The organism is Streptomyces sp. SAS_281, from assembly GCF_052542855.1.
Window position 1 is genome coordinate 1 of sequence record NZ_JBMNDO010000042.1, and the last position, 57,671, is coordinate 57,671.

The 57,671-nt window shown below is 66.7% G+C and carries 45 protein-coding genes and 4 pseudogenes (1 of these 49 running past the window's edge); 22 read left to right on the forward strand and 27 right to left on the reverse strand.

The genetic code is table 11. From position 1 onward, the window contains the following. Positions 1 to 68: 68 nt before the first annotated feature. Both ACN6LM_RS17890 and ACN6LM_RS17895 read left to right on the forward strand, forming a co-directional pair. On the forward strand, positions 69 to 6,365 hold the full coding sequence (locus tag ACN6LM_RS17890; RefSeq protein ID WP_445066352.1) for a hypothetical protein: 6,297 nt from the start codon (positions 69 to 71) through the stop codon (positions 6,363 to 6,365). 700 nt (positions 6,366 to 7,065) lie between these two features. Next, positions 7,066 to 7,834, forward strand: a pseudogene (locus ACN6LM_RS17895) (IS5 family transposase). Positions 7,835 to 7,839: 5 nt separating this feature from the next. On the opposite strand, the gene ACN6LM_RS17900 reads toward ACN6LM_RS17895, so the two are convergent. Together ACN6LM_RS17900 and ACN6LM_RS17905 are read right to left on the reverse strand one after the other, a co-directional pair. Beyond that, entirely contained in the window at positions 7,840 to 12,375 is a 4,536-nt protein-coding gene (locus ACN6LM_RS17900) for a caspase, EACC1-associated type (protein ID WP_445066353.1), read from the reverse strand. Then, positions 12,372 to 12,821: an effector-associated constant component EACC1 gene (locus tag ACN6LM_RS17905; protein ID WP_445066354.1), complete on the reverse strand. Its 450-nt coding sequence runs from the start codon at positions 12,819 to 12,821 to the stop codon at positions 12,372 to 12,374. The genes ACN6LM_RS17900 and ACN6LM_RS17905 overlap by 4 nt, the downstream gene beginning before the upstream one ends. A 177-nt stretch (positions 12,822 to 12,998) precedes the next feature. On the opposite strand from ACN6LM_RS17905, the pseudogene ACN6LM_RS17910 reads away from it, so the two are divergent. Beyond that, positions 12,999 to 13,770: pseudogene (locus ACN6LM_RS17910) on the forward strand (IS5 family transposase); the annotation flags it as partial. 170 nt (positions 13,771 to 13,940) lie between these two features. On the opposite strand, the gene ACN6LM_RS17915 reads toward ACN6LM_RS17910, so the two are convergent. The 4 genes and pseudogenes from ACN6LM_RS17915 to ACN6LM_RS17930 all read right to left on the reverse strand — a co-directional run bounded on the left by ACN6LM_RS17915 (position 13,941) and on the right by ACN6LM_RS17930 (position 17,703). Continuing rightward, positions 13,941 to 14,420: an ASCH domain-containing protein gene (locus ACN6LM_RS17915; RefSeq protein ID WP_445066355.1), complete on the reverse strand. Its 480-nt coding sequence runs from the start codon at positions 14,418 to 14,420 to the stop codon at positions 13,941 to 13,943. Then, complete coding sequence (locus ACN6LM_RS17920; RefSeq protein WP_445066356.1) at positions 14,417 to 16,477, reverse strand: GNAT family N-acetyltransferase; 2,061 nt, start codon at positions 16,475 to 16,477, stop codon at positions 14,417 to 14,419. The genes ACN6LM_RS17915 and ACN6LM_RS17920 overlap by 4 nt, the downstream gene beginning before the upstream one ends. 746 nt (positions 16,478 to 17,223) lie before the next feature. Beyond that, positions 17,224 to 17,406, reverse strand: a pseudogene (locus tag ACN6LM_RS17925) (transporter); the annotation flags it as partial. 66 nt (positions 17,407 to 17,472) lie between these two features. Next, on the reverse strand, positions 17,473 to 17,703 hold the full coding sequence (locus ACN6LM_RS17930) for a hypothetical protein (RefSeq protein ID WP_076968386.1): 231 nt from the start codon (positions 17,701 to 17,703) through the stop codon (positions 17,473 to 17,475). A gap of 186 nt (positions 17,704 to 17,889) precedes the next feature. Here ACN6LM_RS17930 and ACN6LM_RS17935 point away from each other — a divergent pair, with 186 nt between their 5' ends. From ACN6LM_RS17935 to ACN6LM_RS17945, 3 genes are all read left to right on the forward strand, one after another. Continuing rightward, positions 17,890 to 18,477 (forward strand): hypothetical protein, encoded by a 588-nt coding sequence (locus ACN6LM_RS17935; protein ID WP_445066357.1) that lies wholly within the window; start codon positions 17,890 to 17,892, stop codon positions 18,475 to 18,477. Positions 18,478 to 18,819: 342 nt separating this feature from the next. Next, on the forward strand, positions 18,820 to 19,200 hold the full coding sequence (locus tag ACN6LM_RS17940) for a hypothetical protein (RefSeq protein ID WP_445066358.1): 381 nt from the start codon (positions 18,820 to 18,822) through the stop codon (positions 19,198 to 19,200). 696 nt (positions 19,201 to 19,896) lie between these two features. Beyond that, positions 19,897 to 20,205: a hypothetical protein gene (locus tag ACN6LM_RS17945; RefSeq protein ID WP_445066359.1), complete on the forward strand. Its 309-nt coding sequence runs from the start codon at positions 19,897 to 19,899 to the stop codon at positions 20,203 to 20,205. A 518-nt stretch (positions 20,206 to 20,723) separates the two neighbouring features. On the opposite strand, the gene ACN6LM_RS17950 is transcribed toward ACN6LM_RS17945, so the two are convergent. Further along, positions 20,724 to 21,842, reverse strand: coding sequence for a tyrosine-type recombinase/integrase (locus tag ACN6LM_RS17950; RefSeq protein WP_445066360.1), 1,119 nt, complete (start codon positions 21,840 to 21,842; stop codon positions 20,724 to 20,726). Between the two features lie 40 nt (positions 21,843 to 21,882). Beyond that, on the reverse strand, positions 21,883 to 22,098 hold the full coding sequence (locus ACN6LM_RS17955) for a helix-turn-helix domain-containing protein (protein ID WP_445066361.1): 216 nt from the start codon (positions 22,096 to 22,098) through the stop codon (positions 21,883 to 21,885). Positions 22,099 to 23,259: 1,161 nt separating this feature from the next. Between ACN6LM_RS17955 and ACN6LM_RS17960 the strand changes: the two are divergent. Then, positions 23,260 to 24,635: pseudogene (locus ACN6LM_RS17960) on the forward strand (IS1380 family transposase). A gap of 177 nt (positions 24,636 to 24,812) precedes the next feature. Here the strand turns inward: ACN6LM_RS17960 and ACN6LM_RS17965 are convergent. The 9 genes from ACN6LM_RS17965 to ACN6LM_RS18005 form a co-directional block, all read right to left on the reverse strand. Continuing rightward, the gene (locus tag ACN6LM_RS17965; RefSeq protein ID WP_445066362.1) at positions 24,813 to 25,592 is read right to left on the reverse strand and encodes an aspartyl/asparaginyl beta-hydroxylase domain-containing protein; all 780 of its coding nucleotides are present in this window, start codon (positions 25,590 to 25,592) and stop codon (positions 24,813 to 24,815) included. Positions 25,593 to 25,645: 53 nt separating this feature from the next. Further along, complete coding sequence (locus ACN6LM_RS17970; RefSeq protein ID WP_445066363.1) at positions 25,646 to 26,359, reverse strand: 2OG-Fe(II) oxygenase; 714 nt, start codon at positions 26,357 to 26,359, stop codon at positions 25,646 to 25,648. Positions 26,360 to 26,384: 25 nt separating this feature from the next. Continuing rightward, complete coding sequence (locus ACN6LM_RS17975) at positions 26,385 to 26,696, reverse strand: phosphopantetheine-binding protein (RefSeq protein WP_445066364.1); 312 nt, start codon at positions 26,694 to 26,696, stop codon at positions 26,385 to 26,387. Next, positions 26,693 to 28,012: a class I adenylate-forming enzyme family protein gene (locus ACN6LM_RS17980; RefSeq protein WP_445066365.1), complete on the reverse strand. Its 1,320-nt coding sequence runs from the start codon at positions 28,010 to 28,012 to the stop codon at positions 26,693 to 26,695. Before ACN6LM_RS17980 ends, ACN6LM_RS17975 begins: the two co-directional genes overlap by 4 nt. Beyond that, complete coding sequence (locus ACN6LM_RS17985; protein ID WP_445066366.1) at positions 28,009 to 29,286, reverse strand: MFS transporter; 1,278 nt, start codon at positions 29,284 to 29,286, stop codon at positions 28,009 to 28,011. The genes ACN6LM_RS17980 and ACN6LM_RS17985 overlap by 4 nt, the downstream gene beginning before the upstream one ends. Beyond that, entirely contained in the window at positions 29,283 to 30,314 is a 1,032-nt protein-coding gene (locus ACN6LM_RS17990) for a biotin synthase BioB (RefSeq protein ID WP_445066367.1), read from the reverse strand. The genes ACN6LM_RS17985 and ACN6LM_RS17990 overlap by 4 nt, the downstream gene beginning before the upstream one ends. 352 nt (positions 30,315 to 30,666) lie before the next feature. Next, positions 30,667 to 31,521: a hypothetical protein gene (locus ACN6LM_RS17995; protein ID WP_445066368.1), complete on the reverse strand. Its 855-nt coding sequence runs from the start codon at positions 31,519 to 31,521 to the stop codon at positions 30,667 to 30,669. Then, positions 31,518 to 32,894, reverse strand: a complete 1,377-nt coding sequence (locus ACN6LM_RS18000; RefSeq protein WP_445066369.1) for a B12-binding domain-containing radical SAM protein — start codon at positions 32,892 to 32,894, stop codon at positions 31,518 to 31,520. Before ACN6LM_RS18000 ends, ACN6LM_RS17995 begins: the two co-directional genes overlap by 4 nt. A 166-nt stretch (positions 32,895 to 33,060) precedes the next feature. Further along, complete coding sequence (locus ACN6LM_RS18005; RefSeq protein WP_445066370.1) at positions 33,061 to 33,348, reverse strand: hypothetical protein; 288 nt, start codon at positions 33,346 to 33,348, stop codon at positions 33,061 to 33,063. Positions 33,349 to 34,322: 974 nt separating this feature from the next. Here ACN6LM_RS18005 and ACN6LM_RS18010 point away from each other — a divergent pair. Beyond that, on the forward strand, positions 34,323 to 34,514 hold the full coding sequence (locus ACN6LM_RS18010; protein WP_445066371.1) for a hypothetical protein: 192 nt from the start codon (positions 34,323 to 34,325) through the stop codon (positions 34,512 to 34,514). A gap of 150 nt (positions 34,515 to 34,664) precedes the next feature. Here ACN6LM_RS18010 and ACN6LM_RS18015 read toward each other — a convergent pair whose 3' ends face one another. The 7 genes from ACN6LM_RS18015 to ACN6LM_RS18045 all read right to left on the reverse strand — a co-directional run bounded on the left by ACN6LM_RS18015 (position 34,665) and on the right by ACN6LM_RS18045 (position 40,263). Continuing rightward, a complete protein-coding gene (locus tag ACN6LM_RS18015; protein WP_445066372.1) occupies positions 34,665 to 34,970 on the reverse strand; it encodes a MazG-like family protein in 306 nt (101 codons plus the stop codon). 81 nt (positions 34,971 to 35,051) lie between these two features. After that, entirely contained in the window at positions 35,052 to 35,552 is a 501-nt protein-coding gene (locus ACN6LM_RS18020) for a hypothetical protein (RefSeq protein WP_445066373.1), read from the reverse strand. Further along, on the reverse strand, positions 35,549 to 36,502 hold the full coding sequence (locus tag ACN6LM_RS18025) for a nucleoside 2-deoxyribosyltransferase (RefSeq protein ID WP_445066374.1): 954 nt from the start codon (positions 36,500 to 36,502) through the stop codon (positions 35,549 to 35,551). The genes ACN6LM_RS18020 and ACN6LM_RS18025 overlap by 4 nt, the downstream gene beginning before the upstream one ends. Before the next feature lie 24 nt (positions 36,503 to 36,526). Continuing rightward, positions 36,527 to 37,345, reverse strand: a complete 819-nt coding sequence (locus tag ACN6LM_RS18030) for a PfkB family carbohydrate kinase (protein ID WP_445066375.1) — start codon at positions 37,343 to 37,345, stop codon at positions 36,527 to 36,529. 17 nt (positions 37,346 to 37,362) lie between these two features. Continuing rightward, positions 37,363 to 38,187 carry a hypothetical protein gene (locus ACN6LM_RS18035; protein ID WP_445066376.1) on the reverse strand — a complete coding sequence of 275 codons (825 nt, stop codon included), beginning with the start codon at positions 38,185 to 38,187 and terminating at the stop codon, positions 37,363 to 37,365. Further along, positions 38,184 to 38,861, reverse strand: a complete 678-nt coding sequence (locus tag ACN6LM_RS18040) for an aspartate racemase/maleate isomerase family protein (protein WP_445066377.1) — start codon at positions 38,859 to 38,861, stop codon at positions 38,184 to 38,186. Before ACN6LM_RS18040 ends, ACN6LM_RS18035 begins: the two co-directional genes overlap by 4 nt. A gap of 16 nt (positions 38,862 to 38,877) precedes the next feature. Then, the gene (locus ACN6LM_RS18045; protein ID WP_445066378.1) at positions 38,878 to 40,263 is read right to left on the reverse strand and encodes a radical SAM protein; all 1,386 of its coding nucleotides are present in this window, start codon (positions 40,261 to 40,263) and stop codon (positions 38,878 to 38,880) included. A gap of 349 nt (positions 40,264 to 40,612) precedes the next feature. On the opposite strand from ACN6LM_RS18045, the gene ACN6LM_RS18050 reads away from it, so the two are divergent. Continuing rightward, complete coding sequence (locus ACN6LM_RS18050; RefSeq protein WP_445066379.1) at positions 40,613 to 41,998, forward strand: hypothetical protein; 1,386 nt, start codon at positions 40,613 to 40,615, stop codon at positions 41,996 to 41,998. Positions 41,999 to 42,007: 9 nt separating this feature from the next. On the opposite strand, the gene ACN6LM_RS18055 is transcribed toward ACN6LM_RS18050, so the two are convergent. Continuing rightward, entirely contained in the window at positions 42,008 to 42,817 is an 810-nt protein-coding gene (locus tag ACN6LM_RS18055; protein WP_445066380.1) for an SDR family NAD(P)-dependent oxidoreductase, read from the reverse strand. A 265-nt stretch (positions 42,818 to 43,082) separates the two neighbouring features. On the opposite strand from ACN6LM_RS18055, the gene ACN6LM_RS18060 reads away from it, so the two are divergent. After that, the gene (locus tag ACN6LM_RS18060; protein ID WP_445066381.1) at positions 43,083 to 43,532 is read left to right on the forward strand and encodes a hypothetical protein; all 450 of its coding nucleotides are present in this window, start codon (positions 43,083 to 43,085) and stop codon (positions 43,530 to 43,532) included. A 50-nt stretch (positions 43,533 to 43,582) separates the two neighbouring features. Here the strand turns inward: ACN6LM_RS18060 and ACN6LM_RS18065 are convergent, their stop codons facing one another. Beyond that, a complete protein-coding gene (locus ACN6LM_RS18065) occupies positions 43,583 to 44,071 on the reverse strand; it encodes an SAM-dependent methyltransferase (protein ID WP_445066382.1) in 489 nt (162 codons plus the stop codon). A 72-nt stretch (positions 44,072 to 44,143) separates the two neighbouring features. Continuing rightward, positions 44,144 to 45,532 carry a Tat pathway signal protein gene (locus ACN6LM_RS18070; RefSeq protein WP_445066383.1) on the reverse strand — a complete coding sequence of 463 codons (1,389 nt, stop codon included), beginning with the start codon at positions 45,530 to 45,532 and terminating at the stop codon, positions 44,144 to 44,146. Between the two features lie 189 nt (positions 45,533 to 45,721). On the opposite strand from ACN6LM_RS18070, the gene ACN6LM_RS18075 reads away from it, so the two are divergent. The 12 genes from ACN6LM_RS18075 to ACN6LM_RS18130 all read left to right on the forward strand — a co-directional run. Continuing rightward, positions 45,722 to 46,213, forward strand: coding sequence for a DUF6415 family natural product biosynthesis protein (locus ACN6LM_RS18075; protein WP_445066384.1), 492 nt, complete (start codon positions 45,722 to 45,724; stop codon positions 46,211 to 46,213). A gap of 130 nt (positions 46,214 to 46,343) precedes the next feature. Then, a complete protein-coding gene (locus ACN6LM_RS18080; protein WP_445066385.1) occupies positions 46,344 to 48,227 on the forward strand; it encodes a glycoside hydrolase family 15 protein in 1,884 nt (627 codons plus the stop codon). A 32-nt stretch (positions 48,228 to 48,259) separates the two neighbouring features. Then, the gene (locus ACN6LM_RS18085; RefSeq protein WP_445066386.1) at positions 48,260 to 50,899 is read left to right on the forward strand and encodes a Helicase associated domain protein; all 2,640 of its coding nucleotides are present in this window, start codon (positions 48,260 to 48,262) and stop codon (positions 50,897 to 50,899) included. Continuing rightward, the gene (locus ACN6LM_RS18090; protein WP_445066387.1) at positions 50,892 to 52,379 is read left to right on the forward strand and encodes an ATP-binding protein; all 1,488 of its coding nucleotides are present in this window, start codon (positions 50,892 to 50,894) and stop codon (positions 52,377 to 52,379) included. Before ACN6LM_RS18085 ends, ACN6LM_RS18090 begins: the two co-directional genes overlap by 8 nt. Positions 52,380 to 52,439: 60 nt before the next feature. After that, positions 52,440 to 52,946: a roadblock/LC7 domain-containing protein gene (locus ACN6LM_RS18095; protein ID WP_445066388.1), complete on the forward strand. Its 507-nt coding sequence runs from the start codon at positions 52,440 to 52,442 to the stop codon at positions 52,944 to 52,946. Then, a complete protein-coding gene (locus tag ACN6LM_RS18100; protein ID WP_445066389.1) occupies positions 52,943 to 53,341 on the forward strand; it encodes a DUF742 domain-containing protein in 399 nt (132 codons plus the stop codon). Before ACN6LM_RS18095 ends, ACN6LM_RS18100 begins: the two co-directional genes overlap by 4 nt. Positions 53,342 to 53,348: 7 nt before the next feature. Further along, positions 53,349 to 53,948 carry a GTP-binding protein gene (locus ACN6LM_RS18105; protein WP_445066390.1) on the forward strand — a complete coding sequence of 200 codons (600 nt, stop codon included), beginning with the start codon at positions 53,349 to 53,351 and terminating at the stop codon, positions 53,946 to 53,948. Then, on the forward strand, positions 53,948 to 54,592 hold the full coding sequence (locus ACN6LM_RS18110; RefSeq protein WP_445066391.1) for a GAF domain-containing protein: 645 nt from the start codon (positions 53,948 to 53,950) through the stop codon (positions 54,590 to 54,592). Before ACN6LM_RS18105 ends, ACN6LM_RS18110 begins: the two co-directional genes overlap by 1 nt. 35 nt (positions 54,593 to 54,627) lie before the next feature. After that, positions 54,628 to 55,860, forward strand: coding sequence for an acyl-CoA dehydrogenase family protein (locus ACN6LM_RS18115; RefSeq protein ID WP_445066392.1), 1,233 nt, complete (start codon positions 54,628 to 54,630; stop codon positions 55,858 to 55,860). Between the two features lie 47 nt (positions 55,861 to 55,907). Then, positions 55,908 to 56,399, forward strand: a complete 492-nt coding sequence (locus ACN6LM_RS18120; protein WP_445066393.1) for a DNA-binding protein — start codon at positions 55,908 to 55,910, stop codon at positions 56,397 to 56,399. A gap of 62 nt (positions 56,400 to 56,461) precedes the next feature. Further along, on the forward strand, positions 56,462 to 57,031 hold the full coding sequence (locus ACN6LM_RS18125; RefSeq protein WP_445066394.1) for a hypothetical protein: 570 nt from the start codon (positions 56,462 to 56,464) through the stop codon (positions 57,029 to 57,031). 272 nt (positions 57,032 to 57,303) lie between these two features. Further along, positions 57,304 to 57,671 carry the 5' portion of a LuxR C-terminal-related transcriptional regulator gene (locus tag ACN6LM_RS18130; protein WP_445066395.1) on the forward strand. It continues 247 nt past the right edge of the window, so the window shows 368 of its 615 coding nt (coding positions 1–368); the start codon lies at positions 57,304 to 57,306; the stop codon falls past the right edge of the window.

The following is a 57,671-nucleotide window of genomic DNA, read 5'->3' on the forward strand; positions in this document are numbered from 1 at the left end:
CCCCCCCCCCCCCCCCCCCCCCACTGCCCCCGGAGGACGGCGAGGTGCGCCCGGCGAAACTCGGCCGGATGGACCGCTTCCCGTGGCTGACCCTGCACGTGGACGGCATCGGTGCGGACTGCTACCCCAAGGACGCCTCCGACAAAGGGATCGCCGCGCGTCACCGCTGGGACCCCGACCTCGCGCGCGCCTTCCGAGCCGGGGAGGCGGACGCGCCCCGGGAGGGCACCCTGGCCCGCTGGCACTCGGGGATGCGACAGTGGCTGCCGCTCGACGCCGGCCTTCCCGAACTCGCCGTCGCCGCCGGCACGCCCGGACCGGAGGGCGTCACCCCGGTCCGGTTGGTGCTCGCCGGCGCCGCCACGGAACGCTCCGGCTTCGGCGCGGCGTGGCGGTTCGTCACGGCACCCGGCCACGCGTACGTCCTGGGCCCGGCGGCCTGGGAGCCGGAGGACTGGTCCCGGCTCGACGAGGCGTGTCTGGCGGATCCGCCCGGTCTCATCGTGCACGCCGAGTTCCGGGAAGGCGAGAGCAGGCTTCACCTGTCGACCGACCGGGCCATCGACCGCCGCAACGCCCTGTGGCTGTCTGTGTTCGACCGGCCGCCCGGGACTGCGGGCAACGCCGGAGACGACGACCAGGTCCGCGAGCGGAACACCCACGAGGAGGCGTTCCTGCGCACCGACGCCGGGGGGCAGCCACAGTGGCGGATCGATGTGCCCGACATCGAGGGGTTCCCGCGCTCGGTCGCGGCCGCCTTCACGGGCACCGTCGGGCACCGGACGCGCCTGCTGTGCAGTGTCGACTCGTGGGGCGACGTCGGGGCCCGCAAGGCCGAGGCGACTGTCCAGCCGTTCCAGGAGCGCGGCATCACGGAGGCCAAGCCGACGCCCGAGCAGTACACCGAGTACGCCCGGCTGCCCGTGAACACGGTCGTCGAACTCGAGTGGGCCGAGCGCAAGGCGGCCGACGGCCAGAACCGCGCGACCACCACGGACGGGCTGCGCGGCCTGATCACCACGGACTCACTGACCCTGACCGGTGACTTCCCGTCCCTGTCGAGGACCGCGCAGCGCTGGGCGGTCGTGGTGTCGGACTCCGTCGGCCAGGCGTTCCCCGCACCGCGGCGGCCCGGTGCCGTCCCGCTTCCCGCGGCCCGGCTGCCCGAGCCGTGCAGGCCCCCGGCCGACGGGAGTGTGCTGCCGCACCGGCCGTCGCTCACCGGCATGGTGGTGGCGCGCATCCAGGTGCAGGGCGCCGACCGGTTCAATCTGCTGCGGGTCTGGTTCCACCTGGGGACACGGGTCGTGGTCGCGGAGCTGCCTGCCGAGTGCTTCGACATCGAGAACCCCTCGGTGGGCGACCACCTGACGGGCACACCCACCTCCGAGGGCTGGATGTTCTCGGTGTACCGCCGCAAGCTCCACCTCCAGGCCCTGTGGGAGTGGGAGGAGCGGCCAGGGGACAACTGGAAGCAGCTGGGGCAGCTGCGCGGTTCGGAGGATGAGCCCCGCTTCCTCTTCCAGCACCCCCGGCTGGCGCGGCTGGCCGCCGGGCCTGCCTGCTCCGATCCGGAACCGGCCGGCCGGGCCAACGCGCGGCGGGCGGACAACTGGCAGCGCGGCAACACGGTCCGGGTCGTCGTGCAACACGGCAGCACCCATCTCGTGGGCACGGTCACCGGAGGGGAACTGGGCAAGGAGTTTCAGCCCGTGCACCTGGAACAAACCGTGCTGGACGTGTGGGACATCGGCGACGAGGCATGGCGCCGCTGCCCGGAGCTGCCCGGCGCGATCCGTTTCGTGCGTGTGGCCCGGGAGTTCGATCTCTCGCCCGCCACGCAGGTACGCAGGCACCGCGTGCAGGCCGTCCCTCAGGTCCACGACCCGGTCGCCGAATGGCAGCGACTGATGCGCGAGCCTGGCCTCGTCTTCACCGGCGGGCTCGACTCCGAGAACCGGCTGGTGCTGCGCGGCTGCCGGGCGCCGGACGCCGGGGGCGTGTATCAGCCGTGGCTGGAGCCGATGGACGAGCCGCGGGCACTGGTCGCCGGACGAAACTACTCCACGGACCGGGTCAGGGCGGTCCCCGTACCGCACGCCTCGGGCTGCCGCGCATCGTTCCTCCGCGCTCCGGCGCTGACCGTCGCCGAGTTCATGGCGGAGATCGTCCCGTACGCCTCGGCGGACGGCCACCGCCAGGTGTTCCGCACCGCGCGCAACACCCTGGGCAAGCCGCACTACGTCGGGGTCGAGGAGACCGATGACGGCATCGCGCACCGCTTCGAGTTCGGCCTCGGCTGGTTCGTGGACATCCCCGCCGGGGCGCTTGCGGTCGGCGGCGCCCCCGTGGACCCCGACGGGCTCACCCTCTTCCACGGCGATCCCGTGGACGCGATGGCCTTCACTGCGGACGAGACCGGCGAGGTGCCCGGCGGAATCTCCGTCGCCATCGAACTGGCCGACATCCACAAAGGCATCGAGTACCAGATCCATTGGGAGGCCACCACGGCCCGCGTCGTCCATCTGCTGGACGTCGCGGTGGACCGGGCGCGGCAACGAGTGACTGTTCTGCGCGCGCTGACCCGCAGCCGCGAACTGGGCCTGGGCCGGGAGGACGTCCACGCGGAGAAGCAGCCGGTCAGCGCCCGGCTCGACGAGGCCGCCGTACACGCCCTGCTCGCCGCCCACGACGTGGACTCTCCGCGCCGGCTGATCCTCGGCCGGCTGCAGCCCGAGCAGCAGGGGCGCCGGCGGCGGGCGCTGCGCTTCGCCGCTGTCCTGCCCCGCGCCGCGGCCACCGACGCGGAGTCGGCGCTGCGCGACGGAGACCGGCTGTACCTGGAGGCGGGGCCGATCGTGGAAACCCGCAATGACCACCTGCTGCGCTTCGCCCTCCCGCGCGAACTGCGCCAGTACGATGAGCCGTTCGCCGTGCTGGTGCCGCGGCGGGAATTCTCCCACCGGGAAAGCTGCCTGCGGCGGGCCGCAAAGACGGAGGGCCTCGGCGCGTACGAGGGGCGGGCGCGGATGCTCGTCCAACTGAGCAGGACGGGCCGGGGCTCCGCCGCTCCCGCCAACCAGTGGCACGGCTCGACCAAGTCGCCGCCGCCCCGCAGCACGGCGACGCTGCGCAGCTACCTCGCCCGCAGGGTGGAAGGTTGCTTCGGCGTCGTGGACGGCTCCGGGCAGCACGTCGAGCTGCGTCCGGGCGTGCTCTTCGCCACGGCCGGGATGACGGGGGCCGAGGGTATCGCCCCGGGCTCCGTGGTCCTGCTGAGCCGGGACGAGGCCGACGGGGTCACGATCCACCAGGCGATCCCGGCGGACATCACCTACCTCGACGACACCCCCCGCCCGATGGTCGTCTTCCCCAAGGACCGGCTGAAGAAGGCGGAGGACATCCGCGACGCGGACTCCCACGGGCGCTTCACCGTGGCGGGCCTGCCCGGCCTCAGCGCCACCGCACGTCGGGGTACAGGCGCCGGGTTGCTGCGCACCGAGCATCCCAAGATCGCCGGCGTCGTCCGCCGGAGCGGCCCGAACGGCGCGGTGCAGGCGCAGCTCGTCCCTGCCCCGCGCCCCCGGGCAGGCACCCTCGCGTTCGACCCCGACGACGCCATCGCGGGCGTACAGGTGCTGGGGAGCGGCGCGCCCGCGGGCGACAGCGGGGCCGGGCGTCCCGTCGCCTGGGCGCAGCTGTCGTACCTGGACGGGTCGGCCCAGCAGATCGCTACCGCGTGCGAGGAATGGGGATGGCACTACCACGACTCGTGGACGCGGACCTGGCCCGCGGACGGTGGTGAGCCGCGGATACAGCGGCTCGCCGGACTGGCTCGCTCGGTGGTCGAGCCGGTGTTCTTCTCGAAGAATCGCACCGGCTGGACGCTGCGGTACGAGCTGGCGGCGCTGCGCCACTGCGGGTTCCCCGCCACCGAACTGCTGGAGGAGACCTTCCAGGACCGGCCCGGCACCCGCCGGGTGCACTGGGTGGTGGCCCGGGCGGACGAGGGCAGCGTCTGGCTGGAGCTCACGCCGGGACGCGTCGCCGAGGTCCGCGGCGAACTTGTCCGGTTCGCCGACGGGCACTCGCTCGCCGACCTGGACTGGTCCCTGTTCGCGCCGGGCGACCTGCTGTACGGGCGGGTGGAAGGCGGTGTGAACGAGTGCGGGCACCTGGTGCTGGAGGACTGGAGGCCGGGACTGCGCGGCGCCTTCCTACCGGCCCGCCCGGGGCCGAGGGGCGGCCGTCCGCGCCGGGTGCTGATGCCCGTGTCCCACGCCGACGAGACGGGCGGCACCCTGTACCTGGGTGAGGGCGAGGCCACTCTTCCGTACCCTGCGGAGCGGACGCTGCTGGCCAGGCACGCCCCGCACAGCCGGGTGTGGCTGGACGAGACCAACGCCCTGACCGCCCTCGACGACTCCCCGGTGGCCCGGGACGACGTCCTCCTCCTCGCGGCCGACGCGGCGCACGGCGGACTGCGCATAGTGGGCCTACCGCAGGCCCGGGTGGAGCTCGCCGCGTTGTCCCCACGGGGCTGGTTCCGCACCGAGTGGCTGAGAGACGACTTGGCGGCGGGCGGCAGCGCGGTGCTCGGAGCGTTGGGCACACTGCCGGTGACCGTGGACGAGGTCACGCACGATCCGCAGCCGGTGATCACCGTGTCGCGTCGGCTGCAGCCCGGCGGTGTCTGGCCGCACGGCACCGTCCTCGCCCGACCGGTCGTTCATCTGGGCAACGGCCAGTTGGCGATGCGGATCGGATCCGCGCTCGTACGGGTGCACGTGGAACGCCTGCTGCCCGGGCTGCCTACTGAGGCCGTGACGGCGACGGCGGACGCGCTGACCGCCGCGCGGGGCCTGCTGCGGCTGCACTGGGACGCGTCGACCCGGACATTGACGAGCGGACTGCCGGGTGACCGCGGCGGGCAGGGCGAGACCCTGGTACGCGCGCTGCATGCGGTGGACTCCGCCGACGGTGACTGCCTCGGCGTCCTGTGCCAGGACACGCAGACCCAGGCACTGTGCTGGCTGCCCGCACGGGACGCCTCCTGGGCGGCCGGGGTCCCCGGCGACCTGCTGTTCGGCCATCTGCGCAAGGCCCGCCGACTCACCGTCCTGCGCCGGGGCAGGTGCACGGTCAGCCTCATTCACCATCCGCTGATCGCCCGCGAGTACGAGAACCTGGCCGCAGGACAGCTGCTGCGCGTGACCGGGGTCGGTGAGCTGGAGGCGACGTCCGGCCGCCGCTCCCACCGCACACTGCTGGTGTCCGTGGAACCGCTCGGTGTCCTGGCGGTTTACAGCGCCCGCGGCACGGCGCAGCTGCCCCTCGAGGGCGTGATGGCCGAGGTCTCCCGGCTCGGCCGGGCCGACGGCCCGGGCACCTTGCACCTGGTCGAGCCCGGTTCCCGGCGTACGGTGACGGACCTGCCGGGCTGGCTGTGCGACGCCCTCGGCAGGCTGCACGTCCGGTCCTTCGCGGACTCGGCGGGACCCGTGGAGGACCTGGTGCCGGAGTGGTTCACCAAGTACCGGGACGGCTACCGCACCGGACGTGAGGGCGGGGAGCGTCCCATGGGACGCTCGACCGGCCGGGCGATGCTGTGGGCGCTCGGGGCGCTTGAGCAGGCATCGGGCGAGGGCGTCGTGGCCGCGCAGCAGACGGCCGCGACGGCGCTGGCCGACTGGTTGTGCTCGGAGCACGGGCAGGCCGCCGTGCTCCAGCGGGACATGCAGATCGACCTCGCCCCCTTGCTCGCCGCCTGCCGTCTGGGCAGCTTGCTCCCGCAGCGTGTCGCGGAGCTGACCAGCGGCTGGCACGCCTTCCTGCTTCTGCGGCTCGGGGACCGGGCGGTCAGCTCACTGCACACCGAGGCACTCGTCACCCAGTGGCTCACCCGGCCGGAACGCCATGTCCTCGACGGCGACTGGCGCAGGCTGCGCACCGTGTCCGTGGTCAAGTACCTGACCGCTGGTCAGGTCGGCTCGGTTGACGACTTCGGGCGTGCCGTCACGGGCCGCCCGACGGACGCAGAGAGCGAGGCGGCGCCGCTCGCCCGGGGGCTGCTGGCCGCGGTGGGGCGGCTCCCGTCGGCGGCGCACCTGCACCGGGACGCGCCACTGCTGAACCGGCTGGCGGCTGTCGGCCGGAGCTTGCGTCCTGCGGAGGGCGCCGCGGTTCCGCCGTGGCCGCCGCTGCGGGCCCAGAACGGCGAAGTGGACATCGTCTGCAGGAAGGTGCTGCTGTCCGGGGTTCCACTCACCCTGCTGCCGGCCTTCGAACCGCTGACGGCCGCGGCCGAGCGCTACGGTTCCGTGCTCCTGCAGCAGGCAGAGGCGCGGCGTACGCGGGACGAGTGAGCCAGGTGCGCCGCGCCGCTTCCCCGCGGTGCGGCGCGCGATGGCGGGTCGCCGGCCAGACCGGAACAGGGGCCGTCCAGGACTCGGTGTCGTAGTCGTAGCCGGGTTCGAAGCCCGACTGCCGTCGAGGCGCACCGCGGTCTCAGTGCCGTACAGACGTCGGCCGCGCCGAAGGTCAGTCACGAGCCTGCCTGCGCTGAGCGTGCTGCTGGAATCGGCCCCAGCGGTGGAGCCGACGTTGCCGCCCAGTCTCAGCCGGCTACGACGGCCCGGCCGTCACCGGCATGTCAAAGAGCGATCCGTCCGCTCGCACCGTTGCCCGGAGGAAAACAGGTCGAGCAACCCCCCGCACCACAGACCAGCGGGTCAGGCGCCCTTGTCAGCGGGCTCCAGAATCGCCACGCACTCCACATGATGCGTCATCGCGAAACACGTGAAGCGCAAACGCGTGGAAGTAACCGCAGGCCAGAGCCCAATGAAGGGCATTTCAGACATAACGCTCGCGTGCGTTGCGTGCGCTGCGTGCGGCTTCTTGTCGCACGAGGCACCCGGCGTGCCATTCAAACGTTAGGCGCCAGGCAGTCCTTCACGAAACCGGTCCGCTCATCGCACTCCAGCGGCCTTTGAGCTCGTAACACGATCTTGTTGAGATGCCCTGGTCAGGCGTTACCGGTGTGATGACTCGGCCGTTCGTCAGGGTGTGGGTACTCGACCGTGGATCGTGGACGATGAGTTGTGGGCTCTGGTCGAGCCGTTGTTGCCGCCGTGTCGGACCGGCTCTGTCTGCAGGACATCCTGTTCGTCCTCTGCTGCAACGACATAGCCTGGCAACTTCTCCCGTTGGAGCTGGGGTTCGGCTCGGGGCAGACGTGCTGGCGCCGACTGGACCGGTGGCAGAAGTCAGGGGTCTTCGACCGGCTGCATCGGGTCTTGCTCGCGAAGCTGGATGCGGCGGCAAACTCGACTGGCCCCGGGCCTGCGTGGACGGCTCCCACATCCGCGCGAAAAAGGGGGACCCGAGACCGGTCCGTCGCCGGTCGACCGGCGGAAGGCGGGAAGTAAACACCACCTGATCTGCGACGGACGCGGCACCCCGCTCAAGGTCATCACGACCGCGGCCAACGTCAACGACGTCAGCCAGACCCTCGCCCTGGTCGACGGCATCCCACCTGTCGCAGGCCGCCGCAGCCGACCCCGTCGCCGGCCCGACGCTCTGCTCGGCGGCAAGGCTACGGCTCCAACCCGAACCGCGACGAACTGCGCAAGCGCCGGATCCTGCCCCTCATCTCCTACAAAGGCCGCCCGAACATCAAGGGCCTGGGCAAGCTCCGCTACGTCGTCGAGCAGACCTCCACTACCTCAAACGCCTCGCCGTCCGCTGGGAACGCCGCACCGAACTCCACGACGCCTTCATCTCCCTCGCCTGCAGCCTCATCTGTTACCGACACCTCAAGAACACCCGACCATGATGCCTTTATGCAGAGGGGCAGGGCGGCTGGTAGGGGCGATCGGGTAAGTACTTTCTCCACTGGTTTTTGGTGATGGGGTCACCGATGGCGTTGCAGAGGTCGGCGTTGAGGTGGGAGGTCTTGAGGTCCCAGAGATCGACGCCGGCGAATCTGCGCACGACCGCGAGGTACTTGCCGTCCGGCGTGAAGGCCAAGTCGTGGAAGTTACCCGAGGGAAGGTAGTACTGCCTTGTCGGGGATGCCGGGTTGGAGACGTTCCAGACTTCGGGTCGTTCCTCGCCGTCATCACTATCGCTCTTGGCGGTGAAGGCGAGGCGGTTCCCGTCAGGGCTGAAGGCGAGGTTGCTGAAGTGGCTTCCGCCGAGCGTGAGCTGGGTGGGGGTGCTTGTGAGGTGCTGGTTGCGGACTGGCCACAGACGGAGGGTTCCGCTCTCGTCGGAGAGCGCGAACAGTTTCCCGTCGGGGCGGTAGGCGAACCGTCCGAAGTTGGTTCCTGAGGGGAGTTTGACCGTCCACCGCACCTTTGGGTGTCGCGGATCGTCGACGGCCCAGCCGCGGATTCTCGCGCTGTTGCTCAGACGGGTCTTCTTGAGGCTGCCTTCGTTGATGACGAGTGTTGTGCCATCGGGGGAGAAGTCCAGGCCGAATGCTGTGGTGATGAGCTGTTTGAGGAGTCGTGGGTGGTGGGGATCGGCCACGTCGTAGAGGGAGACCTTCGGTGTCTTGTGGTTGTCGGCGATAGCGCCGTTGAGGTCCGAGACCGCGAGGATGGACGCAGTGGGACTGAAAGCCAGTGCGGCTACGCCGTTGTCCACGTCGATGCTCGCTGTGGGGACCTGCGGGCGGGACGTATCGCGTAAATTCAGATCGACGTAGTAGCCGCTCTGTGTCCTGCGGGTGACGTCGAGCGCGGCGAGGAGCGTCCCGTCTGCGCTGAGCGCAATGTCCTGGCTGATGAAGAGGCGCGGGGCAGGAGAACTGAGCAGTCGTCGGGCGATCTTGTGAGGCATATCGAGATCCCACAGTTGGTTGTTGCCGACGCCTTGGAGTGCCAGGAGTAGGCGCTTGCCTGATTTGGCCAAGTCAAGCTGGGCGCCTGGGTAGGGACGGGCCGGCACAAATCCGGCGGCGCCCGGGGAGACGCCGTTGGAGACGTCCCAGACCTGCACGCCGTGGTCGGATGCCCGAAGCAGACGGCGCGTGTTGCTCGGATCGAAAAGAACTCCGCTGCTGGCTTCCTCGCTGAAATTCTCGAGCGATGCGCCGGGCAGCAGGGCTTCGGGTCCGAACTTGTAGATCCATAGCTGCCAGGAACTGCGGCAACCGGTGGCGATCTCCTTGTCCTTCGGGTTGAACACTAGATGCGTGATGCCACTTCCCGCGCACGTCGCGGTACCCGATGAGTCCTCGGAGTCCCCTGCCACCATGACCCGTCGGGGAGAACGAGCAGCATCGATCTTCCAGAGAGCCAGGTTGACGCCGTCGCCGAAGTCGGCGTCTCCCTTTCCTTTACTCTCGCCCGGGGGCGCGGCGAGCAGGGTGCCTGAGGGATCGAAGGCCACCCGCTGGGGCGACTGTGGGTGATCATTCGAGGTGGTGGAAGGGGTGTACGTGGCCGCGTGCAGGGTTGCGGTGGCCTTGGGGGGCTGGGCTGTACTGCGCAGGTCCCAGAGGCGGAGGCGCCCGTCGGTGCTGATGCTGGCGAGCAGGTCCCGGTGCGGCGACGCGGCCAGGGAGTCGACCCTTTTCGTGTGCCCGCGCATCGCGGTCGACGGCTTAGGAGACGCGGGATCGTGTGTGTCCCAGCGGAGGATCTCGCCGGTGGCTGTCCCCGCGAACAGCATGCTGCCGTCCGCGCTGTAGGTGAGGGAGCTGACGGCCGCGTCCGGCGCCAGGGTGGCCAGCGGTCTGGGGTGCGCCGGGTCGGTGATGTCCCAGCTGCGCAGTGTGGTGGGCGTCGCAGCCGTAGCGACGGCGGCGGTGAGCGTGTGGCCGTCGCGGTTGACCGCCATGGGGCCGCTCAGCGTGACGGGTATGCGGCCGACTGCTCCGCCGGCGCGCAGCACGATGCTGTCCCCTGTGGAGAAGGCGATCAATCCGTTGCGCGTGCTGGACTCCAGGTCGTAGGCGGGTTCGCCGTCGTTGATCATGCCGGGTGTCCGCTGACTGTTCAGCAGCGCGTTGCGTCCTGCGTCGTGGTCCGTCCGGTACGAGATCAGGCTGAGTTGTTTGGCGAGCCCAGGGTGCAGAGTGCGCAGGCCCTCGGCCTCGGCTGCGAGGTATCGGGCCAACTGCCGCTTTTCTGCGCGCTGCGCCTCTTTGTAGTAGACGTTTACGCCGATGAGGCCGCTGGTCGCGAGTACGGCCAGTACGGCAAGAAGAGCGACGGCGCTGTTTCGGAGTCGTTTGGCGAGGCGATCATGGCGCCGGGAGGCCGCGATGAACTCGGCGGCGGATCCGGGAGCGAGTTCGGCGGTGCTCCCGCCGGGAGACTGCTCAGCTGTTTCGCGGAACGCGGCGAGCCGGGTACCTCGGTAGAGGAGGGAGGAATCTTGTCCTGACTGTTCCCAGACTGCCGCGTCTGCCGTGAGTTGCTGGCGAGCGCGTAGCCAGTCGCGGTCGGCTTCGACCCAGGTCCTTAGGTCCTCCCAGGCGCGTAGGAGCGCCTCGTGACTGAGGCGTACGGTGTCGCGGTCGAGGGTGAGCAGCCGGGCTCGGGTGAGTCGTGTCAGCACCTCGGACCCGGCTGCAGGGTCCGGCAGTCCGTGAAGGAGTGCTGAGCGGTCCACGGCCTGGGCGGTGTCGGCGGTCACCTCGCTGACATGGACCAGTTGAGGCAGCATGCGGCGGAGGCAGAGCCGGCCTGCCTCGTCCAGGGCCTTGTACTCAGCGTCGGCGCTCTGCGCGATCGCCTTCTCGATGCCGCCTCTCTGCCGGTAGCCCGCCACGGTGAGCCGCGATCCGGGACTGTGCCGCCAGGTCTCCCAAAGCACATGGGAGAGCAGGGGTAGGACTCCAGCCGCGGGCTGCCCCTGCCCCAGGGCGCCCATCTCGTGAAGAATGAGATCAGGGAGTCCGTCGTCCAGGGCGAGGCCCGCGCGTAAAGCCGGCAGCTCGATCACGGCGCGCAGTTCGTCGGCGTTCATCGGTTCGATCAGCAACTGACGGTCGCGTAACGCGGCGACCAGCTCGGGGTGTGCCGCAGCCTGACCGTAGAAGTCCGCTCGCAGCGCGCAGACGACGACTACCCTGGGGAGTCGTTCACCCTCCCGCGGGTGGGCGAGCATGTTGATGGTGCGCAGGAAAGCTGTGCGTTCGAACGGGTCCTGGCACATGGTGAAGAGTTCCTCAAGCTGATCGACCAGGAGGATCAGTCGTCCGCCAGGAAGTTCGTCGAGGAGTTGGTCGACGATGCCGTGGATGAGGTTCGAGTCCTCGCTCAGCGCCGTGCTGCCAGGGACAGGGGCGACGAGCTGCGTGTCCAGTCGCCGCAGCGGGTGCTCACCCGGCGTGAGACGGATACAGGGCCAGGCAGCGGCCCCGGGCAGGGCCGACTGCGCGCCATTTCCTTGTCCTTCACCACGTAGGTGTGGCAGCAGACCGGCGTTCAGCAGCGACGTCTTCCCGGAGCCGGACGGGCCAACGACGATAACCGGACCGCCTTCGGCAGCTGAGACCTTCTCGACCAGCAGTGCAGTCATCGCGTCGCGCCCGAAAAACAACTCGGAGTCGTCCACGGTGAACGAGTCCAGACCGGCATAGGGGCACCGGTCTGTCTTCGGCTCGAAGTCCTCCAGCGCAGGCTCGGGTGGTATGGCGGCGGGGTTCGGGGCAAGGACCAGATTGCCCGCGCGGTCTCCAGCCAAGCGGCGCGGCAGCGGCTGCTGCTGTGCACGCAGTCTTCGGAAGACGGCGTCATAGACCGCTTCCAGTGTCAGAGTATGCGGTGCACGTGGATCGCCCTTTGTGAGGGTATGGATCAACGCCCCTGTGAAAGCGGTGTGTTCGGCGTCTGGACGCGCCAGGGCGAGCTGCTCGGCGGAGCCCAGGAAGTACTCGCCGTGAGCCGGTTCCATAGTGAACGCCGGAACCCTGGTGCCGCCCCGCAGCGGCCGCCCGGAGAAGCAGCAGTCAAGCGCAATGATCACCGATGCCGCCCGGCTTGCGCTCACGGCTTGCCTCAGCGCGGTGAACGAAAGCGCCTGATGCTCGGCCATGCCGGGAGTGAGGCGATCGGTCTCACAAGAAGCCAGGTACAACTCCTCGTCAAAGCTGAGCAGTCCGTGCCCGATGAAGTACACGAACAGCACCGAGTCGGCTTCACCCGCCGCTTCGCTGACCGCCTGCGCCATTGACCGGGCGTCGGGCGGATCGATCAACAGCTTCAGGCACTCGGTCCTTACCCCGCAGCGTTCGACGAGCACCGTACTCAGGTCGCGCAGACCCCGGGCGGCGGAGGGAACCGAGGGCAGGGTGGAACCCTGGTGCGTGGAGGTGGCAATCAAGAGGACGCGGACACCCGCACCCGACAACGCGGTCACGCCAGCGCCGGCCTGTCGGGGTCGGTGTCGGTGTTCTGTTCCTCCACCGATTCCAACAAGGCTGACAGAGCGGACACTTGACGGCGCAAGGCTTCCGCATCGAGATCGGACACACCCGCGGCGGTGAGTTCGAGCGAACCTCGGTCGGGTAGTGTCACCTTGATCTTCACGTTGGCCCGCCGGGTCCGGAGCCAGGAGATGATGGCGGTGGCCACGGCCGTCGCGGCGCCACCCGGCCCGAGGGCTACGGAGACAGCCTCTGCCAGCGGCCCCAGCGTGCCCGGCGCCGGAGGACCCTCCAGTAGAGCAACGCGACCCCGGAGTCCCTCGCCCTCCCCTAACCAGCCACCCAAAGAGCGTAGTTGGTCGCCAGAATCGATGCCCGCCACCCGGATCTGAACGTCCACAATGCCTCCGAAGCCATCATCTGGATGTACTGAAGCCACGCCTTCAACGAAGATAGCGATCCTAGTGAGGCTTGCCGCCCCATCCTCCAAGATTGCGCACTTCCACCATGCCCCTCTCTCAGGCGCGTAGAGCTCGTAACATGATCTTGCTGAAGTGGGCTGGTGGGGCGTAACCGGTGTGACGATGCGGCTGTTCGTGTGGGTACTCGACCGTGGATCGTGGACGATGGGTTGTGGGGTTGATCGAGCCGTTGCTGCCTCCCTGGCTGGAGCGGTCGCCGGGGCCGCGTCCGGTGTCGGACCGGCTTTGTCTGCAGGGCATCCTGTTCGTCCTCTACAACGACATAGCCTGACAACTCCTGCCCTTGCAGCTGGGGTTCGGCTCAGGGCAGACGTGTTGGCGCCGCCTGAACCGTTGGCAGAAGGCAGGAGTCTTCGACCGGTTGCACCGGATCCTGCCCGCCAAGCTGAACGCGGCCGGCGAACTCGACTGGTCGCGCGCGTGCGTGGATGGCTCCCACATCCACGCGAAATAGGGGGCCCGACACCGGTCCGTCGCCGGTCGACCGGCGGAAGACGGGCAGCAAGCACCACTTGATCTGCGACGGCCGCGGCACCCCTCTCAAGGTCATTACCACCGCGGCGAACGTCAACGACGTCACCCAGACCCTCGCCCTGGTCGACGGCATCCCACCTGTCGCGGGCTGGCCCTGCCGACGACCAAAAGCCCTCCTCGGCGACAAGGGCTACGACTCCAACCCCAACCGTGACGAGCTGCGTCACCGCCGGATCCTGCCCGTCATCTCCCGCAAGGGATCGCCGAACATCAAGGGCCTGGGCAAGCTCCGATACGTCGTCGAGCAGACTTTCGCCCTTCTCCATCACTTCAAACGACTCGCCGTCCGCTGGGAACGCCGCACCGAACTCCAACGACGCCTTCGTCTCTTTGCCCTGCAGCCTGATCTGCTGGAGACGCCTCAAGAAGGCCCGCTCCCCGCCTCGGTGTGGAGCCGACCCGCGGAACGCGCTTCTACCTGGCTGTCTTCGCCCGCTCCCCCTTGATTTTCCCTAGGTTCTCCATTACGGAGAGCTAGTCTGCCGGGCAGTGTTCGGCAGCGGAATTACAGGGTCGGCCTGTTGAAGCACCTGGTTTATCACCTAGGCCAGTGTCAGGTCGTTGAGTGCACCTTGAAGGGCCGCACCGGTCACTGGTGCCGCCTGAGCGACCTTCCGGAGGTCTTCACCGGTCAAGTACCGGTAGCTCTGCGGCGGATGGAAGGATCCCGAGGCTCGTAGCGCGGCCAGCGGTACCGGGGCTTCGAAGGTGATCGGTTCTTCGAGTGACAGACCGCTGGCCTGGGTCGCTCCACTCATGTACTCGTCGTACTCACGCCGACTGATCCCAGCGCTGGTGCGGTTGGCCGACCAGACTTCCCGCGGCGAGGCCACCTGCACGGAGGAGATCCGCGCCATGCCCACAATGGCCATCGTGGGCGCGGTCGCGTACAGGAGCACAGGAGTTCCCGGTGAGGCGGCGACGCGCTGCCGGCGAACCTCGACCGTCTTGGTCCCAGCCAGGATCGCCGTGGCAAACCGAGGGTGGACGGACAGCAGCATCGCGCGCTCCGGATCACTCACGTCTTTCGGTGCCCCTCTTCGTACACGGCCTGGAACAGCGTGCTGCTGATCTTCGACAGCTGCATCGGCGGTACCCACCGTAGTCCCAGCCTCTTGGCCAACGCGGTCATTCGTGCGTGCGTCACCTGTACGGGAAAGATCTCCGTGTCCGAAAACCTCAACGCCATGGCCTTCCCCGACCCGTCCGCTGCGTCACGCACTTCGGCATGACCATATACGCCCAGGTGTTCGAATCGCGAGAAGAGGGTGTCGGGGTCGTCGACGACCACCTCGTCGAGGCGCGAGCAGCCGATGACCATCTTGCCCTGCTGGCCGGAAGCCCCTTCACTGACGTACCACAGGATTCTGGCGGGAGCGCTCTCTCCCCGGCGACCGGACGAACGGTAGTAGACGTGCTCGCGGCTGATGCCCAGGACGTCGTCCCGGGGAACGAGCATGGCGGGAACATCGAAGAGCTCCGTAGACCATCGCGGCTTGATGGGCGCAATGAAGGAGGGCAGGGCCGTGTCGATCAGCTTGGCCGGCCACCACACCCGCTCGGCCATGCTCGCGACCTCCGGCGACACGCGCTCATCGAGCCGAGGCGCCGACCGTCTCATGCGCCCTGCGATCTCTGCCGCCTTCCGCGAGACGGCCACGGCAGATCCGCAGACGTCGACCAGCAGTACGGTGAAGCCGCTCTCGTGCTCAATGAAACCGTCGGCACTGGCGGCCGACATCGCTGCCTGCGACAGAAACGGATCGGTGATACGGATCGCCTGCGCCCCTCGCTCTCGGCCGAGCCGCTTGAGCATAAACAGCAGTTGCCGCGCAAGGCTCTCCTCCAGCCGGTGCGATGCCGTGCGGAGGAACGCGACGTTTAGTGTGCGGCCGTCCATGGCCCAGGCGTAGAGGGCTACCGGATGCCCCTCTCCGTCCCGGAGCAACTCCCTGCGCCACACCACCCCGTCAGCGGCGAGACTCTTCAGACGTTCCGCGAAGGCCGTTCCACGGTCGCCTTCGGCCTGCTCGAAAAAGCCGACCAACTCTCCTTCACCGCCTGGCGCAATCTCCTCGGCGGAGAAGGCAGTGCCCATGAGATCAGCTGGACGGTACACCTGGGCCTGGCGCAGTTCGTCCACATGCAGCGTGACCACCGCCGGGGAGACGACCTTGACCCCTGCGATGTCCAAGGCGATATCTGCCAGAGCCGTCAGTGCAGGATCGCGCGTCACCAGTACCTGGAGCCCGGCACACGACGTCTCGGCCACGTAGCGCAAGCGGGCACGCTGCCGACCATCAAGAGGAACACCAGGCATCTCCTTCCCCGTTGTCGCGACAAGCTCCTCCAAGCGGACGGCAACGGCAGCACTGTCGGGAGACAGGGACCGCAGCTCGGCAAGGCCCGCCCGCTGATGGGTGCGCGCCTCACGTTCCTCGACATCACGCACGTCATGCAGAAGCTGCGGAGTGAAGGCAAGCTCGATCAGGTCGGCGAGCCATCCCGCTTCGAGAGCACGCGACTCCTCAACAGCGCGTTCCGTCCCCGTACCGCGCAGCCCGGCGAACACACCGTGGTCCACGGTCACCACCAGCAACGCATCGCTCTGGGCCTCGGTGAACAGGTCCTCGTGCCCCAGATCGAGCCACCAGGTGTCCAGCGTTTCCTTGTCTTTGCCCCGCCCCAGGCTCTCTCCCCTGGGGACAAAGCCCAGCGCCGTCCACATGCTGCTGAGCCCGTAGTCGCGCCGGCACTTCGCACGGATACCGAGCCTATGGGCGTGCCGCGCACGGATCGCCTCGATCAGCTCACGAGCGACACCCTGGCCTCGGCGCTCCTCTGCAACGCACAAGTGAGCCAGCCTCACATGCAAACTCCGCTTGGGAAGCCCGAAGAGCGCGTAACCGACCACCTCCTCGCCATCCAGGGCCACCAGCAGGCCGTCGTCCTCGGCGTGCTTACGGTAGGCAGGCGGCGTCAGCAGCCCCAGGTACTTCGTGTTCCGGTCGCCCAAGGCGATGATCGCGTCTAGCAGCCGCGACTGCTCCGCAGACACCGGCAACACTCTGATCGCCATGTTCCCCCTCCGGTCCTTCAACCGACAATGCCCCAGGACGGCATCCTGCCCAACAGCGTTGGTAGCGAGCCACCGATTGATCAAAACCGGCTGACTGGCGGGAATCTGTCTGCTCTTGTTTCGTTCGAGTGGACGGGCGGCGGTGTTGGGGGGGGTGTGCCTGGCTGCGGCTTGACCTGGACCGTCGGTTGCTCGTCGGTGGTATCCCATGGCTTGCCTCAGAGCGGCCATCGCCGCCGCACCACGCGAGCCCACGCGGCTGGCCTCGGAGCGTACGCGACACGCACCCCGTTGGTCCCTCATGGGCAGAATCCGCAAGCTGGTTGACCAAGACCGTTCTTCCCCACGTCCGCGTAGGCGCTGCTTCTACGCTAACCGTCATGTGCGAAGTCGAATACCGGAGCAGTGGGGTTCCGTTGGAGGAGTACGAACTCACCTGTAGGGACCACCGTCGTCAGAGGCAGAGCGAGGAGAGCACCGTATCGATTCGACGACAGGTCGAAGAGGACAATGCCAGATGCCGGGCAGACCCGGCGATAGCAGAGGCCTGCTTCACCCAGTCCCGCACCGCGGTCTCGGTCAGCTCGAAGTCCTTGGCGACCTGTCCGACCGAGCGGTCACCGCGTCAGCGCAGCCCGACGATCTCGGCCTTGAACTCCGGCGTGAACGAACGGCGAGGGCGGCGAGGCTTCTTTCTCCCCATGCTCTCCATGATGGACGTCCTCCCGGGGATGAACCCCTGATCTCGAATGTCCGTCAAAGCGGATCAGGCTCAGGGTGAAGTCACCGGCAACACAGATCAGGCGGGGGGCGCTCCACAGGACCTGCGCTGCGATCGGCACTCCGAGCCTGTCGCGGACCAGGCTGCCGAAGGCGCTCCGGTGCCGGGTGAGCCACGACAGGTAGTAAAGGCCCTGGTTGATCACGCCTTCGCTGAACCACGAACCTCGTCAGTGCCGGACGACCCGGGCCCGGGCAGGGAGTCGTCCGCAACCTCAGGTTCCTAGAGGGTGGTACTCCGTACGCTCGGGGTCGGGCCGGACGATCGTTCCCTCTTCGGTGAGTTCGCGCAGGATCCGGCGCGCTTCCTTCTCGCCGGCCTGCGAGGTAGCTGGCTCGTAGCCGGCGAGACGCAGTGCCAGAGCGGCACGCGGTGGGTCCCACGTTCCGCCGAGAGCTTGTATGACTGCTGCCAGGGCTTGCTTGTGCGTTAGGGGCTTGGTCACCGTAAGTTCCTTCTCGAGGCTGGTATCGGCAGCGGTGCTGCTGGACCGGGGCGGTGGCCGGTCGCCGGCAGCGTACCGCCAGGCATTCATTGAGCTAACGCGCGCGTCCGTGGATGCCGTCTTCTGTATCTGGCTCCTGCACTACCATCCAGAGCGATCATCGGCAGACTCGCCGGAGGGGGAGCCATGAGGAAGTGCATCGCGATGCTGGTGCTTGCTGGCGTCGTTGCCCTGACGGGGTGCGACGGGCAAGGCGGCACGGGAAGCCCGCAGAGCGACAAGGCACCTCTGTTGGCAAGTCAGCAGGGGAGGTCGTTCAATGATGCGGCGCTGACCGCCAAGGCGGCGGGTTACGCGACACGCTTGGACACGGGGGCTGGGGGGCGTGATTACAGCTCCCTGGACGACCCCGAGGGCGAGTGGACCGTCTGCTGGCATGAGACGGAGCGGGTCAAGGGCGATGAGACGACGGACGGGGATTTTTGGTCTGTCCTCTTCTACATGGTCGAGGACCCCGCTGACTGCGAAAGCGGCAAGCTCACGCCCGTCGCCGAGCGACGATACCGCGACATCGCGCGGGATGGCGCCTCGGCGTCGGAGGGGGCCGACGACGGTAGTGACTTCGCTCGCGACACCGGCCTGCCTGATCCTCAAGAGCGCAACCCCGATGGCTCCTACAAGTACAGCCTCTGTGAAGGCAGCGACCTTGCCACTGCCGACGACTGCTATCCATACGAGGACGAGTACGAGAAGTACCTCGAAGATCACGAGTAAGGGCTGGCCCATTCTGGCCCGGTGAACCTGCGCTCCTGGTCGATCTCTGTCCTTCAGGGTGTTCTGCGTTCTGATACCAGACAACGTGTCTGTCAGTGGTGGGTGAAACACCGCGGCGCATGACGACACGCGATGCCCGTCATACAGCAGCACCCCGGGCCCTGTTGCGGGACGGGCGGGTCAGCGAGGGCGAGCGCGCTTCCGTAGCCTGCTGTACTCCGATGCGCGGGCCACGCAACACGTCTCATCCGAACGAACGTCCTCTCATAACGTTCGGAATTACCGCGGAAGTTACGGGCATCGTCTCCGGGGCAACACACCCGGGAACCGCGAGAGGTCCACATGCACCAGACCCTCAACGAGCGGCAGCAGACCGTGCTCGACTGGGTCAGCCAGGGGTGTCCCGACGGAGTCTGGCCGGACAGCACTTTCAAGGTCAGCGCTCAGGCACTGCAGAGTCGCGGACTCATCAGAATCACTAAACGCCGAGGGCATTGGACTGCCAACCTCACCGACAAAGGGCGGCAGCATCTCACCGACCGCGGCATCTGCCCCGTCGAGCAGAACGCTGCACCACTCGCGCAGCCCAGCCGCAAGCCGGCACCGCCACGCACCAAGGCCGCACCCAGGGCCCGTACGAACTACACAGACCAACTCCTCGAAGAACTGGCCGCGAACGACAGTTGCCTCACAAGCCCATCGAAACCGGACCGCACGCAGTGAATTGGACATCACGGGTGAACACCGCCCGCAAGTCCGGCAAGATCCCGCGCACACATGAGCTCTACGCATACCGGACCCACCGCGGCTACGAAATCAAACTCGTCGACATCCCCGCCTGGCGCCTCGCCGAACCACCCCGCTCCCCGTTCCGCCCAGACTCACCAAACCCCACTCCCTCGTGGCCGCCCTCCAACAACGGCCGCAGCCCATGGGGCTCACCAAATCCATCCAAGGCCGAGCCCTGCGCATCATCCAGGCCCTCATCATCGCCACCGAGTCACAAGGCCATAAGCCGGCACTCGGAACCACGCAAGGCGCTCCCCTACCCCGCCGACGCCGCAGCGCACCACCGCACTTCACCATCACCGCCCAAGGCGAAAGCGTCGGATTCCTCGTCCTTCAGGAATAGGACCCCAGCGAACACATCCCCACCGACAAGGAACTCGCCGACGCCAAGAAGCACTCATGGATGCGCATCGCCCGCTTCGACTACACCCCCTCAAACCGCCTGCGCTTCATCCTCCGCGGCGGCAGCCCGCACCGTGCGAGCGAATGGGCCGATGTCCCCGACAGGCCTCTAGAAGACCAACTCGTGAAATCGCACAAGAAGTCGACCTCCGCGGCAAAGCCGCAGAACACAAATGCCTTGCAGACCAGCAGGCCAGGGAAGCCCAGCAGAGGCGCTGGGAAACCGCCATGGAGGAAGCGCCCACCGCATACACCTACGCCTATCGCGTCAAGCACCTCGAAGAACAAGCAGACGCCTGGCACCAGACCAAGCGCCTGACCGAATACATCACAGCAGTACGCGACCACGCCACATCGCTGCCACCCGGACAGGAAAGAACAGAGATCGAGGCGTGGCTCGCCTTCACGGACGCCCGGCTCCAGCACCTCACCGAGTCCGACGCAGCGCCGAAGCCGCCCTCCCCGCCCAAGCCCAGCGGCGACGGCCTCAAGCCCTTCCCCGGCCACTGGAGCCCCTACGGACCCCGTTCTTACTGAGCCTTAAACCAGGCCACATCGAGCACGACTTCACCAAGAGGCGGCAAAGAGGGAGCCCCTCAATCCGCACTCGACACGCCGTCACCTGCAGAAACAAGCACCTGACAGCCCATCAGAACGTGCGTCAGAAGGGCCCATCGTGCGTCGAATATGCGTCAAGACACCGCCCGTAACGCCCACAGCGCACATAATGCACACTCGGCGAAACCGCAGGTCAGGAGCCCTTGCCCGCAGGCTCCAGAATCGCCACGCACTCCACATGATGCGTCATAGAGAAGATGCGCAACCAGCAAATCACAAGGGAACATGCAGGTCAGATGGCATCTTCCACCTACAAGTGCGGCCCCTCATGCGTCACACGTGCGTCACCGCAGGACGCGAGCATCAGAGGCCGCCATCCCACTTCCACACAACGCTTGTCCCATGAGAGCACGAAGGCCCTGCCGGTTCGTACCGAACCAGCAGGGCCAAACATACACGGAGCGTCAGTGCCTTAGTTTTCGATCATCGCGACCCGGTCATCGCCGAGCGGCCTCGGTGGGGACCACGAGCTGCGAATCGAGCCGTGTCCACGCGCCGAGGACGGCCTCGTGCGCATCAGGCGCGAGGTGGGCATACCGCTGAGTAGTCTGATAGCTCTCGTGCCCCAACAAGTGCTGCACCTCATACAGGGACACCCCCTTCTGCACCAGCCACGAAGCGCATGTGTGACGCATGGAGTGCGGCGGATACTCGGGAACAGCTCGTTGCTTGCCTTCGTCGAGGAAATAAGCGTCCCGCAGGGCAGGCCACCACGTCTGACGCCTCCAATTTCCGTCATCGAGCAATCGCCCGGATCGCCCCTTGGTGACCGTAGTAAAAACGACACCGGCACGATCCTCTCCATGCATGTGACGCGACAGAGCATCAAGGACGTGGGCAGGCAAGGGAACCTCTCGACGACTCTTTGCGGTCTTGGGGTATTCTTTGATACCGGATTTCGTGTTGACCTCGACGACAAAAACTCGCGACCGCCGCCAGTCAATCCTCTTCCCATGGAGCCCTGACAGCTCACCCCACCTCAGGCCGGTGTAGAAGCCGAGCAGGGCCATCGTTTGCCAGGGCTGCGGCAGCTCATCAAGAATCGCTTGGGCCTGGTTGAGCGTGAACCATTGCGGAGGTTTCACATTCTCCGGCGGCAAGTCGATTCGTCGGCATGGCGTGACCGCAATGATGTCTTCATCCACCGCAGCCTGCATCAGCGAGTGCATCAGGTTATACGAGCGCCGGATCGCCGATGCGCCTTTTTTCGCAAGAATCAACTTGCGGACCCACGTTTGTATGTCAATGCGTCCTATCGCCCGCATTTCCCAGTCCGCCCAGTACGGCATTACGTGGTTGCGTATCGAAGAGGCGTCTCCGCGAAGCGTGTGCGCCTCAACAACACGCCCCTCCCACCAGCGATCGTGCCATTCTTGGAATTTTATCTTCCCGCCACGCGGATCTCCGTGGGTTCTCCGCCGATATTTGGCCTCCCGCTCAGCGCCCCAATCCCGCGCTTGATCCTTGAGCGCGAATGTCTCGGTTTCCCGGTCGCCCGCCGGCGTCCTGACTGTCGCTTGCCACTTCCCGGACGGAAGTTTACGCAGGTACGGCATCTTGCCTTTCTCGAATCAACTGAAATATGGGCGCATTGAGCTATCCCGCCCGAGCGGCAGTGGAAACAACAGAGCTAGTGCGCCGCTCAACGAGAGCTTTCACAGAACTTCCGGGAACTCGCACGCGAGAGCGCTCCGTACCCGTGCGGAGGTCGATAACCGAAAGTTCACCCAGAGCTATGTACCGGTAGACCGAACGTCGACTTATGTCCAATATCTCTGCAACGCTCTGTATAGACAGCAATTTTTCGCACACGTCTAGCTCCGATGGATAGGGCAGGTCAACGGCCGGGCCGCACGCGATCCACCGCCAAGCAGTCAGTGCGGACGCCCTAAACGATCCAGGGAATCCCCGGTTTCGGTAACCGGGGATCGTGGTCTATATTCCGCCCGGAAATCGGGGCTTACGAGGAAGGTCGGCAGATGAGCACGGGGGCATGTCGTCGGCCAAGGCCACGAGCCCGGCCTCTGTACCTGACTGAGACTGAGAACCACGACGCGTTCGAGGACCACGACGCGTTCGGGGGGCGCCGTCGGCTAAGGCGACGGCACGGACCTTGGCTCACGGGTCGGCCGCGACGTACGCGAGCACCACCAGGTCTCGGCTATATCCGTACTTGACCAGCCCCGTCCCGAAGAACCATGGCGGCGCAGAGGTAGAGGGACAAGGACGCGGAGAGGGCTGCGTGGTCCGCATTCGTATGGCGGCCAAGCGTGCCTGCATCGAGCGCCGAGGCGGCGAATCGGGCCGACCGAAGTGCGGCTTTCGGGCAGGTGAGCCTCCTTGGTAGGGACCAGGGCGCGAGACAGGCGACCGAGAGACGCGCCGGAACATGAGGCACCCTCATCGCTTCGCACGCCTCTGACCTGGTGATTTACTCGGGCTTGTACGTTGACATGGCCTCCGAGCGTGAATCCAGCCCTGTGGGGCTTTTCCTCGTCTGCCGTGAGCGAATCAGTCCTCGGAGCTGCGACGAGGCCGCCGGCCCGCCCCTGGCGCAGACCACTGCGGATGCCCTTGCCCGGCCCCGCCGCCAGGGGGTCCAGCAGTTCAAATATGTCGCCCACGCGTTCGCCCCCTGAAGGCCGCCGGCGAGCGCGAGCCCACGCGTGCTCGCAGGGGATGAGGGTGAGGATGATCTCCCCGACCGCGGAGTCTGGGCCGTCTTCGTGCCGCTGGTGGATGCGGTGGCCGGCCCTGGTCGATGGTGGCGTCGTGGACGGCGAGCGGGTCGCCCAGTAGCTGGCAAAGCCGAGCACTGAGAGTTCGATCAGATCGATCAGGATCGCCCTAACCTCGCGCTTTCGTGAAGCGGACTATCCGACGGGTGGTCAGGTAAGCGAAAGGTGCCCCTGACCAGCAAGAATGAGGATTGTCGAGGTCCTTGTTCCTGCTCCAGCCGGAGGCACTTCCCAGGTGAAGAAGAGTATCGGGTCGTACCCGCGTGTCCGTATCGAGGGTGGTGGCCGGGCGGTGGTCTCGCAGGCCGGGGGTGTGCTGCTGGGCGAGACCGTTCGTAAGGCCGGTTTGGACACCGCGATATCAGCGGCGCTGACGCCGTGGCGGAAGGCTCGGGCGGTGCACGATCCGGGCAAGATCCTGCTGGACGTGGCGCTGGCGGTTGCGTTGGGTGGGGACTGCCTTGCGGATGCGGGGATGTTGCGGGCCGAACCGGCGGTGTTCGGGCCGGTGGCTTCCGACCCGACGGCCTCCCGCCTCATCGACACCCTCGCAGCCTCCGGGGAGAAGGCCCTGCGGGTCATCCATGCCGCGCGGCCCCAAGCGCGCGGCCGTGTCTGGCGGTTGGCCAGCGGGGAAGCGCCTGATGCGGGTGGGACGGTGACCGTCGATCTCGACGGGGTGCTGGTGATTGCGCACTCGGACAAGGAGGACGCGGCCCCGACCTGGAAGCGGACCTACGGGCATCACCCCCTGATGGGGTTCGTCGACCATGGGCCGGGCGGCACGGGTGAACCGGTCGCGGCCCTGCTCAGGCCCGGGAACGCGGGCTCGAACACGGCGGCCGACCACATGACCGCCGCCCAACTAGGTCCACCAGCAAGTGCTGAAAGTACCGGCGCGGGCACCGGACCCTGATCCGCACCGACTCCGCGGGCGGCACCCACGACTTCGTCGCCTGGCTCGCCCGGCGAGGACGGTGGCTGTCCTACTCGGTCGGCATGACGGTCACCGAGCAGGTCCACCAGCACGTGCTGAAAGTTCCGGCATCGGCCTGGACGTCGGCTGTCGGGACGGACGGCGAGATCCGCGACGGGGCCTGGGTCGCCGAACTCACCGGTGACGTCCAGGACGGCTGGCCCAAGGGCATGCGGCTGATCGTCCGCAAGGAACGACCGCACCCCGGGGCCCAGCTGCGGCTCACCGACGCGGACGGCACGCGGCTGACGTGCTTCGCCCCCAACACTGCGGGCCGGCCGATCGCCGAACTCGAGCTCCGCCACCGGCTGCGGGCCCGGGCCGAGGACCGCATCCGGGCCACCCGGGCCACCGGCCTGCGGAATCTCCCACTGCACCACACGGCCCAGAGCCGCATCTGGCTGGAGATCGTCCAGATCGCGCTCGACCTGCTGGCCTGGATGCCGATGCTCGCCCTGACCGGCAAGGCCCGCCTCTGGGAATCCCGCCGACTACGTCTCCGCCTGTTCACCACGGCCGGACAGCTCGTCACCACCGGCCACCGGTGGATCCTCCGCCTCGCCCGGCATTGGCCCTGGCCCCGTCACATCACCGCAGCCCTCAACCGCCTCGCACTCCTACCGAACCCCGACTGACCAGCGGATTCCCCGTCCCTACGACAGCACGGCACCACCCGGATCAGTGGAACCCGGCGTCCACCCGAGAAGACACTCGGGCCCTCAACCTGCACAGCCTCAGCCCCACGGGACGAAAAGGTCCACCGACACCGCCAGCGGACTCACGAAACTTCCAGGCTAGGTCTCGGGCCGATCTCAGGCCACGAACTCCTGAGCCCAGAAATTCCGATAGATCAGCTTTCTCGAGACCTCCATCAGGAAGGCGATGGCCCGGACCTCGATCTGGGTAAGTTCGGGGTGCCAGATATCGAACAGCAGGACCGCTCGCCCTCCGTTGCTGTCGTTCCATACTTCGTGTTCGAAAGAGTCATCGAAGACGAATGCCTTGCCCCTCTCCCATTCTCTCACCTCATCACCGAGTCGCATCCGGGCGCCCTTTGGTGTCACCAGACCGAGGTGGCAGCGAAGGTGAGCGTTGGTAAATCCTGTGTGCGGTGCGATGTGCGTGCCAGGGTCCAGGACCGAGAAGTATGTCATGCCGCATCCCAACGCGCCGGAAATGGGTTGGAGCACCTTCACGGTTTTCGGGCAGGCTTTGATATTTCTGGGGTAGGCCCTGGCCGAGTGGTAGAGGTAATGCGCTGACCACCGGCCTTCGTCGGCGAGTTCGGTGGGGTTGTCGACGATCCGACTGCCGACTAGGCCGCCCACACCGTCGAACTCTGCTGTGATGTCCTCCGTCGCAGCTTCCACATGCGACAGCCACGGGAAGAGATCGTTGTCCCACCAGACGGCCTCGGACAGACCCGGGACGAATATCTTGGGTTCCTGGCCGCCGCTCACATGCTCGCTTACCCTGCCCTGGAGAACGATGTCCAGGCCGTTGAGTACCCGTTCAAGCGATGCACGATCGACTCGCTGTTCATCGATCCACCGCTCGAGATGGGCCGGGCTTTCAGCAAGCCATGGTTGCATGCGTACCTCCAGGCACGTTGATCGGGATTGTGGCGCATGGCCGGTGATTATAGTTAGTTGGCGAACATTGCACTGAGGTTTTCCAGCGCATTCGCTCGTGTCCGCTCACGCTTCGGGCTCTTCGAAACGAAGCCGGTAAGTGTGCGGCGTAGCTTGTCGCCTGCGGTGTGGTCCACTCTACCGATCGTGTGGATGGTGTCCGACTTGACCATGACCAGCCGGTTCGGCTTGGGCATGATCGCGATGGGGCTGAGCGGACTGCGCTCGATTCGCGCTTCCATCCGTAGGACCAGGTCGTTTTCGGCGGCCTCCTCCTCAGGTACCGGCTGGGGATCCTCGTCGATCAGCTTCAGTTCGCCGCCCCAGGAGGGGCGCCACCGATCGTGGAGGAAAAGAATGAACTCGCCCTGTCGGCCCAGTCCAGCGTCGTTGTGCCAACCAAGCCGACTGCCCACTGGATATTTCCAGAAGGTGAATGTGAGGCTGTCCCACTCGGTGCCTGCCTCACCGTAGAAGTGGGCATGCGTGCGAACAGCACGGGCCAGTTCCTCGTACACCTGAGGTTGTTCGCCGGCGCCCGGGGACCCGAGGTCCAATCCGAAGCGGGTGCCTCGGGAACGAAAGGCGGGGCCGTCTTCGGTTGAGATAACGCTCTCTCGCAGGGTGCACGGCGTACGGTCCATGAGGTCCTGGGCGGCGGCGAAGTCCGGCGCGCTCAGAAAATCATCGACGATTATGTAGCGACGACCTCGCTGTGTTTCGTGCATCTTTCCCCCTTCGGGGTTGCTGGGTTTAATGAGGAGTTTCGGAAAGATTCATACGGGCCGCCAGGATTGCTTGTCCCCAACCCGCCACGCACCGCTGCTTAGGAGTAACCAGCACTTGGTCGGGGATCTCTGCGCCAATTGTGTTTTCTAGCCGGGTCGCGAGGGCGATCCAATCGAGTGAGCTCAGACCGAACAACGAGAGATCGCGAGTTCGCAGCCCGGGGTCTTCTACCAGTTCATCCGCTTTGGGGGCATTGATCCCCCGATCACTCATGGCTCCCACGACCAGTTGTGCGACTAACAGTTCGCAAGCTTGGAGCTGCGTCAGGTCTGTCATCCACTCGCCTTCCGTACCATCTCGATCAACGCACCCCGGTCACGCTTGCCCAATGTGGTCGTAGGGAGCTGCTCACAGACGATGACTCGCGGAATAGGCACGCCGGCTGGCGACTCGGCCAGGGACGCGAGCAAATTCTCTTCAGCGGCATTGCCCTCGACCACGGCATAGAAGTCTTCGGTCTCTGGGCTTTCACTGCGCGGCAGTACCAGGAGGGACACGTTCGTCACTCCTGGGACTGCGCGCAGAATTTGCTCGGTGATGTTTGCATCGATAAAACGGCCGTTCAGTCGGAGTGGCCCCTGAGCGCGCGCCTCGAAGTACACACAGCCGTCAACGTCGTGCCGGACGATGTCGCGGGTATGCCATTTCCGAAGGGGTATGTGCTCATCGCCGAGGTATCCCTCCACCGGTGCGGCCAGCCGCAGGATCAACTCGCCACGCTCGCCCGGTGACGGCGCGACGATGTCGACCCCATGAACCGGCCGACCCATTCCTCTGTCTCCGAAGAAGGTGCCCCCGGTCTCGGTGGAGCCATACCCACGCAGCAGCGGTACTCCGAACCGTGTCCTGAACGCTTCGTCGAGATCGTTCGGTACGGGGCCGGCACCGGCCATTGCGGCGCGCGGGACGGACTTACCCTGACGCTGTGTCTCAACGAGCAATCGGGCTACGGGCGGAGTGATGGCTAGAACAGATGCGGTTCCGGAGTCGACCTTGTGAGCCAGAGCGCTTGCCCGGACGAAGGGGGCCACGTCGACGTCGCATCCGCTCAGGAGCGCGCCGATGGTGATGCCCCAGCCGAAGGAGTGCATGAGCGGCACCGGGATCGCCACGCGCTCACCAGGGGTCAGCCCCAGACCGCTACGATAACCTTCCGCATCTTGCAGCACGCTTGCCACACTGCGGCGGGCGAGCTTCGGACTGCCGGTGCTGCCCGAACTCCGGTGAAGCACCGCTGTAGTACCCAGCCGGATTGCCTTGTGACTTGGGGCAGCCGGCAGCACGGTCAGGGTCTCTGTGATCTGGCAGGCGTCAAAGAGGGCCTGGGCAGCCTCGTCGTCGCGCGAGTGTCCCTGAAGTGGGACAGGTAGAGGTACTGCGTTCAGCTTCCAGACCGCCATTGCGGCCGATACCAGATCGCGGCCTTGCAGGCCGCGTAGCACGACGATGTTGCCGGGCTGCACGCCTGCCTGGTCCAGTTGGTCACAAAGCAAGTGGAAGGAGGATCCGGCAACGTCTAAAGGCTCGTCGTTGACGTGGACTCCGTGCGCCAAAATTCGTGTCACTAGGTCCTGACGTGCCTGAGAAGTCACAGTGCGGTCTCCCGCTCCTGTGCTTCTGTCGCACTAGGGGGCGATGGCATCAGTCGGTCGATGGTGAGGATCGGCAGGACCGTCGCCACACTGCCGATCACGCCAACCCATAGCGTGGCGGCGACGCCGATCGTCGAGCCGAGCCAACCCGCTACCAGCGCTGCCAGCGGCATGCTGCCCCACACGACGAATCGGATAGAAGCGTTCATTCGGCCCAGAAGGTGTTTGGGACAGAGTGTCTGCCGCAGACTGATCTGGGTCACGTTAAAGAGTAGTGCGCCGACAGTGAGGCCGAACTCGCCGAGCAACAGGGCTGCTCCCGCCAGGACTTTGCTGTGCGGGGCGAGAATCACAGCCACGGGGTTTGCGACGGTGAAGAGCGCCGCCGTGAGTAGACCGTAGGACATTACCGTGCCCACGCTGAAACGCTGCCGGGCCTTGGGTGCGAGCAACGCCCCCAGCACGCCCCCTGCAGCGCCACAAGTCATGACGAGGCCAAGCATGAATGAGTCGAAGCCGATGGTGCGCATGATGAGGATAGGCACCAAGGTAAAGACCAGGGTGGCGAAGAAGTTCGACACTCCCATGGAGACCGTCAAACGTCGGATAACTGGTTGGTCTCGGACGAATCTCAGGCCCTCCCCGATGTCGGACAGCAGGTTCCGTTTGACCTCGGAGGTTGGAGAGGGATTCTGCTCAGCATCCTTAGTTACGCTAAGCGAAAGGAAGCTAATGAGGTACGCGACCGCGTCCACGAGCATGACGACGGGAGCACTGACAACACGCATGAGCAAGCCAGCCAAAGCCGGACCGCCAAGGGTTGAGATCTGGGCCGTGGCCTCAAGGCGTGCGTTGGCGGCGCCGATAGCCTCCTCGGGTACCAGGACCGGCACATACGACTGGTAGGCAACGTCGAAGAAGACGCTCGCCACGCCCACTACGACGGCTACGACGTATAGCACCTCTATCCGCAGATCGCCTGCCAGCCAGAGAAGCGGGATCACGAGGATGGTGACGCAGCGTGTAAGGGCCGCCCACATCATTGTCTTGCGCTTGAGCAATCGGTCTACCCACGCGCCTGCGGGGAGGCCGATTAGGAGGTAGCAGACGGTGGAAGCTGCCCCGAGTATGCCGACTTGCCGCGTGCTCGCGTTAAGGAGTTCGACGGCCGTTACCGACAAGCCGAGTGTGCCGATTTTGGCCCCGAACTGCGACAGGGTCTGCCCGAACCAAAAGCGTCTGAAATTCGCTGATGTTACGGAGGAGGTGCTCACGACACACGCCTCCGTTCGCCGCCTGCTCCTAGGGGAGTACCTGTGCCCGTCTCCGAGGTAAGGAAGACTGAACCGCGGGTATGCAGGTCCGATGCTCGGGTTAGATCCTCTACGTGTCGCTTCCTCGTTATGTAGCGATCCTTACCGTAAATTAGATAGCGTTTCCGGTCGCTGCTCCCGGTAAAGTTGACCGTCATGACGTTGGCGCCGGCCTCGAGCCCTCGGGATTGTCCCCCAGCGGAGGTCTTCTCCAGGGCGCTTACGGACGGAATCAGCATCTGGGGCCGGTGCAGTCTTAGGGCGGCGATCGTGTTGAGCGCGAGCTCGTTGGTGCCGGCGGGCTCTACCTGAAAGGGGGTATTAGGTGCAGGCACAAAGGGTGCCACACTGCACATGTGGACCCCTAGCGTCTGGGTCAACTCGATGTCGTCGATGATGCTTTCCAAAGACTGCCCCGGCAAGCTGGAGATCAGACCAGTCCCTACCCTGTAGCCAAGGTTGAGCAGGTCCCTGAGACAGCGCAGACGCTTGTCCAGTGACTCATGGCGGACGGCCTCATGCAGGTGAGGGTCACTTGTCTCGTGTTTGAGGATGTAGCTTGTGGCCCCGAGGTTACGCAGGCGCTCGTACTGGCTCCGGCGCATGTTCCCGAGATTCAAAAGGATCTCGACTTGGCCGTCGAACAGTTCGCGAATCCTGGGAATAGCATCCTCTACCGTGACGAGGTTGCGAGGTGTCTCGCCACCTTGAAGGAGGACGATGTCGATTCCGGCTTCTCGGATGTCGCGCGCCCGCTTCACGATATCGTCACTGCTCATGAAATAGCGGTCGTTCTCCCGCGTGTTGTCGCGGCGCATCGGGCAGTAGTCGCAGTTCACCCTGCATACGTTGGTAATTTCAATGACGCCACGCAGGATTACCGTAGGTCCAAAATGTTCCTTTCTGAGCCGTCGGGCTTCTGTGAAGAGTTCTTCCTGCGCCGATCCCGTGGCAGTTAGGTACGCCCTTATTTCCGATCGAGTCAGCATCGCTACACCTCGTTTGCTCGTTGGACTCATTGCCGGGGAGTTGGGGGCTTTCAACGTGCACCACCTGCTCGACGGCGAATGCCGAATCTATGGCTCCCGGAAGGTATGGCAGACGGTAGCCAGGTCAGGGGGCAAGAAAAGCCTCCACGCTGTGCAGCGCAACGTTCTCAGTGCCGCTCGCTTCAAATGCCGACCGTGCACATTGGACCACTGCATGGTGCCCGACTAAGCTCTTCGCTCGCTCTCATTGGAGCGCCCGAGTAGCTTTAGGAACTTTGCTGCATCGACACCATGGCGGCCAAGTTCGGTACATGTATTCTCTCGGGCGAAATACAGGGACACGGGCCGTACCTCACTCGGTGTCATGCACGGCATTCCTCCTCGCACCACGATCAGCGGCGTGATGAGTCGCGCCGAAGTCCAAACGCCCGAGTCGGACAGGTGTCCGACCGATGCGGCGCGCCTTCAGCGCGGCCAAAGAAAACGCGGCTGGAAGATCTGCCGCGGGGACCGGGAACTCTACCCAGTGCGTGCCCTTGGCCTGGGCCACCGGTCCTGCCGCCGAAAGCACAAGGTCAAGCTGACCAATGGAGTGCGGGGGGAAACCGCTCAGCACCAGGCGGTGGCGGTCGTGAACCCAATGCACGGCTGCAGGCAAGCCATTGTTCAGTAGATCTTCTACCAGCGGAGTGGGCACTGCTGGCTCAGGCAATTCCACTGTGATCAGGCCGCAGCTGGCAAGCGGGGCTATGGCGCATGGGCCGTCGTTCGGTGCCGGTATCTCAAAGCGGTGCATCAGTGTGCCCGTTGATTGCAACCGCAGCATGTGGGCTAGCGCGGCCTCTGGTTTATTCGGCTCGACCCACGCGGCTATGCCGGCATACCCGTCGTTACGAGCGGCGTCACGCAGCGCGAACGCTAACTCCAGCGCCGCACCACTGCCGCGCAGAGGCTCGTCGACGAACACTCCCTTAAGCAGGAGATGATTCCCCCACCTCATGCTGCGGTGCACAGCGCCTAGACCTCCGGCTGGCAAGTCGAGCCCCATCCAGAGATAGTCGCCTTCACTCACGAGTTCCCGAAGCAGTGTTGGGGCGTCCATCCCTTCGAGCTCGACGATCTGCAGAATGTCGTCGATGTCTTCTGGAGTCAACCGACGCACCCGGCCAGTCTCCATGAGCAGTTGCGTTTCACCGGGAAAAGTCATACGAGCGGAAGGTTCCTACTCAGTGCCAGGTAAGGGAACTCCGTGGGCGAGTGCCCATTCGAGTCCGCCGGGAGAGGCACCTTGGCTATGCGCTTGCTGGAGTTCCGCGCCGCCATGAAATTGAAGAGAACGCTAGGCGGCATGAAACGACTCTCGAGATCTCGGATGATCCACGAGAACGTATCGGCGTGGAACGGATAGAACGTCGGGGCAAGTAGATCATCGTCGGGCATCCCGAGCTGCCTGGCCATACCGGTCTGAGGCAGGACGCGATATCCAACATGCATGACCAATTCGCCATCCTCTAGGTTGGAATTTATATATTGGATGCTATTGCGTACACTCTCCTCGTCCTCTCCAGGGCCACCGAAAACGACGTTCACTCGCGCCGGTATGCCGTGTCGTCGACAGCGTTCGAGACAGCGGTCCACATGTCGAGTGTCAAAAGTTTTACCGAGGAGTTTCATGACGCGATTATCGAGGCTATCGGGAGAAATGACGATAAATTCGACCCCGCTTCCAGCGAGCAGCGCCGCGAATTCATCATCGAACGGCTTGGGTGTGAAATAGGCCGACCAGGTCAGGCCCGGAAGTCCCAAATCCGTGATGAGTGCTACGACTTCTTTGGCATAACGGAGCTCACTGTTGAAGATTCCGTCGGTGAAGAACACTCGGCGGATGCCCGCAGCATGGATCGCTCGGAGTTCCGACGCAATGAGGTCCAGCGGCTTCAGGTCGCCACTGTTATCGCCATTGAGATACGCGTACGGGCAGTAGACGCACCCCTGATAGCAGGTCTTCCGGCGTGTCTCTACACCGATCATTGCCCCTTCGAACTGGGTGTAGACCTCCATGAGTGAACCAGGATGTTGGAGCGTGTCCGTTAAGAAGCCATCGTACCGCCGGCCTGTGATGTTCTTTCCCAGTCTTCGATAGTTCTCGGGTGCGTCAAGGATGTCGAGCATGGCTTGTTCACCGGGTCCGATGACACCCACGTCGAAACCGAGCCGAGCCCGCAGTTGATCGGCGAACAGGGTGTATCCCGGGCCTCCGCCGACCAATAGAGGGCTACGACCGCAGGCATCGAGAGTCGTGCGCACTTTGTTGAGAAATTGCATGTAGTACTCGACATGGCCGTCGCAAGAGATGTCGATAGGGTCGATGTTGCGAATGGTGAACCCAATCGCATCCCAAGGCTCGGCGACCCAGGCGAAGTCGTCCACGGATCCGGGGTCCTGGACAAAATCAATTAGACGGGTTTGATGCCCTGCTCGATCAAGGGCATCTTGCACACACCTCAAACCAATCGGAAAGATTGGTTCGTTGCCAGGCATGGGAAGACTGGCCAGGTTGACCAATGCGACGCGGGCCATCTCGGTCCTCTCGAAAGGCGCTGTACTATGACGGACGGACAAACAGGAGAGACCGGCTGCAGGTGGACAGTCAGCCTCCGCCCGTCCGCGGGCTGCTCAATCCACACGCCCGGAACGGTGTAGACACGTCGAGGTGACGTGTCTACACCTGTGCGCGGTGTACGGGTCAGCCGCAGCAGGGCGCCGTCATGGCATGCAGGAAGTCGGAGTCGACGAGGTCGAACAGCGCCTCACAGAGCTTATCGAAGCGCTCCGGCTGGGTCGCCATGAGGACCTGAAGAGCCTCCTTCTCCATTCGCATGTCCGACGCTTCCAGCGCCTCGCGTGGGTTGTTGGCCAAGTGCGCCGCAAAGTCCTCATCCTGCAGGCGCTCGGTGAGCGCCTCCATGGTGAGGGCAACCTTGTTGGCGTCCGCGATCTGTTCGGCGGAGTACTCGACTACTTGCTGTGACACTTGTCCTCCTCTTCCCCTGGGCAGGGGCAGGTAGCAACGATGGGAAGCGAGCCACGCATGAACCGACCACAGGTGGTCGGACGCCGCGAGTCGAACTATTTGCGTTCAGTGTGCTGACCACCCGTCATGGAGGTCAGCTTGCGACTCCACAGGATCTTTGTTAACCGAACGACACATGTCATCAACACCTTGTGTTTCTGTCTTAAACAGGCCCAAGCGATGCAGCAATGCACGGATTCATTTGCACAGGTGGTGAGGTGTGCACGGGCAGGGTGATTGGTAGCTCGGGGGTGCGGACAGGAGCCAGGCAATGGCGTGATCTTGCCTATCGAGGTCGGCGCATCACCCAGTTCTGCCGCTCCACCGCCTTCGCGATGCCCAGGTTCGCAGGACAGCGGCGCGGCCTCACGATGCCCTTCGAGGGCGCAGAGTCGGCAGCAACCTGCTGGAGCTCATCGCTCCCCCCATCGAGGCGACCAATGAGCAGGTCGAGAAGCTCCTGCCGGCGTATACGGAGTTCATCCGCGATGCAGCCATGCAGGGCTGGGGTAGGGCTCTGGCAGGGGTGCCCGCTCGTTTCCCGGCTCTCTCCCAGGCGAGCGGTGAGACCGAGCAGGCTAGCGGCTGGCTGGATCCGAGGAATTCGCTTCGCGTCGAGACGCTCGACGTAACGAGCGCACAGGGCTACCAGCTAGGCGACGAGGAGTGGTGCATCGCCGAAGTTCGATGGCGGTTTGTGGGGGCCTCCGTGTTCCACCACCCTGAGCGGAGCCTGTTGCATCTGGAGCACCCACCTGCTGATGCCACTCGCACGGATCGGATCAGATCCTCGAATCCTGAGTGTGGAACCGCCAAAGGCCCCCTTGGACAACCAAGGCTATGAATGGGCGGCCGACGTCTCGGCCGAGAGTGTGCGCCGGGCATACCACCGGCTCATGTCCACCGCGAATCTGGCCACGCGGCTAGGAGCAGCTATGAGCGTGGTAGCCCAGGCGATACCGGACCTTGAATACAACCGTGACGCTATCCGGCAGTTCATGGAGGAGGAGCGGCGCGAAAAGATCGCCATGGACGCTGCGGCGAGCGCAGCGCAGGAGGCAGCGGATGAGGAAAGGGCCGCCGCAGAAGAGTACGGTGACGACCTCTGGCTAGGGCTGGAGAACTGAGCTCGGCGGTCCCCGACGCCTCAGCGGGTTTCCCGCCGTGGAGGCCGTGAGCCGGACACGGCCATGAGCAGTGTGGGGCTCGGCCCCACCAGACGACCGCGATCAGCGATCAGGAGCGCGACGCCTCAATGTCCACCGTGCACGAGATCGTTAGACATCGCTCGTCCGGATCTGAGCACCATGCTCATTCCGTTCATACGTGCGCCGGGCGTTCTTTTCAATCTTCCGGGCGACCTCGGAATCGAGGTCCACGCCGTTCATCTCGGCCAGGGCTGTCAAGTAGAGGAAGACGTCGGCCAGTTCTTCCCCCAGATCGGGAAGCCCCTTGCGCCAGGCGGTGAAGGCTTCCCCCACCTCGGCAGTGAGGAGACCGAACTCCATGGCCACGTCGGTGGTGTTGAACCCTTTGAGGGTCTTGTTCTCCCAGGCGAGCTTCTGGGCGGACCCGATCTCCAAGACTCCTCCAACGGCGATACAGCAGGTGCCCTGGAAGCCTAGCGGGAGCGGAGGGTTCGGCGTGCTGGCTCCGGCAGTACGTCACCCTGCCGAGGGAAGTTCGAGGGCCGCGGTGTCGATGGTGAGCACGCGAGTGTAGTCGGCGAGCGTGGAGAAGACCCTGTCGTACCCCGTCACCAGCGCGGATACCTCCTCCAGACTGACCGCCTCACCATCACGCTGGAGTAGTCGCTGACGGATGACGGTCGGTGGTGCGGTCAAGTGGATGAGCGCGCCGGAACGCCCGATGACGTTCTCGGCCAGATCGATCGCCTGGCTCCAGTTGATCCGGGACCGGCCCCGGTGAAGGGGGCCGTAGATGAGTTCGCTGATGAAGCACCGGTCGAAGAGAATGCGGCCAGGGCCGGCGAGGATGTTCCTGTAGCGGGTGGCGAGGTCGAGGTGGTCGGGTGTCTTCGGGGAGTGCACGACGACGAAGCCGTGGTCTGTCGATAGGCGTTCGCCGAGCGTGCTCTTGCCGACTCCGTCGCAGCCTTCGAGGACCAGGGTCTGGTACTCGCCGACGATCTCGTTGAGGTTCATGCGGTCAGCCAGGACAGGACGGCGTCGCCGTTGTCGAGGTGGGCGTCGACTGCGTACTGAATCATGAGGTTTCGCCAGTTCGGTTCACGGCCATGGGCGTGCGTGAACGTCGGGCGCATCTGGAACGCTGCGATCCGCACCCCGCTGGCCGCAGCCGCACCTATGAGCAGGGCGGCTCCCGGCGGCGTTTCCGCGCCGGAGACGTCAGCCAGCAGCCGAGTGGCCGAGCACACCGCGGTCAGGTCGGCCAGGGCCCCTGCCATCGGGTCCGATGTGATGAAGCGCTGGGGCACCATCACCGTGTGGCCGGCGTCGGCACATGCCTTAGCCAAGTGATCTCGACCCCACGCCGTGTACGGCGACGCTTCGACGTAGACCGGTGCGCCGATCGCGGGAGGTGCCTCCACCGAGTGGGGACCGCGATCCGGTAGATCGAGCAGCGCGTTGACGGCCGCGTCGAGAGCCTTGTTCGTCTGGGCCATGTTGCGCGCTTGGAAGCCTGGGAAACGGGATCGTGGCGGGGCCGACGGCAGGTTTGGCGGTCCGAGCTGGGTGACGCGCACGATGCGCGTAGCCACAGCTTGGATGAGGGGGTCGGGGAATTCGAGGCGAGGGCCGGGTTCGGTCAGCGAGTAGGTCTGGAAGTCTGTGGTGAGCACGATGATCGGGACTCCCGAGGCAGCGGCGTATCCGATCTCCATGCAGACCCCGTCGTCGAGGCTCGGACCATGCAGGATGGCAACCATGGCGTCGAGGCGGCCGAGACGTGCGCGGTCCAGCTCGAACAGGCGGCGACCCTTGATCTCGGCGACCAGGTCCTCCTCGTCGGTGTCACAGAACGGCAGGAAGACCCGATCGGGGCCGATCTTCGTGGCGAGTCGATTGGCGAGGTCGGCGGCCAGAGCACGGTCGTGCGCGGCAAACAGCCGGTGGGCTACGTAAACGGACACCGGGAGAGACCCCCAAGTCTGAGGTCAGCCGCGTCGGGGCGCGGGGATCGGATGGGGTGGGGCCGAGACGTACCGGGCTGCGGCCGAGGTCGCCTCCGCCAGTGCCTGGGCGGCGGTCGCGCCTTGCGATCGATAGGCGAGAAAGGTCCCGGCCAAGGTGTCTCCAGCACCGGAGACTTCGCGCACGGGGCTCGGCGGCGGTACGGCGGAGGCGACCTGCCGACCGAAGTGGTGAACCATTGCGGTCCGGGGGCCGTCGGTGATGACCACCTCCGGGAGCGCACCGCAGTTGATCCCTCGCTCCAGAAGCCGGTACTCAGCGGCGTTGACGAACAGCGTGGTGGCCAGCGGAAGCCAGGGGATGGCAACGCGGATCACGTCCTTGGCGCTCGGCAGGAAGAAGTCCACGCTGAAGCCGCTCCCGTACGCGGCAAGACGGCCAAGCACGGCCGCCACGTCCAGAGGCCGGCGGCAGCAGACGTGGTAGGTGCCACCGGGGTGCTGGTCAACGTGCCTGAGTGCGTGTGCGGTCAGCTTCTCGGCCACGCCGTACTCCGTGTGTACTCCCACCAGCTCGCCGTGTACGTCGTACTCCAGGTCGAAGGTGGTGGACGCGCCTTCGACCTGGATGAGAGCCGTCCAGTCGAGCGTGCCCAACCCCAGTGCTTTCGGGAGTTGGACGAGATCGTCTCCGAGCACGCACACCGGCGCCGCCTGGCGGCCGGCCCTTGTCGCCGCCAGGGACAGGAACAGAGCCGCGCCGCCGAGCCGGGGCCCGCCACGGCCATCGGGGTATCGGGTCCGGTCCCGGCTGATGTTGCCGATCACGTCAAGTCGTTCCACGGCGCTCCTTCGGAGGGTCAAGCACGGCTGGCGCGATGTGCGCAGCCGATGACCTTCGAGCAGACCGGTCGCTTCCGGCAGAGCTGCGGATCGGGGCCGTTCAGGTACAGGCGCTTGAAGTAGATCAAGACGAGGTGTGCGAACCAGGTGGGCTCGGCCTCCTCGGGGATGGTCACCTGGTACTCGTTGTCGGTGGCCAGTGAGCGGAACTCGGCCGAGCGGGCGTGCACGGTCGATTCAAGGACGTGCCTCATGCGCTCATGTCCCACGGCGCCCGTTGGTAGAACGAGGCCCAACGCGGGTGCGAGCTTGGTGACCATGCCGGAGTCCACCGGGACGATGCCGCAGTGGTACCCGCGGGCGGTCAGCAGTGCGCATTGGCCGATCTTGTAGGAAGCGCCTCGCACTCGCGTGGCGAAGTCCAGGATCAGGGCGTCGCAGTCGGCTGAGTCGCCAGTCGGGTCGATCCCCTCCGCTTCCCAACTGCGGAGAAGTTCCGCGAGAGAGCGCAAGTAGTCGATTCGGGTTTGGAGCAGGCCGATGGGACGTACGAGTTGTGCAAGCTCGGCGTCGGAGGCGGCGGCGAGACTCTCGAATCCGCGAGCGTTCGCTGCGGCGATGACTCGGGCGTACGTCTCCACCATTCGGTAGGAGACTCGGGTGGACCAGCCAGCGGCGAGCATCCGTACCCGTGGATCGCCGATCGACATCGGCCACCAGCGGTTCTCGTCGTGATTCGCCTCCACCGCCGCCTGTACATCCGGGAGGGCGGCAGCCCGAGCCACCAGCCGGTGGACGCGCCGGGTTTCGAGTGGCGTCGCCGCCGCTCTCTCGATCGTCACGCGCAGGCTCCAGCATGGGCTCGGATGGCCAGAAGTGCCATGGCGAGATTGGACGAGAGCACCGGCTTCCCGAACCGGTGCTCCAGCTCAGCGATCACCGAAAGGGTGTGCCATCCGGTGCACGAGAGAACCAGCGCGTCGGCAGCCCTGTGCGCTTGCTGCGGTAGCTGCCCCACCAGGGACACGATCTGATCCGGCGAGATCGCGGGGTAGTCATCGGACAGACCCAGGCTCGCGTGAGCCAGCACCTCGACACCGGCCTCGGTCAACGCCGCTGCCTCCGCTTCGGTCACCGGGGCTGGGTATGGCGTGACCAGTACCACGCGCGCCACGGCTGCCTCGGCGAGCGCCCTCAGAAGGGCGTCGAAGGCAGTGAGCACGCCGTCCGGCAGCGGCGGACCGGCGGTGAAGCCCGCTGATGTACAGGCCAGCATTACTACGTCGAGAGGCACGTGGGACAACGAATCCAGCGCGTGTCCGGACACTTCACGCAGCCCGAGCCAGAATGAGTCGTCGATCGCCGTCGTCCTGGATGCGGGTACGAGCCGCGCGTGGTGGAAGACCGTGTGGCGTAGTCCGAGACGGCTCAACTCTGTCTCCACGGCAACGTTGGCCCACGGCAGCAGTAGACCTGCGCGGGTGGGACGGCCCGCTGCCGCGTCCAGGGCCGCCAACGTCGCGAGCGTCCCGTCACGAAGAGGATGCAACACGTTCTCCGTAGATCATGCGAGGCGCATGGCCGGTCACCACCAGGTCAGCGGTGGAATCGCGCGGAACCGCCACGTCGCGCTCGACGATCTGGATCGAGTACGAGCCCAACCGTCGCCACCACGTACCCTCCTCACCGATGAAGTAGGAGTGGAGTCCGGGCACGCGCAGACCGGTCGGGTAAACCCGCTCCTTCATCGGCTGGTCCCAGGTAAAGTCGATGTCCGCCTTCCAAGAGGAGAAGTGCTCCGCCGACGGCAGATGTTCCATCTCGCCGAGCGCGGCCAGCGGCGTACCGGGGAAGGCTCGTGCCTGGCGAACGTTCGTCCGATGGCACAGCAGGCCAGCATCAAGAAGCCTCGCCAGGCCCCAGAGATTCGCCACGTGGGTGCCGTGTGTCTCGCCGGGGAGACCGTAGATCAGGTTGAGCCCCGGAAGCAGCATCGGCAGGCCGCCGGGACCACGAGCGGCACCAGCCTGGTTCACGTGCTCGACGGCCCGCACCAGGATCTCGGGGGTGCAGGTGAGGGTGTTCCGTGCGATGACGGCCGGGTCGAAGCTCTCGATGCCCATCGGCGCGCAGTTGCCCTCGGTGCAGTAGTCCGCCACCAGCTTGGCAATGCGCAGGCCGACCGGTGCGGCCACCGCGAGGGGGTCCGCGTTGTCGATGTGGAGCACTTCCAGGTCAGGGCAGCGCTCACGAATGCCGCCGAGCAGGGCGCGGATCGCGTCTTCATCTCGGTTGCGGTACGAGAAGAAGCAGGTCTGCTGTCCCAACCGGAAGTTCCGGACGCCGGCGTCGTAGAGCTGCGCGGCCTCGGCGACGACGTCGTCGACCTCGCGGAAGGCGACGAGAGGGGACTTCGCGGGCTCGTTGCAGAAGTCGCAGAACTTGCGCCGGGTACAGCCGCGGTACAGCTCCAACTCGGCGATCGGCCGCCAGGGCATCTGCTCGACGAGGCCGGTGAACGATTCACGCTCGCGCTGCATCTGCCCGTAATCGGCAGGCCGGCGGCTACCGAGCAGGAGGTCGCCGGACGTCACCGTGTGGGTGTGGACAGCATCGAACAGTCCCGCGTACTCCGCCGGAGCGGCCAGGGCGTAGGTGGACAACGGGCCGAGTAGGTAACGGCGCCCTCGTGCACTGGCTAGTGCGCGAGCGATCTCCTCCAATGACCCGTTCACAGCGTGCAGATGGACGGACGGAACGGCATCCCCGGCAATGACCACCACAACCTCGGCATCGCGCAGAAGCTGAATGGCGGAGTCGCGATTGACGGTCGTCGAGTACGTGAACGGATCGCTCTGCGGCGGCTCGACGGTGGGCCTGCCACCGGCGAGACACCAGCGGACGTCGTCGATCGTCACGTACCGGACGTCCGCGTCCGGCCTTGCCCGACACAGTGTCGACCAGGCATTCCGAACGTACGTCGACAAATACGGCGGCACGCCGAGGCCGCTCGGCTCGACAGTGAAGCAGTCCAAGACGACTACTGGCTGCATGTGGTGTTCTCCCTCCGGTGCTGAGGGCATCGGCGACGTTCCAGCAGCATCCTCGCTGGGAGGGGCGGTCGGCCCGCAGCCCTCCCAGTCTCAGCGCCGCCACCCGTTCGCGAGGAGAGGGCAGGGGGGTTGTTCGGTTGTACGCAGGTTGTTCTTTCACGCCCCTGTGTCGAAAGGCTGAGACAGAGCGTGATCGGCAAGGCATCATCTGCGTATGGGAAGTGCGAGGAGGGCCGGCGACACCAACGCCGCGCTCGCGGCAGCGATCTCGGAGGCTGGCCGATCGCATGCCGCCCTTGCCCGCAAGGTCAACGAACTGCCTGGGCTGCAGGGCGTAATCACCCGATACGACAAGGCGTCCGTGACCCGATGGCTGCAAGGCATGACGCCTCGTGATCGCGCCCCGGAGTTCATCGCCGCTGCCTTGGCCGACTTCTTAGGACGTCCCGTTGCGCCCGTCGACCTCGGATTCCCAGAGCAGAGCCAGCGCCCGGTCGTGGCACGGGCGTTAACGTACCGTGAAGACGTGAGTGAAACACTGCACACGCTCGCGGAGCTGGGCTCCACTGACATCTCGCGCCGCAGCCTGCTCGGGGCCGTGCCGTTCGTTGCGACGGCCCTTTTGGACCCCCAACGGCAGTGGCTCCTCTGGCTCCTTGAGGACGACCAGGCGCCACGCCTCGCCGCTGTGGAAAACGGGGGCCCCGTCGAGCAGGTCCAGTCGATGATCGACATGTTCGACGAAATGGATAACCGCTTCGGTGGTGGCGGAGTCCGGGCAAGCATCGTGCACTACCTCAGCACCCAGCTCGCGCCCATGCTGCAACAGCGCAATCTGCCCGGCCACCAGCGACGGCTCCTGTACACCTCGGCTGCGAAGATGGCGGCGACTGCAGGATGGTGCTCGTACGACACCGCCGACTACGGGCTCGCCGAGCGTTACATGATCCAGGCACTCAGGCTGTGCGCCGAAGGCGGCGACCGGGTCCTCGGCGGGCAGATCCTTGCAGGCATGTCCCACCTCGCTACGAGCCTCGGTAACCCCACCGAAGGTGTCGCGCTCGCCCGAGCGGGGATCGCGACCGCCAAGTCGGCGGGCAGCCCGCTGGGACTCATGCGGTTGCACGCTATGGCCGCCCGCGGCTACGCCGCTCTCGGCGACTCCCGACAGGCAACAGTTTCCCTCCACGCGGCTGGTCGGGGACTAGGGATCAGCCGAGGGGCGGCCGAGGAATCGCCGTGGGTTCGCTTCCTGGACCACCACTATCTCGAAGCCGAGGCCGCTCTGGTCCACCGGGACCTCGGCGAGGCCGCTGAAGCAGAGCGTCTCGCCGAGGCGTCAGTGGCGGCAAACAGCGATAGGCGACGACGCCAAGCGATCAGCCGCTCTGTACTCGCCACGGCGTTCCTCCAGCAGGACAGACTGGACGAGGCCGTCGATACTGCCAGCAGCGCCCTGGATCTGCTGAGCGGCATTCACAGCGAGCGGTCCGTCCAAGCCCTGCGTGACTTCCGCGCGCGACTGGCTCCTCGCCGTGGCGAGCCCATCGTGCGCACATTCGAACTCCGGGCCAGGCCCGTACTTGGCACCGCTGCTTGACCAGCCCCGTCAGTACCCCTCGGGAGTTGGCGCGTTCTGCCCTTTATCGACAGGAAGATTGACCCCTGTCACACCCCGGGATTCTTCCGACAGCAGGAACGCGATCACGTCCGCCACTTCCTCCGGATGCACCAGGTCGCCCCCGGGGAACTCGGCGCGGAAGCGGTCGAAGGCCGCGGGATCCTCTCGCCGCATCCGATCCCAGCGCTTGCCCGGGATGAGCATCGAACCGGGCGAGACCGCGTTCACCCGGATGCCGTCCGACCCCAGCTCCCTCGCCAACGACGACACCATGTGGATCTGGGCCGCCTTCGCCGCCCCGTACTGAGCCTGCGGACCCGGCTTCCAGCCGGAGACCGAAGCCACCACGACGATCGAGCCGCCACCGGCACTCCTCAAGTGCGGGGAACCTGCAGCCACCAGCCGCGCCACGTGGCCGACGTTCATCTCCCATGTAGCCGACCAGTCCTGAGGCGTCGCCTCGGCGATACCTCGACCGCGTGCGCCGCCGGCGCAGGCGACGGCACCGTCCAGGCCGCCCAGTGCTGATGCCGCCTCGTCCACGAACCGCTCCAGCAGCTCCGCTTCGGTGACGTCCAGAGACCGGGTAAACAGTTCGTTCGGTGAACCGAGGGAGCTGCGAAGCGCCTCCAGCGCCTCAGGCTTACGGGCGCACACCGCCACATGCGCTCCCTCCGAAAGCAGCAGGCGCACGACGCACTCACCCAGACCTCTGGAACCGCCCGTCACCACGATCCGCCGCCCTCGGAATCGCCCCGTCGCTGCTCGGCTACCGTACTCGCGCTTTGCGCTCGCCATCCGTACAACCCTTCACCAACCATGCTGACCCGCGTGGACAGAGACATCCTCTATGCCCCCTTCATAACGGAGCACGGGAAAGGTTCCCTTGTGGACGCACCCGGCCCGAGGACAACCGTGCAGTCGGCGAACCGCCAACTAGCAGTCCTGCGGTCCGGAGGCGGCGCGACCCCGGGACGCCGTCTACCCCATGCGCAATCGCCGACTCCGGGTATGTCGGCACTCTGACATACACCTTTCGCGCAAAACAGGCGCAGGAGACGCTATGACGCATCCCCCGAGCAACCAGACCACCGTGCTTCTTGACCCGGTCACCGCGACCGTAATCGCCAATCGGGCCCTCTCGCGGCAACTCGGCACCACGACGCTCTCGGAGATGGAGGTCGAGTCCGCCGCCCTAGAGGTCCAGCTCCGGAGGTTCGTAGGTGCCGGCCTTCCCGAGGACGAAGAAGAGGCTGACGAGCAGAGCCGGCAGGTCCAGTCACTGATTGACAGCGTGCCCGGGGAGACCGACTTCGCGTTCGCTTCCTGGACACGGATGCGGCATCTGGCACGGGCGCTCCGTCGACACGTGGAGCAGTACGCAGAGCGCAATTCGAGCAAGAGTCTGAAGCTGCTGGCCGAGGGACGCGATGCCCACCTGACCGCCGATAGCTTGGCGGCCACACGCGGCCAAACCCTCGCCCCTGTATCCACCGGGGAAGGCGCCACATGACCACGAGGGCCGCCCCCAGGGGATTCGACAGCACGTTCTTGGGACTGCGTTCAACGCCCGGGGCGCTCCGAGGCGTTGCGCCAGTATTCGGAGAGCATCTCCCCTGGCCACGCTGGCTGGCGTACGGGGCCGCGAGGCCCCATTTCCTGGAAGTACGGGGCCAGGTCCAAGACCGGCGTTCCTTCGACGGCGTCGAGGTCCGTCACCAAGAGGTCGCGGCCTTGCACGCCGAGCAGTCTCGGGTAGCTGATGGCAAGTTGGTTGGGCCTGCGGTGGTTCCGGTGGACGAAGGTGCCGGTGGCCGGCCACTGGACATTGCCCCGTGGGCTCCGCGCATGGAGCTGGATGTCGTCCGGCCGGGCCAGGTGAAAGGTCCAGGTCACCGTCAGATGGGAGAACTCTTCGATGCCCTGCAGGGTTTCGAGAGGGTATGCGTCGGTGATCCGGATGATGGCTTGGACCCCGCCCTGGTAGTCGTCCTGGACGCGGGTGTGGCCCCCGACGACTGTGGCGACCGGTTCGACCTCGTACGTGTCCATCGACGCTCTTCCCTCATCTCCGGAGTGGTGTGTGCCGCGGCGGCGGGTTGTGCCTGCTGCCCCGTCTTGCGGTCACCCTATGGCGCGCAGCATCTCCGTGGCACGGCGGTCGAGTTCGGCGACGCGGCGGCCTCCGCGTTGTCGAACGGGGGAAAGGTCGCTTTGCATGCGGACGATGACGTCGCGGGCGCGGCCGGACTGGATGCCGGCCATGGCGGTGAGGGCTTGCTCCCAGGTGGCGCATGCTTCGTCAAGGTGTCCCTGGCGGACCTGGACGGCTCCGAGATATCCGAGGGTCACGCTGTGGGTGCGGGCGTATTGCTGCCTTCGGCGTGTGGCGACGCTGTGCTTGAAGTGGGTCTCGGCGTCCTTGGAGTCGCCCAGATCGCGCAGGGCACAAGCGGTTTCGTGGGCGAGCGAGGCTTCCTGGAAGAAGCCGACGCGGTCGGGGGCGGTCTCGGTATCGGCGCGTGCGAGGTCGCTCTCGGCGCGGCTGATGGCGGCGAGGGTGCCGCGCCGGTCGCCGTCGGCGGCCAGTGCGCGGGCATGCACGATGGCGAGGAGCGCCTTCTCGCGGGAGCTGGCCTGGGCGTAGTGCGTGTGGGACATCGAGGCTTCGGCCAAGTCGAGGGCGCGTCGGGGGTGACCGAGGTCGACGGCCTGGTGGGCGAGTGCGCGCAGGATGTGGCCGCCGAGTGGGCCGTCTGCGGCTTCGGCCGCGAGGCGTGCGGCGAGGGTGAGGTAGCGCTGGGCGGTGCGGTGTTCGGAGGCGTCGAACGCCATCCACCCGGCGAGGTACGTCATCTCCGCCACGGCCGAGTACGTGTCCCGGCGGTGCTGTTCGGTTCGGAAGGTGCTGCCCAGCAGGGGGACGGCTTCGTCGCGGAGATGACCTGCCAGGGCCGTACGGCCCGAGGCTCCGCCGCGTTGCTGGTCCCGGGCGGAGTAAAACGCGGTCAGCCCGCGTACGTCGTCGATGTCACCTTGTGTGACGCGCCGCGACGAGGTCGCTGGGCGGGAGGAGGCTTCGGCAGGGGCAGCTGCCCACCACGCGGCGGAGGGCAGTGCGAGGCCGGCGGCCGAGTAGGCGGTGGTCGCCAGCAGCTTGCGTCGGTGCATGTCCAGGTCGTCGCTTCCCAGCTCGGCCAGCACGGTCAGAGAGTCGACGCTCCAGTCGTAACCGTTGTCAGCCGCGCCGGTTGGCCCGTCTTCCAGTCCGAGGTCGGCGAGGGTGAGGCGGCGGCCGAGCCTGCGGGACAGCGTCTCGGCCAGGATATGAGGCGCTCGCCCGGACGGTTTCGTGCCCTGGACCCACATCGCGATGTGAGAGCGGGAGACGGCCTCCAGTTCGCGTGCGCCGACCTCTGCGGCTACGCGAGCGACTCCAGCAGCGGTTTGAGGCTGGGACCAGCCCGCTTCGCGCAGGAGTCCGGCCAGAGCTTCGTTTCGCTCACGGGCCATGGGCTGCCCCCCGGTTCCGAAATGATCTTTGACGCCTTTGACGGCCTCGACCGCCGCGCAGACATACCCCTCGTCGGGGTTTCGCGGTTCGCTCAACGTAGCGGCTGTATCACTCGCGATGCTCTGGGACCGGCCGTCGTACGTACCACCGTCGGTGCAAGTTGGCTGGATTTGAACAGGGGTTGGGTCATGCGTTCCTTACTGGCCTCGCGGCAGGCTTCCTCAAGTGCCATCTACCGCGCGCGGGGAAGACACCCCTTCAACGAAGCGGAACTGAGGCGGGACCAGAGGGCGGCTGCTGCCGAGACGGTTCTGCTCGTGCTGGGCGAGGACTCGCCCGTGCCCGAGAGCGCCGCCGATGTGGAGGACCTTGTCCTGCGGCTGCGGGGCCACGTCCAGCACCTCGGCCCCCTCGCGTCGCCGTCCGAGCCGGCCCTGCGGCGGGCACAGAACCTCTGTTCCGAACGCCTGCCGGACGGCTACCTTCCCGGCCGGGTCCATCTCGTCAAACTCGCAACGGCTACCGAGGGGTTGCTCGCCGTTGCGAGGAACGACAGCACTGTCGCTGTGAAGTCGCCCGGACGACGACGCTGGGCGCCGCCGCTGAACGTATGGCGGGGTTCCGTCTTCACTCTTGCGTTCGCCGCTTTGGTGCTTGCCGCCTCGGTGCCACGAAGGTGACCGGTACCGGGGCCGCCCTGATTGTGCTGATTCTCGGCCCGACGGCCTGGCTGATCGTCCGCGATGGCCGCGCCTGCAGCAACCACTCCCAGAAGCGATGCCCTTTGCGGGGCTTACGGAGATTTCTACGATGACGCGTCATCCACGTATCGAGCGGTACGGCCTGATCGGCGACCTGCAGACCAGTGCGCATGTCTGCGACGACGGGTCGGTGGACTGGCTGTGTCTGCCCCGCTTCGACTCGTCGGCCGTTTTCGCCCGGCTGGTCGGCGAGGGAGAGCACGGCAGTTGGCGGATCGCGCCGGCGGCGTCGGCCGACGACCCCGGCTGCGAGGTTGCCGCCGAGCGTCGCTACGTCGGGGACTCCCTCGTCCTGGAGTCGGTCTGGCGTACGTCGACGGGCGTGGTTCGGGTCACGGACTTCATGCCGCCGCGTGATGGCGAGCCGCAGGTGATCCGGATCATCGAGGGCCTGACCGGTGAGGTGGAGATGGTGTCGGCCATGCGTCCGCGCTTCGGTTACGGCCGTATCCATCCGTGGATCCACGAGGTCGGCGGACGCATGGTCGCCGAGGCCGGCGCGGACGCACTGTGGCTGGACGCCGGTGTTGAGCAGGCGGAGAAGGACGGCACCGTGGTCAGCGCCTTCACAGCCACCGCAGGGGAGGTCCAGGCATTCGTGCTGAGCTGGTGCCGGTCTCACGCGCCCGCCCCGGACCTCCCCGATGCGGAGGCCGCTCTCGCGCAGACGCTCGCGTACTGGTCGGGCTGGACGCGGCAGTGCACGTACAACGGGCCGTACCGGGAGGCCGTGGTCCGGTCGCTGATCACGTTGAAGGCGATGACGTACGCGCCCAGCGGCGGGATCGTCGCGGCGCCGACCACTTCGCTGCCCGAGGAGATCGGCGGCGGCCGGAACTGGGACTACCGCTACACCTGGCTGCGAGACGCCGCAACCACCCTGGGCGTGCTGCTGGGGACCGGATACGTGGAGGAGGCGCAGGCGTGGCGGCGGTGGCTGCTGCGTGCCGTGGCCGGTGACCCGGAGAATCTGCAGATCATGTATGGGATCACCGCTGAGCGTGATCTCCCGGAGCTTGAGCTGCCGTGGCTGCCCGGGTACGAGGGCTCCGCCCCCGTACGGGTCGGCAACGGGGCGGCGGGTCAGCTCCAGCTCGACGTGTACGGCGAAGCGATCGAGACGCTGCACCTCGCGCATCAGAGCGGGGTCGCCCACTGCGCCGACACCGCGGTGCTGCACCGGCGTCTGATCGAAACGCTGGCGCGGCGTTGGCGGGAGCCCGACGAGGGGATCTGGGAGATCCGCGGTCGGCGGCGGCACTTCGTGCACTCGAAGGTGATGGCCTGGGTGGCGGTGGACCGCACGATCCGCCTGGTGGCGGCCGGCGCCCTCGACATGGACCTGGTCGCCTTGTTCGAGTTGCGGGCCGCGATCCACCAGGAAGTGTGCGAGAAGGGCTTCGACTCGGAGCGCAACACGTTCACCCAGTCCTACGGCTCGAAGGAGCTGGACGCGGCGACCCTGTTGATTCCCGCCGTGGGCTTTCTGCCTGGCGATGATCCTCGCGTTATCGGCACCGTGGACGCGGTCCGGCGAGAGCTGGGCACCGCCGACGGGCTCGTGTGCCGGTACCCGACCTCGGGTGACACCACGGGGGTGGACGGCCTGGTCGGTGACGAGGGCGCGTTCGTTCTGTGTTCCTTCTGGCTGGTCGATGCTCTGGCGCTGACGGGCCGCATCGACGAAGCGACCTCCCTGTTCGAGTATCTGCTCACCCTGGCCAGTGATCTCGGGCTTCTCGCTGAGGAGTACGACCCGGCTGCGAAACGCCAACTCGGCAACTATCCGCAAGCTTTCAGCCATGCCGGTGTGGTCAACAGCGCCAGGCTCCTCGCCCGCCTCGCCGCTCACTCCGGGTCCGGCATCAGTATCCCGAATCCCGCGTCGGGGGCGGAACGGACATCTCGTAGCCGAGTCGGGTGCGGCATCTAGATGGGATTCCGTCTCCTGGCGTTGGAGGAATGATGTCGACGACCACACGGCCTGCGCTGTGGCCTCACCAGCGTGAAGCGGTCGACGCCCTGATGACGGCGTTCGAAAAGGCGGAGCGCGCCACGGCGGTGATGGCGTGCGGCACCGGGAAGACCCGGACTGCTGCTGCATGTGTCCGCGCTCTGGGAGAACGGCAGAAGGTCGGCCGGGTCCTGATCGTCGTGCCGTTCCTGGAGCTGATCACCCAGACGCTCAGAGACTGGCGGGAGGTCCTCGGCGATGCGGGCATGGGTCGCATCGTGGCCGTGTGCTCGGACAAGGACGTGCTGGACCACCGGTTACACCTTGAGACGCAGCGTGCCACGGTGACCACCAGCGCCGCCGACCTTGCCCGGTTGACCAGACACCCTGGGCAGATCACCGTCGCGGCCACCTACGCGAGCCTGCCTGTCATCGCGGCGGCTCACGACGAATTCGGCCTGCCGATGTGGGACCTGATCATTCCGGACGAGGCGCACCGGACCGCCGGCCCGGCGCACAAGGCATCCGCCATGATCCACAGCAACGCCTTCATCCCAGCAGCGCGCCGCCTGTACATGACCGCCACACCGAAGATCCTCACCGGGGCGGGTGACGACACCCTCAGCATGGATGACGAGAAGGTCTACGGCGAGGTGGCGTACCGCCTGGGATTCTCACGGGCGATGTCCCTGGGCCTGCTGGCCGGCTACCGCATCGTCGTGCCTGTCGTGACCGACGAGCAGGTGCGCGCTGCGGCCGACAGCATGGAGGGGGACTACTACCAGAGCGGCGGTTCAGCGGTATCGCCCGCCGTGCTCACCACTCAGATCGCCATCCTGCGCGCCGCGCACGAATACGGGCTGCGCAGACTGCTCACCTTCCACAACCGGGTTACCTCAGCGCGATGGTTCGCGAGCACGCTCCCGTACGCGGTCGAGCATCTGGAGCCCTCGGTCCGCCCGCAGCTCTCGGTCGACCACGTTCACGGGGGCCAATCGCTGACGGCCCGCCAGGAAGCCCTCTCGCGTCTGCGGGCCGAGGACAGCTCTCTCGTCGTGATCACGAACGCTCGTGTCCTCGGTGAAGGGATCGACGTACCGGCCGTGGACTCCGTTTGCTTCGTAGACAACCGGGGGTCGGCCGTCGACTGCATTCAGGCGGTCGGTCGCGCCCTGCGGCGCGGGACACGCCCCGGGCCGAAGACCGCCACCGTCATCGTGCCCGTCCGGCTCAAGCCCGGTGAGGATCCGGAGGCCGCACTGGGCACGTCCACCTTCGCCGCGGTGTGGCAGGTTGTACGGGCACTGTCCGCACACGACGAGGGCCTTGCCCAGCGCCTCGTCGAGACGCGCAGAACACTCGGCGCCCGCCACAAAGACAGTTCCGAGCACGCGCACGAACCCGACGATGCCCCGGACGCTCTGGCAGTTCCGGACTGGCTCCGGATCGACGGCGTCCCCGTCCCAACTGGATTCGCCAGGGCGATCACGGTACAGACCGTTCGTGCCACAACGAGCTCGTGGGAGGAGTACTACGGCGCCGCCCGCTCCCACCAACAGGTCCACGGCACCGTGGACATCTCCCAGGACTGGGTCACCTCCGACGGGATCCGGCTGGGGAACTGGTGGCATCGGCAGCGCGTCGCCTTCAACGCGGGTCGCCTGGATTCGAACCGGCGCAGGCTGCTGGAGAAGCTCGGCATGGTCTGGGAGCCGGCGCACGCGTCGTGGGCGGTCACTTTTCAAGAGGTGAAGCGCCTCGCCCTGAAGCAGGGCCACTTCGCGTTCAACGAGAACCTCCTGACGTCCCACGGCACGGTCGTCCTCAACTGGTGCACCCTGCAGCGCACTCGACGCCGCGCGGACAAGCTGTCGGCTGAACGCGTCGAAGCGCTCACCGCGATCGGCTTCCCCTGGGACGGCGCCCAGGACCGCTGGATGCGCCGCTACGGCGAGCTGAAGATGATCTACGACCGGCGCGGCAGCCTGCTGCGCCTCGGCGCCGCCACCCGCGAGGCCAGGTGGCTGGAAGGCCAGCGAGCCGCCCACCGAAAGGGCCGCCTCGCCTCGTGGCAGGTCGACCTCCTGGCGGAGGTAGGCATCGAATTCAACAACACCAGCCGACGAGATGCCGCCTGGCGCACGACGTACCAGGCCCTGCTCGCCTTCCACGCCCGGACCGGACACTGGGTCGCGCCTGCGGACCTCGTCACCGCCGACGGGATAAGCGTGCGCTCCTGGACACGCGCCCAGCGCAGCAGGAAAAGGAACGGCACACTCCCCGCCGCACACGAGGCACTGCTGAACCAAGCCCGCTTCCCGTGGGATCCGGTCCAGGAACGCTGGGACGCACGCTATGACGAGCTGCAGCGCTTCCACACCGCACACGGGCACCTCAACCTTCCGACCGGTGCGCTGAACAGCTGGCTTTATCAGCAGCGCAAGAAGGCCCGGCAAGGAACCCTTCCCGCCACCGCGGAACGACTTCTCCTCGCGATCGACGCGCGGTGGTACGAGCCCGCACCTCCCAACTCGGGCCCCCACTCACCCGACCCGGGTCCCGGTCCCGAGCCCTACCGGCCGGATCGCCACGGCCATGACGCTCCGGCACGCCTGATCGCCCCGACCCCTGACGAGGACTCCCATGCCTGACAGCGCCTTCCCGCAACGGCCGGGCGTCGGCCACCGCAGAGGTCGCGCACCGCGTGCCGACGCGGTCGTGCTGCGCCGTGCCCGGCTAGCAGTGGCGCTGCCTCTGGTGGTCCTGGCCTCCGTGCTGACCGCTGCCCTATCCGCTTGGTCGTTCTCCGTAGTGGGAACGGGCTGGGCCGTGCTGGGCCTCGGTGCCGGGCTGGTCGTAGTGGCGCTGGTGGCCGCCCGCGCGGCCCGTACGGTCGCGGCCTCCGTGCACACCACGGTGACCGAGGCACGCACCGACACGCTCGCAGCGATCGAAGCGGCGGCGACGGCCGTGGAGAAGTCGCTGCGATGGTCGGTGGAGGAGCTGTGCCGAGGAGGGCGCCCGCCCGTCCCGGAGACTCACTCCCTTCGCCGTGACGACCCGAACGCCGGAGTCCTCGACATTCTGGGCGCGCTGCAGGCACAGGCGATCACCTCGCTCATGCGTGTGCACGACGAGTCGCAGTCCGTCCTCTTGCTGGACGTTCTGCGCCGCCTCGCCCAGCGCGAACACGCTCTGGTCGGCAAGGCTCTTGAGGCGCTGACACAGCTGGAGAAGCTGACCGACGACCCGGAACTGCTGCACACGAGCTTCGAGATCGATCACCTCGTGACGCGGATACGCCGCCACGTCGAAAGCACCGCCGTGCTGGGCGGACAGTCCCTGCGTAGCGCACGCCGGCCCGTGCCGCTCGCCACCGTGCTGCGCGGCGCGGTGTGCGAGGTTCTCCAGTACCCGCGCGTGAGCGTCGCTGCCGGTTCCGCCGGCGCCGAGATCGGCCTGCCCGGCCACGTCGGGCCGGACCTCACACACCTGCTGGCCGAGCTAATCGAGAACGCGCTGGAGTGCTCCGATCCGGCGACGAAGGTGATGGTGCGCGCGCAGCGGGTCGCCGCCGGGCTGGCGATCGAGGTCGAAGACCGAGCCGTCCCCATACGTCCGCAGGTCCGGGACCAGATGAACCGCCTGCTCGCAGCACCGGACCGGGTGGACGTCAGCAACCAGGTCCGGGCCGGACAGCTCGGTCTCCTGGTCACCGCGAAGATCGCCCAGGCGCACGGCATGACCGTACGCCTGCAGGAGAACGTCCTGGGCAGCACGAACGCGCTGGTCGTCGTACCGGACCAACTCCTGGTCGCCCTCCCCTCCGTCCAGGACCCAGGCGCGTCACCGAGCGTTGCTCGGCCCTCCGTGGTCCCGCCTCCGGCAACGCACACTCCCGCGCACGCCGTCGCACAGGCGTGGATATCCCAGGGGACGGACCCCGCGGCAGATCCGCCCCCGCTGCCCACTCGAAAGCGTGCGGCCGAGGCGTTGGGCCTCCCGCCCGAGCGGGAGCGTGTCACGGCGTCCCCCCCGACGCCGGGGATCGCAGGCTCCTTCCGCGCCGGCCTGAAGGCCGGCACGGATGCCGACTCCCCTCCCGCGTCGACGCAGCAGACCGGCCACTGAAACGCACGCCCTCGCCCCCGCCCCCACCAACATCCCGCCCTTCCCCCTGGAGTGATTCCTATGAACCCCCGCCCCGAGATGAATGACGTGAGTCGTGAGCCCTCCCCTCACAAGGCCGCGGCCTACGAACAGCAGGACAACATGGCCTGGATGCTGCGACAGTTCGTCGCCGACACCGCAGGCGTCACGCACACCGTCTTGCTGTCACGAGATGGACTTCGGCTGCTGGACAGCGACATCGAGAAAGACTGGGCGGACCAGCTGTCGGCTGCCGTCTGCGGCCTCGCCTCCCTGGCGGCGAGCATCCCCGGCCCGAACAACACGAGGAGCCCGGCCGGCCAGATCATCGTCGAGCGGGGCGACTGCCTTCTCTTCGTGCAGAGCGCCGGACGCAGCGCGCTCTTCGAATCCCTGCCCGGCGGCGCCGTGGACACGGTCCTGGCCGTCGTCGCCACCACGGACGCCGAGCCCGGCGCAGTCGGGTTCGCCATGGGACGCCTGATCACCAAGTTCTCCCCGCTCATGCTGATTCCCGTCCGCGCCGACGTGGGGGCTGAGGTCAAGTGACCGAGGGCGACCGTGAGGAGTACGTGCGGGCGTACGCCCTGACAGGCGGGCGCACCCTGCCCCGGCACGTCCTCGCTTTGGAGACCGTGGTGGTCGCGGGGCCGAGCCGCCCCGGGCCCGCGCACAGCCACGAGTACGAGGAGATCCTCGCCCTGTGCCGGGAGCGCCGACGCTCGGTGGCGGAGCTGGCGGGCGTGCTGGCCCGCCCGGTCACGGTCGTGAGAATCCTCGTGTCGGACCTCCTGGACGGCGACGCACTGACGCTCCCCGTCACCACGCCGTACGACGCGGCCGGCAGCGAGTCGGAGGCTCCCTCCACGCAGCTGCTCGTGGCCCTCGCCGCCGGCCTGAAACGCAGGTGGCCCGATGCTGACACCTACCGACGAGCCGGGTGAACCGACCATGCATCACACGACGTTACCCAGCCGGGCCAGCGAGCCGGTGGTGGTGAAGATCGTGATCGCCGGAGGCTTCGGCGCAGGCAAGACGACCGCCGTGGGCGCGGTGAGCGAGATCACCCCGCTGAGCACCGAGGAGTACCTGACACAGGCGAGCGCGGGCGTGGACAGCCTGGCGGGCGTCGAGTCGAAGGTGACCACCACGGTGGCCTTCGACTTCGGCCGGCTCACCCTGCCCGACCCACCCATGCCCATGGAGTTGTTCCTGTTCGGCACACCCGGCCAGGACCGGTTCGGATCCCTGTGGCACGACCTCTCCCGCGGCGCCGTCGGGGCGGTCGTCCTCGTCGACACCCGACGCCTCGAAGCCAGCTTCGCCCCCGTCGACTTCTTCGAGCGCCTCGACCTGCCTTTCGTCGTAGCCGTCAACGAATTCGACGGAGCGCACCGCTACCAGCCCGACCAGGTCCGCGCTGCGCTCGGCCTCGCCCCCCGCGTACCCGTGGTCACCTGCGATGCCCGCACCCCCGCGCACGTCGCCGGTGTCCTGCTGACCCTCATCGACCATGCCATGCGGCCCACACCCACGAGGCAGGATGCCTGATGTCACCTCACCCCACCGACCCCCTCCTCACTCCCCCTTCACTGCCCCGGCGCGCCACGGGCGACGCCGGACGCGGACCGTTCGCCTCGCCCCCCACCGGCGCCCCCGCTCCGCAGGCCGCACACGCCGAACTGGTCGAACGCTACGCACTGTTGGACAACCTGGGCGTGCCCCTCGCAGGAAGCGACGACTACGACGCCATCGCCCGCGACATGGCCCACCGGACAGGGTTCGCGTATGGGTTCGTCAACCTCTTCCTGAACGAACAGACGTTCATCGGCCTGCACCAGCCGGACCCGGGCAGCGGGTACGTGATCGTCGGCCGCACCATGAGCCGCGACCACGGCTGGTGTCCCGAGGTGATGCACCGCAAGAAGGCCCTTCCGCTGCCGGACGTGCACGCCTCCCCCCGTTTCAGCGGCAACGCGGTCGTCGATGCGGTCGGCATCCGCTCCTACTTCGGAGCACCGCTCATCCACGAGAGCGGGGTCGTGCTCGGCACCGTCTGCGTCATCGACCCCGAACGGCGGCCCCTGAGCGACGCGACGCGGATCAGGGACGCCGTCATCGACACCGGTGCCCAGGTGATGGAGGACATGACCCGCCCGCCCGCCGACCCCTTCCACACCATTCACAGACCGTAGGCGCACCGCCACTTCACCGGGGATTGGAGAGGACCATGACCGCGACCACCACACCTCCGCCGACGTTGCGCCCGTTCCTCAGCGACCGCCACGAGCAGTTGTGGATCGAGGCGGACGCCTTCGCGGCCGACCACGTCGCACCTCGTACCGCACGGATGGAGGCTGCCCCGGGAAGGGTGGAGCGCAAGATCACCGGCCTGATGGCCGCCCGGCGGTGGTTCGCCGTCACCGTCCCATCAGCCTTCGGCGGCATGGGGTACGACCACGTCGCCAGGACGCTCCTCATCCACCGCATCGCCCGGGTTTCCGGAGCCGCGGCGGCCATCCTCCAGGCCACCCTGATCCCCGTCGGCGCGATCATGAACTTCGGCACCCCCGGGCAGAAGCAGCGCTGGCTGCCACCGGTCGCGGACGGATCCGGGCTGCTCTCGATCGCCGTGACGGAACCGTCGGCCGGCGGGCACATCGGCGGCATCGAAACCTTCGCCGAACGCGACGGCAACGACTGGGTCATCACGGGCGCCAAAGCGCACATCGGCAACAGCCACCTCGCGAAGACCCACCTCGTCATCGCACGGACCGACGAAGGGGTACGCGCGGACAGGGCGTTGACCGCCTTCATGGTCGAATCCAGCCGCCCAGGGGTGTCCGTCGCGACCCATCGCCCCGGACTGGGCCTGCGCGGCTTCTCCGCCGGCCGCCTGGACCTCGACCGCGTCCGCGTCCGCGACGACAACCGCGTGGGCGACGTCGGTCAAGGGCTCGACGTGGCGCAGAGCAGCAGCATCCTGTACGGCCGGCTCAACTTGGCCGCACTCAGCCTCGGCCTCCATGAGGCCGCCTTGGCGGCCACGACCGCGTACCTCAAGGCGCGCCCCCGGTACGGAAGCACCCTGTCTGACCTCCCCGTGCTGCGAGGCCGGATCGGCGGCATGGAAGCGCGCCTGCGCGCGGCTCGGACGCTGGCCTACCAGGCCGCGTGCTGCCTCGATCAGGGACTCCCCTGCGACCCCGACCTCATCACTGCCAAGCTACTCGGCCACCAGTGGGCCGCCCAGTCCGTTCAGGATGCGATGGAGCTGCACGGTGCCCACGCCCTGGACACGGACTACCACTTGCAGCGCATGTGGCGCGATACCCAGCACCTCTACCCGCCTGCCGGAACCGGCGAGGTCCAGCGCATACGCCTCGCCGAGGAAGCCTGGGGCGAATACCAGCAGCAGTGGTCAGAGCGCTTTGCCACCCCGTCAGGCCCGGCCACCCCGTGAACCGCGGCACGCGGCACTTCGCCAACCCATCCGAGAAAGAGACATCCGTGACCTTGCCCATGAAGGACAACGCGCCGATCACACCGCTGAGGCCGGCACTGAAGAACGTCGTCAAGCACCTCATGGAGAACCTGACTCTGCGGGAGATCGCCGCACCCAGCGCCATGGCGTACGAGACGGTTCGCGGGTACGTCCGGGAGGTGCGTGCGGCCCTCCACTGCCCGCCTCGCTGCAAGCTGCACGTCATCGTGCATATGGCACTGGCCGCTGGGCAGATCGCTCCGCCCGCGACACGTCGGCGGGTGCCCGACCTCGACGCCCAGCAGAAGCTGCTGCTGATCGCGGTCGCGACGCACAGCACCCGGTATGAAGTGGCGCTCGCAGCCAAGATCGCCCCCGTGGACCTCGAGCCCGCGGTCGACGCGCTGCTCCGCGACACTGGCGCCGCCCATGTCATGGAGCTCGTCGTCCTCGGGCATTCCTGGGGCCTGCTGGGCGCCCAGGAGCCCGGCACGGTAAAAGGCGAGGCAGACCAGTGACGGCATCCACATCGCCCGCCACTACGGCGTCGTGCTCCGGGGACGTTTACAGGGTACGGCCCGTGTACGAGATGCGTCTTCTTAGCACCGGCGCCGAACGAGCCGAGGCCGCAGCCCTCGTCCAGGACCGTCAGCACGGGCTCACGCAGCGCGGCCTGGTTGTGCCCACCCTTGTCGATGTCCCGGCGAAGTTCCGAGACCCGCAGACGCCGGCAATCGGGCTGTTCGAGGACGGGCTACTGCTGGCCTGCATGATCCCGCATGCCCTGGACGACCTCTACTGGGGCACCGGGCCGTGCCTCTTCCTGGACCACATCCACACCCTCCCCGACCACCCTGACGACCTCGCCCGGCTGATCACCCTCTGGGCCTCCGACTGCGCAGCCCGGCACGACCTGCCGCTCGTCCGAACAGAAATGCTTGCCTGCGGTGACCTCCTGGCCGAGCCCCTTGCCAGCCTGCTGCGTCGGCTCATTGACCTTGGCTGGGACCTGCGCGGCGCGGGCCCCGGACGAAATGGTGATCGAGCCGCCCGCTTTGACCTTCGCGCCGAGCAGCGATCCGGGTTGAGCGCACTGATTGGCTGCCGCGTCGAGCTGCACGGGGCCCCAACCGGGCAGGCCAGCAAATGAACCCCCGTAGAGCCCCAGCAGCCGGACCTCGACTGCGAACTCATCACGCTCTCAGCCCAGTCGGCGGATCGTCGGACCGGGCGCATACGCAACCAACTCGACGGCATCGAGGTCGGCCTAAGTCGTCAGAAGGGCCTGAAGTCCCTTGGCCTCGTCCCACCCACCAGCCCTCTGCCTGCGCCGGTCTGTCGTATCGATCACAGAGGCTTCATAGCGCGGACACCAATGCGAAATTTGGTCATATTGTGACTATCCCGGCGGAAAGAACATCCGTGGCAGTGCATGCGCAGGACCCCATCTCGCGCGCCGGAGTCGTAAGCCAGCTGCGCGCCCGCCCGGAGGTCACGCTGGAGGACTGGGCAGAGGGCGCCAACGAGGCACCAGAGATCCTGCTGCTGGTAGCGGATACGGTCGATGACGAGGTTCTACGACTTCTACGGTATATCCAGCGTTCCACCACAGCCCGGACCGTGCTGGTGGTAACGGAGATCGACGAGCAGCGGCTCGCGAACGCCGCCGAGTGCGGGGTCGCCGGGATACTGAGGCGCTCCGCCGCGACCCCGGAACACCTGGTGGATGTCATCGGCGCGGTGGCGCAGGGTGCCGGTCACCTTCCGCCGGACCTGATAGGCACTCTTCT

What these genes read in the sequence shown, in the direction of transcription:
- ACN6LM_RS18080 (WP_445066385.1), top strand. Translation starts at nt 46,344, where the DNA reads ATGACGCGTCATCCACGTATCGAGCGGTACGGCCTGATCGGCGACCTG.
- ACN6LM_RS17890 (WP_445066352.1), top strand. Translation starts at nt 69, where the DNA reads ATGGACCGCTTCCCGTGGCTGACCCTGCACGTGGACGGCATCGGTGCG.
- ACN6LM_RS17990 (WP_445066367.1), bottom strand. Translation starts at nt 30,314, where the DNA reads ATGCTGACTCGATCGGAAATAAGGGCGTACCTAACTGCCACGGGATCG.
- ACN6LM_RS17950 (WP_445066360.1), bottom strand. Translation starts at nt 21,842, where the DNA reads ATGCCGTACCTGCGTAAACTTCCGTCCGGGAAGTGGCAAGCGACAGTC.
- ACN6LM_RS18105 (WP_445066390.1), top strand. Translation starts at nt 53,349, where the DNA reads ATGCATCACACGACGTTACCCAGCCGGGCCAGCGAGCCGGTGGTGGTG.
- ACN6LM_RS17945 (WP_445066359.1), top strand. Translation starts at nt 19,897, where the DNA reads ATGGAGGAAGCGCCCACCGCATACACCTACGCCTATCGCGTCAAGCAC.
- ACN6LM_RS18075 (WP_445066384.1), top strand. Translation starts at nt 45,722, where the DNA reads ATGCGTTCCTTACTGGCCTCGCGGCAGGCTTCCTCAAGTGCCATCTAC.
- ACN6LM_RS18000 (WP_445066369.1), bottom strand. Translation starts at nt 32,894, where the DNA reads ATGGCCCGCGTCGCATTGGTCAACCTGGCCAGTCTTCCCATGCCTGGC.
- ACN6LM_RS18115 (WP_445066392.1), top strand. Translation starts at nt 54,628, where the DNA reads ATGACCGCGACCACCACACCTCCGCCGACGTTGCGCCCGTTCCTCAGC.
- ACN6LM_RS17965 (WP_445066362.1), bottom strand. Translation starts at nt 25,592, where the DNA reads ATGCAACCATGGCTTGCTGAAAGCCCGGCCCATCTCGAGCGGTGGATC.
- ACN6LM_RS18010 (WP_445066371.1), top strand. Translation starts at nt 34,323, where the DNA reads ATGAGCGTGGTAGCCCAGGCGATACCGGACCTTGAATACAACCGTGAC.
- ACN6LM_RS18085 (WP_445066386.1), top strand. Translation starts at nt 48,260, where the DNA reads ATGTCGACGACCACACGGCCTGCGCTGTGGCCTCACCAGCGTGAAGCG.
- ACN6LM_RS18050 (WP_445066379.1), top strand. Translation starts at nt 40,613, where the DNA reads ATGGGAAGTGCGAGGAGGGCCGGCGACACCAACGCCGCGCTCGCGGCA.
- ACN6LM_RS18065 (WP_445066382.1), bottom strand. Translation starts at nt 44,071, where the DNA reads ATGGACACGTACGAGGTCGAACCGGTCGCCACAGTCGTCGGGGGCCAC.
- ACN6LM_RS18090 (WP_445066387.1), top strand. Translation starts at nt 50,892, where the DNA reads ATGCCTGACAGCGCCTTCCCGCAACGGCCGGGCGTCGGCCACCGCAGA.
- ACN6LM_RS18070 (WP_445066383.1), bottom strand. Translation starts at nt 45,532, where the DNA reads ATGGCCCGTGAGCGAAACGAAGCTCTGGCCGGACTCCTGCGCGAAGCG.
- ACN6LM_RS18055 (WP_445066380.1), bottom strand. Translation starts at nt 42,817, where the DNA reads ATGGCGAGCGCAAAGCGCGAGTACGGTAGCCGAGCAGCGACGGGGCGA.
- ACN6LM_RS17920 (WP_445066356.1), bottom strand. Translation starts at nt 16,477, where the DNA reads ATGGCGATCAGAGTGTTGCCGGTGTCTGCGGAGCAGTCGCGGCTGCTA.
- ACN6LM_RS18060 (WP_445066381.1), top strand. Translation starts at nt 43,083, where the DNA reads ATGACGCATCCCCCGAGCAACCAGACCACCGTGCTTCTTGACCCGGTC.
- ACN6LM_RS18020 (WP_445066373.1), bottom strand. Translation starts at nt 35,552, where the DNA reads ATGAACCTCAACGAGATCGTCGGCGAGTACCAGACCCTGGTCCTCGAA.
- ACN6LM_RS17995 (WP_445066368.1), bottom strand. Translation starts at nt 31,521, where the DNA reads ATGACTTTTCCCGGTGAAACGCAACTGCTCATGGAGACTGGCCGGGTG.
- ACN6LM_RS17940 (WP_445066358.1), top strand. Translation starts at nt 18,820, where the DNA reads ATGCACCAGACCCTCAACGAGCGGCAGCAGACCGTGCTCGACTGGGTC.
- ACN6LM_RS17970 (WP_445066363.1), bottom strand. Translation starts at nt 26,359, where the DNA reads ATGCACGAAACACAGCGAGGTCGTCGCTACATAATCGTCGATGATTTT.
- ACN6LM_RS17975 (WP_445066364.1), bottom strand. Translation starts at nt 26,696, where the DNA reads ATGACAGACCTGACGCAGCTCCAAGCTTGCGAACTGTTAGTCGCACAA.
- ACN6LM_RS18095 (WP_445066388.1), top strand. Translation starts at nt 52,440, where the DNA reads ATGAACCCCCGCCCCGAGATGAATGACGTGAGTCGTGAGCCCTCCCCT.
- ACN6LM_RS18110 (WP_445066391.1), top strand. Translation starts at nt 53,948, where the DNA reads ATGTCACCTCACCCCACCGACCCCCTCCTCACTCCCCCTTCACTGCCC.
- ACN6LM_RS17935 (WP_445066357.1), top strand. Translation starts at nt 17,890, where the DNA reads ATGAGGAAGTGCATCGCGATGCTGGTGCTTGCTGGCGTCGTTGCCCTG.